This is a genomic window from Arthrobacter sp. L77 (assembly GCF_000816565.1).
In the GTDB taxonomy this organism is placed as follows: Bacteria; Actinomycetota; Actinomycetes; order Actinomycetales; family Micrococcaceae; genus Arthrobacter_D; species Arthrobacter_D antioxidans.
Genome location: NZ_JWSU01000004.1, coordinates 281,730 through 335,181 on the forward strand (window position 1 = coordinate 281,730; position 53,452 = coordinate 335,181).

The 53,452-nt window shown below is 69.5% G+C and carries 59 protein-coding genes and 3 riboswitches (2 of these 62 only partly in view); of the genes, 28 read left to right on the forward strand and 31 right to left on the reverse strand.

What is annotated here, in order from left to right; all coding sequences use genetic code 11:
* Window positions 1-737, reverse strand: the 5' portion of a protein-coding gene (locus RY94_RS03840) for a polysaccharide deacetylase family protein (RefSeq protein ID WP_043443480.1). It extends 214 nt beyond the left edge of the window; only the first 737 of its 951 coding nucleotides appear in the window; it begins with the start codon at window positions 735-737; its stop codon lies off the left edge, out of view.
* 294 nt (window positions 738-1,031) lie between these two features.
* Window positions 1,032-1,355, reverse strand: a complete 324-nt coding sequence (locus RY94_RS18315) for a GNAT family N-acetyltransferase (RefSeq protein WP_331374754.1) — start codon at window positions 1,353-1,355, stop codon at window positions 1,032-1,034.
* A 9-nt stretch (window positions 1,356-1,364) separates the two neighbouring features.
* Between RY94_RS18315 and RY94_RS03850 the strand changes: the two genes are divergently transcribed.
* Window positions 1,365-1,772, forward strand: a complete 408-nt coding sequence (locus RY94_RS03850; protein WP_043441992.1) for a DUF1801 domain-containing protein — start codon at window positions 1,365-1,367, stop codon at window positions 1,770-1,772.
* A 169-nt stretch (window positions 1,773-1,941) separates the two neighbouring features.
* Here the strand turns inward: RY94_RS03850 and RY94_RS03855 are convergent, their stop codons facing one another.
* Together RY94_RS03855 and RY94_RS03860 are read right to left on the reverse strand one after the other, a co-directional pair.
* A complete protein-coding gene (locus RY94_RS03855; RefSeq protein ID WP_043441995.1) occupies window positions 1,942-2,982 on the reverse strand; it encodes a hemolysin family protein in 1,041 nt (346 codons plus the stop codon).
* The gene (locus RY94_RS03860) at window positions 2,975-4,354 is read right to left on the reverse strand and encodes a hemolysin family protein (protein ID WP_043443484.1); all 1,380 of its coding nucleotides are present in this window, start codon (window positions 4,352-4,354) and stop codon (window positions 2,975-2,977) included. Before RY94_RS03860 ends, RY94_RS03855 begins: the two co-directional genes overlap by 8 nt.
* Before the next feature lie 398 nt (window positions 4,355-4,752).
* Here RY94_RS03860 and RY94_RS18070 point away from each other — a divergent pair, with 398 nt between their 5' ends.
* Window positions 4,753-4,917 carry a hypothetical protein gene (locus tag RY94_RS18070; RefSeq protein WP_197060584.1) on the forward strand — a complete coding sequence of 55 codons (165 nt, stop codon included), beginning with the start codon at window positions 4,753-4,755 and terminating at the stop codon, window positions 4,915-4,917.
* 186 nt (window positions 4,918-5,103) lie between these two features.
* On the opposite strand, the gene RY94_RS03865 is transcribed toward RY94_RS18070, so the two are convergent.
* Window positions 5,104-5,277, reverse strand: a complete 174-nt coding sequence (locus RY94_RS03865; RefSeq protein ID WP_043443486.1) for a CsbD family protein — start codon at window positions 5,275-5,277, stop codon at window positions 5,104-5,106.
* A gap of 257 nt (window positions 5,278-5,534) precedes the next feature.
* Between RY94_RS03865 and RY94_RS03870 the strand changes: the two genes are divergently transcribed.
* Window positions 5,535-6,938, forward strand: coding sequence for an AI-2E family transporter (locus RY94_RS03870; RefSeq protein WP_082046034.1), 1,404 nt, complete (start codon window positions 5,535-5,537; stop codon window positions 6,936-6,938).
* Window positions 6,939-7,062: 124 nt separating this feature from the next.
* Here the strand turns inward: RY94_RS03870 and RY94_RS03875 are convergent, their stop codons facing one another.
* The gene (locus tag RY94_RS03875) at window positions 7,063-8,115 is read right to left on the reverse strand and encodes an App1 family protein (RefSeq protein ID WP_052273904.1); all 1,053 of its coding nucleotides are present in this window, start codon (window positions 8,113-8,115) and stop codon (window positions 7,063-7,065) included.
* Window positions 8,116-8,218: 103 nt separating this feature from the next.
* On the reverse strand, window positions 8,219-9,115 hold the full coding sequence (locus tag RY94_RS03880; protein ID WP_197060585.1) for an LCP family protein: 897 nt from the start codon (window positions 9,113-9,115) through the stop codon (window positions 8,219-8,221).
* A gap of 672 nt (window positions 9,116-9,787) precedes the next feature.
* Between RY94_RS03880 and RY94_RS03885 the strand changes: the two genes are divergently transcribed.
* The 4 genes from RY94_RS03885 (at window position 9,788) to RY94_RS03895 (ending at window position 13,774) form a co-directional block, all read left to right on the forward strand.
* The gene (locus RY94_RS03885; RefSeq protein ID WP_231554403.1) at window positions 9,788-10,051 is read left to right on the forward strand and encodes a heavy-metal-associated domain-containing protein; all 264 of its coding nucleotides are present in this window, start codon (window positions 9,788-9,790) and stop codon (window positions 10,049-10,051) included.
* A 97-nt stretch (window positions 10,052-10,148) separates the two neighbouring features.
* Window positions 10,149-10,349 carry a hypothetical protein gene (locus tag RY94_RS17650; protein ID WP_156135008.1) on the forward strand — a complete coding sequence of 67 codons (201 nt, stop codon included), beginning with the start codon at window positions 10,149-10,151 and terminating at the stop codon, window positions 10,347-10,349.
* Window positions 10,350-10,399: 50 nt separating this feature from the next.
* Complete coding sequence (locus RY94_RS03890; RefSeq protein ID WP_043441998.1) at window positions 10,400-12,763, forward strand: heavy metal translocating P-type ATPase; 2,364 nt, start codon at window positions 10,400-10,402, stop codon at window positions 12,761-12,763.
* A 231-nt stretch (window positions 12,764-12,994) separates the two neighbouring features.
* Entirely contained in the window at window positions 12,995-13,774 is a 780-nt protein-coding gene (locus tag RY94_RS03895) for a GntR family transcriptional regulator (RefSeq protein WP_052273906.1), read from the forward strand.
* A gap of 88 nt (window positions 13,775-13,862) precedes the next feature.
* Here the strand turns inward: RY94_RS03895 and RY94_RS03900 are convergent, their stop codons facing one another.
* The 4 genes from RY94_RS03900 to RY94_RS03915 form a co-directional block, all read right to left on the reverse strand.
* Complete coding sequence (locus RY94_RS03900; protein WP_043442000.1) at window positions 13,863-14,363, reverse strand: hypothetical protein; 501 nt, start codon at window positions 14,361-14,363, stop codon at window positions 13,863-13,865.
* Window positions 14,360-15,226 (reverse strand): cytochrome c biogenesis CcdA family protein, encoded by an 867-nt coding sequence (locus tag RY94_RS03905; RefSeq protein WP_043442002.1) that lies wholly within the window; start codon window positions 15,224-15,226, stop codon window positions 14,360-14,362. Before RY94_RS03905 ends, RY94_RS03900 begins: the two co-directional genes overlap by 4 nt.
* Entirely contained in the window at window positions 15,226-15,963 is a 738-nt protein-coding gene (locus tag RY94_RS03910; protein ID WP_043442006.1) for a DsbA family protein, read from the reverse strand. The genes RY94_RS03905 and RY94_RS03910 overlap by 1 nt, the downstream gene beginning before the upstream one ends.
* 200 nt (window positions 15,964-16,163) lie before the next feature.
* On the reverse strand, window positions 16,164-17,021 hold the full coding sequence (locus RY94_RS03915) for a LysM peptidoglycan-binding domain-containing protein (protein ID WP_082046036.1): 858 nt from the start codon (window positions 17,019-17,021) through the stop codon (window positions 16,164-16,166).
* A 3-nt stretch (window positions 17,022-17,024) separates the two neighbouring features.
* A riboswitch (cyclic di-AMP (ydaO/yuaA leader) is annotated at window positions 17,025-17,194 on the reverse strand.
* A 568-nt stretch (window positions 17,195-17,762) separates the two neighbouring features.
* On the opposite strand from RY94_RS03915, the gene RY94_RS03920 reads away from it, so the two are divergent.
* Window positions 17,763-18,149, forward strand: coding sequence for a DsrE family protein (locus RY94_RS03920; protein ID WP_231554404.1), 387 nt, complete (start codon window positions 17,763-17,765; stop codon window positions 18,147-18,149).
* Window positions 18,150-18,239: 90 nt separating this feature from the next.
* On the opposite strand, the gene RY94_RS03925 is transcribed toward RY94_RS03920, so the two are convergent.
* The 3 genes from RY94_RS03925 to RY94_RS03935 all read right to left on the reverse strand — a co-directional run bounded on the left by RY94_RS03925 (window position 18,240) and on the right by RY94_RS03935 (window position 21,357).
* Window positions 18,240-19,649, reverse strand: coding sequence for an MBL fold metallo-hydrolase (locus tag RY94_RS03925; protein WP_043442009.1), 1,410 nt, complete (start codon window positions 19,647-19,649; stop codon window positions 18,240-18,242).
* A 296-nt stretch (window positions 19,650-19,945) separates the two neighbouring features.
* A complete protein-coding gene (locus tag RY94_RS03930) occupies window positions 19,946-20,704 on the reverse strand; it encodes a sulfite exporter TauE/SafE family protein (protein WP_043442012.1) in 759 nt (252 codons plus the stop codon).
* A complete protein-coding gene (locus tag RY94_RS03935) occupies window positions 20,701-21,357 on the reverse strand; it encodes a rhodanese-like domain-containing protein (RefSeq protein ID WP_052273908.1) in 657 nt (218 codons plus the stop codon). Before RY94_RS03935 ends, RY94_RS03930 begins: the two co-directional genes overlap by 4 nt.
* Window positions 21,358-21,480: 123 nt before the next feature.
* Here RY94_RS03935 and RY94_RS03940 point away from each other — a divergent pair, with 123 nt between their 5' ends.
* From RY94_RS03940 to RY94_RS16615, 6 genes are all read left to right on the forward strand, one after another.
* The gene (locus tag RY94_RS03940) at window positions 21,481-21,738 is read left to right on the forward strand and encodes a metal-sensitive transcriptional regulator (RefSeq protein ID WP_043442018.1); all 258 of its coding nucleotides are present in this window, start codon (window positions 21,481-21,483) and stop codon (window positions 21,736-21,738) included.
* Between the two features lie 50 nt (window positions 21,739-21,788).
* Window positions 21,789-22,196 carry a DUF302 domain-containing protein gene (locus RY94_RS03945; protein ID WP_043442021.1) on the forward strand — a complete coding sequence of 136 codons (408 nt, stop codon included), beginning with the start codon at window positions 21,789-21,791 and terminating at the stop codon, window positions 22,194-22,196.
* Between the two features lie 130 nt (window positions 22,197-22,326).
* A complete protein-coding gene (locus RY94_RS03950) occupies window positions 22,327-22,548 on the forward strand; it encodes a hypothetical protein (protein ID WP_043442023.1) in 222 nt (73 codons plus the stop codon).
* 52 nt (window positions 22,549-22,600) lie between these two features.
* Entirely contained in the window at window positions 22,601-24,238 is a 1,638-nt protein-coding gene (locus tag RY94_RS03955; protein WP_043442026.1) for an ABC-F family ATP-binding cassette domain-containing protein, read from the forward strand.
* A gap of 85 nt (window positions 24,239-24,323) precedes the next feature.
* A riboswitch (guanidine-III (ykkC-III) riboswitch) is annotated at window positions 24,324-24,389 on the forward strand.
* Between the two features lie 7 nt (window positions 24,390-24,396).
* Window positions 24,397-24,711, forward strand: coding sequence for a DMT family transporter (locus RY94_RS03960; RefSeq protein ID WP_043442029.1), 315 nt, complete (start codon window positions 24,397-24,399; stop codon window positions 24,709-24,711).
* 107 nt (window positions 24,712-24,818) lie between these two features.
* A complete protein-coding gene (locus RY94_RS16615; RefSeq protein WP_052273909.1) occupies window positions 24,819-25,226 on the forward strand; it encodes a hypothetical protein in 408 nt (135 codons plus the stop codon).
* A gap of 4 nt (window positions 25,227-25,230) precedes the next feature.
* Here RY94_RS16615 and RY94_RS03970 read toward each other — a convergent pair whose 3' ends face one another.
* The gene (locus RY94_RS03970) at window positions 25,231-26,427 is read right to left on the reverse strand and encodes a TerC family protein (RefSeq protein WP_043443505.1); all 1,197 of its coding nucleotides are present in this window, start codon (window positions 26,425-26,427) and stop codon (window positions 25,231-25,233) included.
* Between the two features lie 106 nt (window positions 26,428-26,533).
* Between RY94_RS03970 and RY94_RS03975 the strand changes: the two genes are divergently transcribed.
* Both RY94_RS03975 and RY94_RS03980 read left to right on the forward strand, forming a co-directional pair.
* A complete protein-coding gene (locus tag RY94_RS03975; protein WP_442853433.1) occupies window positions 26,534-27,664 on the forward strand; it encodes an alcohol dehydrogenase catalytic domain-containing protein in 1,131 nt (376 codons plus the stop codon).
* A gap of 77 nt (window positions 27,665-27,741) precedes the next feature.
* Window positions 27,742-28,605 (forward strand): aldo/keto reductase, encoded by an 864-nt coding sequence (locus tag RY94_RS03980; protein ID WP_043442032.1) that lies wholly within the window; start codon window positions 27,742-27,744, stop codon window positions 28,603-28,605.
* On the opposite strand, the gene RY94_RS03985 is transcribed toward RY94_RS03980, so the two are convergent.
* From RY94_RS03985 to RY94_RS03995, 3 genes are read right to left on the reverse strand one after another with little or no spacing between them, the layout of a single operon-like run.
* Window positions 28,602-29,294: a cyclase family protein gene (locus RY94_RS03985; protein WP_052273910.1), complete on the reverse strand. Its 693-nt coding sequence runs from the start codon at window positions 29,292-29,294 to the stop codon at window positions 28,602-28,604. The genes RY94_RS03980 and RY94_RS03985 overlap by 4 nt on opposite strands.
* Window positions 29,281-30,696: a purine-cytosine permease family protein gene (locus RY94_RS03990; RefSeq protein ID WP_043442041.1), complete on the reverse strand. Its 1,416-nt coding sequence runs from the start codon at window positions 30,694-30,696 to the stop codon at window positions 29,281-29,283. The genes RY94_RS03985 and RY94_RS03990 overlap by 14 nt, the downstream gene beginning before the upstream one ends.
* Window positions 30,693-31,130 carry a nuclear transport factor 2 family protein gene (locus RY94_RS03995; RefSeq protein ID WP_043442043.1) on the reverse strand — a complete coding sequence of 146 codons (438 nt, stop codon included), beginning with the start codon at window positions 31,128-31,130 and terminating at the stop codon, window positions 30,693-30,695. The genes RY94_RS03990 and RY94_RS03995 overlap by 4 nt, the downstream gene beginning before the upstream one ends.
* A gap of 123 nt (window positions 31,131-31,253) precedes the next feature.
* On the opposite strand from RY94_RS03995, the gene RY94_RS04000 reads away from it, so the two are divergent.
* Window positions 31,254-31,952 carry an SDR family oxidoreductase gene (locus RY94_RS04000; protein ID WP_043442045.1) on the forward strand — a complete coding sequence of 233 codons (699 nt, stop codon included), beginning with the start codon at window positions 31,254-31,256 and terminating at the stop codon, window positions 31,950-31,952.
* Between the two features lie 10 nt (window positions 31,953-31,962).
* On the opposite strand, the gene RY94_RS04005 is transcribed toward RY94_RS04000, so the two are convergent.
* The 3 genes from RY94_RS04005 to RY94_RS04015 form a co-directional block, all read right to left on the reverse strand.
* Window positions 31,963-32,712, reverse strand: a complete 750-nt coding sequence (locus tag RY94_RS04005) for a YqjF family protein (RefSeq protein ID WP_231554405.1) — start codon at window positions 32,710-32,712, stop codon at window positions 31,963-31,965.
* Window positions 32,709-33,872, reverse strand: coding sequence for a glycoside hydrolase family 26 protein (locus tag RY94_RS04010; protein ID WP_231554406.1), 1,164 nt, complete (start codon window positions 33,870-33,872; stop codon window positions 32,709-32,711). Before RY94_RS04010 ends, RY94_RS04005 begins: the two co-directional genes overlap by 4 nt.
* An 81-nt stretch (window positions 33,873-33,953) precedes the next feature.
* The gene (locus RY94_RS04015; protein ID WP_043442047.1) at window positions 33,954-35,021 is read right to left on the reverse strand and encodes a spore photoproduct lyase family protein; all 1,068 of its coding nucleotides are present in this window, start codon (window positions 35,019-35,021) and stop codon (window positions 33,954-33,956) included.
* A gap of 131 nt (window positions 35,022-35,152) precedes the next feature.
* Between RY94_RS04015 and RY94_RS04020 the strand changes: the two genes are divergently transcribed.
* The 4 genes from RY94_RS04020 to RY94_RS04035 all read left to right on the forward strand — a co-directional run bounded on the left by RY94_RS04020 (window position 35,153) and on the right by RY94_RS04035 (window position 36,905).
* Complete coding sequence (locus RY94_RS04020) at window positions 35,153-35,572, forward strand: DUF1801 domain-containing protein (RefSeq protein ID WP_043442049.1); 420 nt, start codon at window positions 35,153-35,155, stop codon at window positions 35,570-35,572.
* A gap of 128 nt (window positions 35,573-35,700) precedes the next feature.
* Window positions 35,701-36,186 (forward strand): MarR family winged helix-turn-helix transcriptional regulator, encoded by a 486-nt coding sequence (locus RY94_RS04025; protein ID WP_043442052.1) that lies wholly within the window; start codon window positions 35,701-35,703, stop codon window positions 36,184-36,186.
* Window positions 36,183-36,395 (forward strand): hypothetical protein, encoded by a 213-nt coding sequence (locus RY94_RS04030; protein ID WP_043442055.1) that lies wholly within the window; start codon window positions 36,183-36,185, stop codon window positions 36,393-36,395. Before RY94_RS04025 ends, RY94_RS04030 begins: the two co-directional genes overlap by 4 nt.
* A 201-nt stretch (window positions 36,396-36,596) precedes the next feature.
* On the forward strand, window positions 36,597-36,905 hold the full coding sequence (locus RY94_RS04035; RefSeq protein WP_043442058.1) for a hypothetical protein: 309 nt from the start codon (window positions 36,597-36,599) through the stop codon (window positions 36,903-36,905).
* Between the two features lie 61 nt (window positions 36,906-36,966).
* Here RY94_RS04035 and RY94_RS04040 read toward each other — a convergent pair whose 3' ends face one another.
* From RY94_RS04040 to RY94_RS04050, 3 genes are all read right to left on the reverse strand, one after another.
* Entirely contained in the window at window positions 36,967-37,599 is a 633-nt protein-coding gene (locus RY94_RS04040) for a uracil-DNA glycosylase (protein ID WP_043442061.1), read from the reverse strand.
* A 218-nt stretch (window positions 37,600-37,817) separates the two neighbouring features.
* On the reverse strand, window positions 37,818-38,939 hold the full coding sequence (locus RY94_RS04045) for a Gfo/Idh/MocA family protein (protein WP_043442064.1): 1,122 nt from the start codon (window positions 38,937-38,939) through the stop codon (window positions 37,818-37,820).
* A complete protein-coding gene (locus RY94_RS04050; protein WP_043442066.1) occupies window positions 38,936-39,670 on the reverse strand; it encodes a sugar phosphate isomerase/epimerase family protein in 735 nt (244 codons plus the stop codon). Before RY94_RS04050 ends, RY94_RS04045 begins: the two co-directional genes overlap by 4 nt.
* Before the next feature lie 114 nt (window positions 39,671-39,784).
* On the opposite strand from RY94_RS04050, the gene RY94_RS04055 reads away from it, so the two are divergent.
* The 3 genes from RY94_RS04055 (at window position 39,785) to RY94_RS04065 (ending at window position 42,572) form a co-directional block, all read left to right on the forward strand.
* On the forward strand, window positions 39,785-40,804 hold the full coding sequence (locus RY94_RS04055; protein ID WP_043442068.1) for a LacI family DNA-binding transcriptional regulator: 1,020 nt from the start codon (window positions 39,785-39,787) through the stop codon (window positions 40,802-40,804).
* A gap of 224 nt (window positions 40,805-41,028) precedes the next feature.
* Complete coding sequence (sigK, locus tag RY94_RS04060) at window positions 41,029-41,661, forward strand: ECF RNA polymerase sigma factor SigK (RefSeq protein ID WP_052273911.1); 633 nt, start codon at window positions 41,029-41,031, stop codon at window positions 41,659-41,661.
* Window positions 41,662-41,816: 155 nt separating this feature from the next.
* The gene (locus RY94_RS04065) at window positions 41,817-42,572 is read left to right on the forward strand and encodes a GAF and ANTAR domain-containing protein (RefSeq protein WP_231554407.1); all 756 of its coding nucleotides are present in this window, start codon (window positions 41,817-41,819) and stop codon (window positions 42,570-42,572) included.
* Window positions 42,573-42,635: 63 nt separating this feature from the next.
* Here RY94_RS04065 and RY94_RS17655 read toward each other — a convergent pair whose 3' ends face one another.
* Entirely contained in the window at window positions 42,636-42,776 is a 141-nt protein-coding gene (locus tag RY94_RS17655; protein WP_156135009.1) for an ANTAR domain-containing protein, read from the reverse strand.
* 351 nt (window positions 42,777-43,127) lie between these two features.
* Here RY94_RS17655 and RY94_RS04070 point away from each other — a divergent pair, with 351 nt between their 5' ends.
* Both RY94_RS04070 and RY94_RS04075 read left to right on the forward strand, forming a co-directional pair.
* Window positions 43,128-44,792, forward strand: a complete 1,665-nt coding sequence (locus tag RY94_RS04070) for a GAF domain-containing sensor histidine kinase (protein WP_197060586.1) — start codon at window positions 43,128-43,130, stop codon at window positions 44,790-44,792.
* A 76-nt stretch (window positions 44,793-44,868) separates the two neighbouring features.
* Window positions 44,869-45,132, forward strand: coding sequence for a hypothetical protein (locus RY94_RS04075; protein WP_197060587.1), 264 nt, complete (start codon window positions 44,869-44,871; stop codon window positions 45,130-45,132).
* A 31-nt stretch (window positions 45,133-45,163) separates the two neighbouring features.
* Here RY94_RS04075 and RY94_RS04080 read toward each other — a convergent pair whose 3' ends face one another.
* Complete coding sequence (locus RY94_RS04080; RefSeq protein ID WP_043442080.1) at window positions 45,164-45,835, reverse strand: peroxiredoxin-like family protein; 672 nt, start codon at window positions 45,833-45,835, stop codon at window positions 45,164-45,166.
* A gap of 279 nt (window positions 45,836-46,114) precedes the next feature.
* Window positions 46,115-46,189: riboswitch (cyclic di-GMP riboswitch) on the forward strand.
* A gap of 17 nt (window positions 46,190-46,206) precedes the next feature.
* On the opposite strand from RY94_RS04080, the gene RY94_RS04085 reads away from it, so the two are divergent.
* Entirely contained in the window at window positions 46,207-47,442 is a 1,236-nt protein-coding gene (locus tag RY94_RS04085) for a glycoside hydrolase family 26 protein (RefSeq protein WP_082046145.1), read from the forward strand.
* A 31-nt stretch (window positions 47,443-47,473) separates the two neighbouring features.
* On the opposite strand, the gene RY94_RS04090 is transcribed toward RY94_RS04085, so the two are convergent.
* Window positions 47,474-48,280 carry a DNA-formamidopyrimidine glycosylase family protein gene (locus RY94_RS04090; RefSeq protein WP_043442081.1) on the reverse strand — a complete coding sequence of 269 codons (807 nt, stop codon included), beginning with the start codon at window positions 48,278-48,280 and terminating at the stop codon, window positions 47,474-47,476.
* Between the two features lie 182 nt (window positions 48,281-48,462).
* On the opposite strand from RY94_RS04090, the gene RY94_RS16620 reads away from it, so the two are divergent.
* Window positions 48,463-48,843: a YtxH domain-containing protein gene (locus RY94_RS16620; RefSeq protein ID WP_052273913.1), complete on the forward strand. Its 381-nt coding sequence runs from the start codon at window positions 48,463-48,465 to the stop codon at window positions 48,841-48,843.
* A 68-nt stretch (window positions 48,844-48,911) separates the two neighbouring features.
* Here RY94_RS16620 and RY94_RS04100 read toward each other — a convergent pair whose 3' ends face one another.
* The 4 genes from RY94_RS04100 to RY94_RS04115 form a co-directional block, all read right to left on the reverse strand.
* Window positions 48,912-49,907, reverse strand: a complete 996-nt coding sequence (locus RY94_RS04100) for an NAD(P)/FAD-dependent oxidoreductase (protein ID WP_043442082.1) — start codon at window positions 49,905-49,907, stop codon at window positions 48,912-48,914.
* A 55-nt stretch (window positions 49,908-49,962) separates the two neighbouring features.
* Complete coding sequence (gene malQ / locus RY94_RS04105) at window positions 49,963-52,143, reverse strand: 4-alpha-glucanotransferase (protein ID WP_043442083.1); 2,181 nt, start codon at window positions 52,141-52,143, stop codon at window positions 49,963-49,965.
* A 133-nt stretch (window positions 52,144-52,276) separates the two neighbouring features.
* Window positions 52,277-52,750, reverse strand: a complete 474-nt coding sequence (locus RY94_RS04110) for a MarR family winged helix-turn-helix transcriptional regulator (protein WP_043442092.1) — start codon at window positions 52,748-52,750, stop codon at window positions 52,277-52,279.
* 63 nt (window positions 52,751-52,813) lie between these two features.
* Window positions 52,814-53,452, reverse strand: the 3' portion of a protein-coding gene (locus RY94_RS04115) for an MBL fold metallo-hydrolase (RefSeq protein ID WP_052273914.1). Its footprint extends 360 nt past the window's final position; 639 of the gene's 999 nt are visible here — the last part of the coding sequence; its start codon lies off the right edge, out of view; its stop codon occupies window positions 52,814-52,816.

The following is a 53,452-nucleotide window of genomic DNA, read 5'->3' on the forward strand; positions in this document are numbered from 1 at the left end:
AGGGTGTCCACGGTCCACCGCACCGGGACGTACCCGAGGTCGTTCACGGCGGCGATGGTCCGCGCATCCCGTTCACCGAAGGGGAAGCGGAAGAACGGGCGGGGGTCGGCGCCGGCGGCCTGGATGGTCTGCTCGGCTCCGCGGACCTGGTCGGCGATGAGTGGATCCGAAAGACCGGTGAAGCCGGGGTGCGTCAGGGAATGGTTCGCGATGCGGTGGCCTGCCGCGGCGATCTGTCCCACCCCTCCCGGATTCGACGCGGCCCAGGTCCCGGTCAGGAAGAAGGTGGCGGGCACTCCCTTCGCGGACAGGGTCGACAGGATCTTCGGCAGGCCCTCGGCATCGGCTCCGGCGTCGAAGGTGAGCGCCACGACGTTCCCTGCGCCGGGCAGCACCGTGAGGTCCTGACCGCGTAGTGACGGCGGGAAGGGTGCGGAGGGCTGCGGGGTGACCGGTTCCGGTTCCGGGCCCGGTTGTGGTTGGGGTATCGGGGGCACGACGACCGGCGGCTGGACCGGTTCCGGTGACTCTGCCGCAGGCACCGTCGCGGGTGCCGCCGGTGAAGGGGATGTCGTGGCCGGCTCCGGTGAGGTCACCGCGGGCCCGGCCGACGGCGGCGGGCTGTCGGCGCGGCCCGCGATCACCACGGCGATCACCACGGCGATCGCCAGGAGGACGAGGGTGAGGAGAGCGGCAGCCCATCGCCGTCGTGCTGTCCCCGCCGGTGCCGTCGTCATGGTTCCTCCCCGGGACGGTGTCCACGAGAGCGGCCGCGATGCCCTCGATCCCGGGCGGCTGAAACCTCGCACCACCGTCAGGCCCATGATCGGCCGTGGCGCGCGGGGACGGCAGAGGCTTTGGTCCGTCCATTCCTCCACGGCACCCGCCGACGCGCTCACGATCCGCCTCCGGAGAACGAGGAACACGAGGGACACCGGGACGGTCATCAGGGCCGCAGCCTCCGCCGTGCCCATCGCCCGGGCACTCCGAGGCCGGGCGTCCTCGGCGGCCCGGGAGGGTTGGGCATCGGATCAGTGCAGGATGCGCTGGTACAGCAGGTGGTCCTGCCAGGACCCGGCGATGCGGAGGTAGGAGGGCGCCGTCCCGATGAGCGTGAAGCCTGCCCGGTGCAGGACGGCCGTCGATGCCGTGTTGTGCGGCAGGACGGACGCCTGGATGCGGTGCAGGCCCAACTCGTCCCGGGCCTGCCGCAATGCTTCCTGCAGGGCGGCCGAGCAGACGCCCCGACCCTGCATCCAGCCGGCCACCCAGTAGCCCACATGGGCGCTGAGGAACGGGCCGCGTTCGCCTGATGGGGATTCGAGCCCCTTCCCGCCGCTTTCCCCCGCTGTCACACTGTCTCCATGGCCGGAGCCCCTGACTCCCGTATCGACGACTACATCGCCGCGTTGCCGGACTGGCAGCAGGAGATCTGCCGCATCGTCCGTCGTGTGGTGCACGAGGCCGATCCTGACGTCGAGGAGACGATCAAGCGCACCCGCCAGCCCTACTTCGTGCTCCACGGGAACGTGTGCGCTCTCCTCGCCACCAGGGACCACGTCAACGTCTTCCTCTACGACGGCGGCCTGGCACCCGATCCGCACGGCATCATCACGGGCGGCCACGGCAATGCGACCGGACGGACGATCGCCGTGTACGAGGACCGGCCGGTGGACGAGGATGCGCTCCGCGAGATCTTCCGGGCTGTCATCGCGGACAACCGGGCCGGCGGTTGGCGCAGCATCACCAGGCGTGCCGATCCCGGCGGGTGAGCCCGGAGAAGCACCACCTGAGCTCGCTGCATGAACTTCCAGAACCCCGTGCAGCAACCGTCGGAACCGGCTCGCTGGTGAGGCATCGGTGTCCGGGTCAGCGGTCGGGGGACTGGTCCTGCCGGCGCAGGCAGCTGTTTCCACAGCGCCTGCGCCGGCAGGGTTGTCGTCAGGCCGCGCTGGTGGCGTCCTGGACCTCTCCGACGAGTTCTTCGAGGATGTCTTCGAGGAAGAGCATGCCGGTGGTGTTTCCTTCGGCGTCGAAGACGCGGGCGATGTGGGCGCCGGTGCGGCGCATGGTCGCCAGGGCGTCCTCGAGGTCGCTGCTGCGGTACGCGGACGCGAGCCGGCGGACCCTCTTGGCCGGCACCGGCGCATCGAACGACTCCGGGGTGGAGAGATCCGTGACGTCCTTCAGATGCAGGTATCCGGTCGGTTCCCCGTCGCGGGTGAGGATGTATCGGGAGTACCCGTGGTCGCTGACCGTCTGCTGGATGATGGCCGGGCTGGCGGTCTCCGGCAGGTGCACGATGTCCTGGATGGGGACCTCGACGTCGGCCACGGTCTTGGACGTGAACTCGAACGCGTTGGTCAGGGTGCCACTTCCGTCCGCGAGAAGGCCTTCCCTGGTGGACTGCTCGACGATGGTCGCGACCTCATCGAGGGTGAAGGCGCTGGTCGCCTCGTCCTTCGGCTCGACCCTGAACAGGCGCAGGATGCCGTTGGCGATCCCGTTCAACGTCCAGATGACCGGCCTGACGACCTTGGACACGAACACCAGGGGCGGCGCCAGGATCAGTGCGGCCTTCGTGGGCACGGAGAACGAGATGTTCTTGGGGACCATCTCGCCCAGGACCACGTGCAGGAACGTGACGAGCAGCAGGGCGATGACGAATGCGATCACGCCGATCGCTTCGGGCGGGATCGGTGTCAGGGCCAGCGGGTACTCGAGCAGGTGATGGATCGCCGGCTCGGAGACGTTGAGGATGACCAGCGAGCAGACGGTGATGCCGAGCTGGCTGGTGGCCAGCATCAGGGTGGCGTGTTCCATCGCCCACAGGGTGGTCTTCGCGGCCTTGCTGCCTTCCTCGGCGCGCGGCTCGATCTGGGAGCGACGCGCGGAGATGACCGCGAATTCGGCGCCGACGAAGAACGCGTTGACGGCCAGGAGCACGACCAGCCAGATCAGTCCGGGCAGGTACTCACTCATGGGTCAGTTCCTTCGTCAGCTCGTCGATGGTGCGGTCGTGGCGGCTCTGCGCGTCCTCGGGTCTCTGCGGGTAGTCGGAGGGATCCGTGGGGGTGAAGCGGATGCGCTCCACGTGGGCTCCGAGGACCCGCTCGACGCGCAGCACGCCGTCGCTGAGGGCCACTTCGTCGCCGAGTTCGGGGATCCTGTCGAGTTCGTCGGTCACGTATCCGGCGAGGGTGTCGTAGTCCTCGCCCTCGGGCACGTCGATACCGGTGCGTTCCCTGAGTTCGTCGGGGCGCAGCGACGCGTCGAAGGTGAGGGACTTGCCGGTCCGGACGACGCCGACGTGGGCGCGGTCGTGTTCGTCCTCGAGTTCCCCGACGATTTCCTCGATGAGGTCCTCGAGGGTGACGATGCCTGCGGTGCCGCCGTGTTCGTCGGTGACGATCGCGACCTGCAGTCCCTGCCCGCGCAGCAGACCCAGCAGGGTGTCGACGCTCATGGATTCGGGGACGCGCAGGGGTTCGACCATCAGCTTCCCGGCCGTGGTGATGCTCCGTGCATCCAGGGGGACGGCGAAGGCCTGCTTGAGGTGGATGACGCCACGGATGTCGTCGTTGTCCTCACCGATCACGGGGAAGCGGGAGTACCCGGTGGTCACTGCCGTGGCGACGATCTCGGCCGCGGTGTCGGTGGTCTTCACGGAGGTCATCCGCACGCGGGGTGTCATGACGTCGTCGGCCGTGTGGTCGGAGAAGAGCAGGGTACGGTGCAGCAGCTCGGCGTGGTCCTGGTCCAGGGAGCCCTCCAGGGCTGACCGGCGGACCAGGGAGCTGAGCTCCTCGGCGCTGCGGGCACCGGAGAGCTCTTCCTTGGGTTCGATGCCGAAGGAGCGGATGATCTTGTTGGCCGTGTTGTTGAACAGGAGGATCACGGGTTTCAGGACCGTGGTGAACAGGGTCTGGAACGGGACGACGAACTTCGCGGTCTGTCGGGGAAGGGCCAGGGCGAAGTTCTTCGGGACCAGCTCGCCGATGACCATGGAGAACACGGTGGCGAGGAAGATGCCCACCACGGCGCCGATCCCGGGCACGAAGGCCTCGGGGACGCCGGCGCCGAGCAGTGGTTCGCGGAGCAGGGAGCTGATAGCCGGCTCGAACGTGTAACCGGTGAGCAGCGTGGTCAGGGTGATCCCCAGCTGCGCACTCGACAGGTGCGTCGAGGTGATCTTTAGGGCCTTGATGGTGGGCTTCAAGCCCTTCTCGCCGCGCGCGTCGCGGGCTTCGAGCTCTCGGCGGTCGAGGTTCACGAGCGCGAACTCCGAGGCCACGAACATGCCTGTGCCGACGGTGAGGATCAGGCCGACGCCGATCATGACTAACTCGTACACGGTGTCGCCCCCCATCCTCGATCGGCCGGCTGTGCGGCGTTCAGGCGGGTGAGGGGCGCGGGTCTATGCGTCGGGGGGTCATCCATAATGCCGTCAAGTCTACTGGGGCAAGATGAGAAGACGGTGAGGGCGGGCAAGGTGAACGAGGCTCACAGGTGTGGTAGCGCCTCATCTCCGAAGCCCGGCTGATGTTCGGTCGTGGTGGTGGTGCGGAGGGCGTGCACGGCGAAGCGCACACGGACGCCGGCCGGGTGACTGTCCTGGATTGCCGGCGATGCAGGGTCGCTCCAGTGCGCACCGGGTGTCTCCTGAGCAGCACCACGGTGGTGAGCCCCGGAGAGGTCGTGGACCAGAAGCAGGATTCGGGAAAGACCACGAGGTCTGGACATACTGGATCAATGAAACCTCTGTTGATCGTCGTCGCTCTTGTCGCCCTCGTCCTGCTCGTCATCGGCATTGCCGTCGAGGCTCTGAAGTTCCTGCTGTACGTGGGGCTCGTCGTCCTTGTCGTATCAGCAGCCCTGCTCGTACTTCAGCGTGTGCGTTCACGAGTGCACGGCTAGGAAGAAACCCGTACGGGGTCCCCGGACAGTACCGCCGCCCTCGCACCGCAGGGCGTCATTGGCCGGCAGTGGTAGGCAGTGGCAGAAGGCACAGGAAAGGGGAGTGCGCCCTGGTGAGGCGCACCCCCCTTCGTCTCTTCTGCTTCACTGCCGGATGTCCTGGCGCGGTGCAGGACGGCAGGAATGTCAGTGCTTGAAGGCGTCCTTGATCTTCTCGCCGGCCTGCTTCAGATCACCCTTGGCCTGATCGCCCTTACCCTCGGCCTTGAGGCTGTCATCGCCCGTGGCGTCACCGGCAGCTTCCTTGCCCTTACCGCCGAGCTTGTCCGCGGTGTTGCCGATCTTGTCGTCCAGTCCCATGATGCTCTCCCTACGGTTGACGTCATTGGTGGTACCACCGGCTTCGTGCACCGGCCGTTCCAGTCTATGCACGGTGACCCGCGTCTCGTGGATGCTGCACGCTTCCCTCCCGGCTGCCGACCCGAGCGCGCTACCTGCATCCTCGGGCTTCGGGCTCCCTTGTCCCCACCCGAATCCGACAGCCTGGTGATGGCGGATGGCGGGCAGAATCGTCTCCAGTACCCGCACTCGGCAGCGTTGATGAAAGGCCGCACCTCATGAGCTCCTCCGCCTCACCACGAGCACTTCGCCGCCAGAGCGATCACCAGGACCCCTGGGCCGGACCGCTCGGGCGTGCAGCGCACCGAGCTACCCAGGTCCTGCTCCTGCTGGCCCTGTTCACCGTGGTCGTCTATGCCCTGATCCAAATACGCCTGGTGATCATCCCGCTCCTGCTGGCCCTGATCCTCGCCTCGGCCATCGGACCGTTCGTGTCCTGGCTGCGACGCAGGGGATGGTCGAGTTCCCTCGCGACCGCGGCGTCCTTCGCCATCCTCCTCGCGCTCATCGGCGGTCTGCTCGCAGGAGTCGTGTTCGCGGTCATGGGCCAGACCGACACCCTCACCAGCAGTGCCGTTCAGGGCATCGATCAGCTGATCGATTTCGTGGAGAACGGGCCCCTGCCGGTCGACGACGGGCAGATCCAGGCGGCCCGGGACGCGGTCGTGGACTTCGCCACCAGCAGTGCGGCCGGCACCACCGCCCTGGCCGGACTGAGCGCTGCGACGAACTTCCTCACCGGGCTGCTGCTGATGATCGTCATCCTCTTCTTCTTCCTCAAGGACGGCGAGAAGATCTGGGCCTTCACCCTGAGGGCCTTCAAAGGCACCCGACTGGTCAAAGCACGCAACGTCGGAGATCAGAGCGTCGCCGTGCTCGGCGGGTACGTCCGCGGGACCGCGATCGTCGCGGCCGTCGACGCGTTCTTCATCGGACTGGCCCTGGTCGTCCTCGGGGTGCCCCTCGCCCTGCCGCTGGCCGCGATCGTATTCATCGGGGCATTCATCCCCCTGGTCGGGGCAACCCTGGCAGGCGCCGTGGCGACCCTCGTCGCCCTGGTCACCAACGGACCCGCCGCCGCACTGATCGTGCTCGGCGTCGTCATCCTCGTCAACCAGCTCGAAGGCAACTTCCTGCAACCGGTCGTCATGGGCCACACCCTCAGCGTCCACCCACTCGTGATCCTCGTCGCCCTCACCGCAGGGACCGTCCTGGCAGGAATCATCGGCGCGATCCTCTCCGTCCCCCTCACCGCCGTGGCCTGGGCGGGCATCAAGGCATGGAACGCCGACCGCGACGAAGACATCACCGACGACGCCATCACCCAGGCCGAGACACACACCCTCATGGACGAACAAGGCCACGGACCCCGCAACACCCCCGCCGGCAGGCCGACCGAAGAGAATCCCCTCCAGGACCACGGACAGGATTCAGGGCAGGACTTCGGGGAGGACGCGCAGCAGGACGGGACACGCCCCCCGGAGTACGACGGGGTCACCGCGCACACCTCCGACCCGGGGGAGCGGACTGCCGTCAACTCTCGTCAGGAAACACTGGATGCCGCAGGTGCAGGTGCAGATGCGGATTCCAGCACCGACCGTCGCCCCGATCCGGGCCGGTGATTTCACCTGCAGGCCATCAGACGCCATGGCGGCAGTTCGGCCGGGCTCGCAGGAGCTCTGCCGACGCAGGACGCCCGGTGTGCCGGAGTGCCAGGTCTCGGTGATGGGAGGACAGGCTCCGGGGTTACGAGGTGGGGGTCGGGGTCTGGTCCAGTGCGTCCCGCAGCAAGGGCAGGAGCGTGTCCCCGTCGGCGCCGCGCAGCACCGGCACCCCGTTGATCAGGTCTGCGTCAGGCTCGGCCCCGGCTGCCGCGGTGATCTCGGTCGTGCGGGTCGAGGGGGTGGGCCGGACCTGGCGGAGGGCGATGGCCGCCACCCGGTCGGGGTGGGTTTCGGCCAGTTCGGCGTAGATGGTCGGGTCGTGTTCGCCGTCGTCTCCGACAAGGACCCAGGTGATGTGGGACAGGTCGTCGATGAGTGTGGCGAGGGAGGAGGACTTGTGCTTCTTGCCGTCGCGGAACCAGCGGTTCGGGGTGATGCCCCAGTCCGTCATCAGCACCGCTCCTGCCGGGAAATCGTTCCGTTCCAGGAATCGGGTGACCGGTCCCACGAAGTTCCAGGGCCCGTTGCTCAAGTACACGACGGCGGGATGGTCCTGGCCCTCGACGGCGGTGCGGAGCAGGTGGGCCATGCCGGGCACCGACGTCCGTGTCGCGCTCGAGCCGCGCAGCGTCCGCCACGCCGCACGGGCCGGATGGGCGATGCCCGTGATCCACACCGTGTCGTCGATGTCGCACACCACGCCGCGCCCCGGATGGGCGGCGGCACTGTGGACCGTCGCCGTAACCGGAGCACGCCCCGTCACCTGCAGCACGGCATCCGTCGTGCCCGGGGGTAGCGGGGTGTCCAGCGGCAGCCGGGCGTCGATGATGCCGGCCTCGTTCGTGGTGACCGTGGTTCGGGTCCCCTGCACCTCGATCTGCACCTCGGTCCCGGGGCTCTCGAGCGTGAACAGGCGCCGCCACCCGGAGATCCCGCGCCGGGCGGCAGGATCGACCGACGCCGGGGCCAGGACGACCCGGCCCAGCACGCGGGAGTGCTGGGCGCTGGCGTACCCCGAGTAGGGGATCACCGCCGGCGTCCAGCCCTTCTCGACCGCCCGCCGGGCCAGCCGATCACGGACGCCGGTCTCGGTCCGGTAAGCAACCGTGATCGCGTCCTGGCGGAAATGGCTCAAGGAAATTCTCGGTAAGCGCATCAGTTCACCGTACCGAGACCCCTCGCACACCGCGAGGTCAGAAGGAACAGGGGTGTGGCTGGCGCCCGGGCGGGCCTTTGACTTACGGCGACATGGGTCGGTCGGTGGAAAGGGCGGCGAAGAGATCGGCCGCGTCGGCAGAGGGGACGACGCGGTTGGGGTCCAGAGGGTCCGCCTCCCAGGGCATCGTAGCGACGGTGATGTTCTCCGACGGCACTCTGGCCAGTTCCACCCCGAGGCCGACCTTTGCTCCGAGCGAACCCAGCCCCGAATCGACGCGGAGAGAGGACGTCGCAGCATCGATGAACCCGATCATCCGCTCCGGGCTCGTCAGGGTTCCGGACGCCGTCACATGTCCGACGACGGCGCCGATGACGTCCTGTTGATGGGCCATCCGCGCGATGTCGCTTCCATCGAAACTGTCGCGGGTCCGGGCCAACGCGAGGGCTTCCTCACCGCTGAGGGTCTGCTGGCCGGCCGGTAGGTCCAGGTCGGCCTTCGGGTCGACCATGGCCTGATCGAGGTCCACGGGCAGACCATCCAGAGCATCGATCATGTCGATGAAGCCCGAGAAGCGCAGCTCCGCATAGTGATCCACGGACACCCCGGCCAGGTCTTCGACCGACCGGGTCAGGCACGCGGGACCGTACCCGAGCATCCCGTTGATCATGACCCGACCGGACGGGAAGGCCCTCCCGTCCGGGCTCGCGCAGGCGGGCACATCGAGGACCGTGTCCCGGGGGATTTGCACCGCGTCGATACGGGAGCGGTCTTCGCTGATATGGACCAGCACCATCGAGTCGCTGCGCGTCGCGGCTTCCGGTTCACCCTCTCTGGCATCAGAAGCCGCCAGGAGGATATTGACCGGCCGGCCCTCATAGTCCTGAATCGATTCCCCAAGATCGACGACGGCCGTATTCGACTGCCACCTCGCCCCGAAGTACAGGCTCACCGCACCCACCACGAGTGCCACGAGCACGGATACGCTGATGACCAGCCTGCCCCTCCGAGGAACGTTCCGCACATACGCGTCTCCCCAGGCCGTGAATACTGACATCGGGGCGAACTCCAGACCTGGACCATCATCGGGCACCGACCGAACAAGCCGGCAGCGTAGGCCTCCATGATAGGAGGTCCCAGCACGTCGACGTGCAGACGCAGGCCCCTACGTGCTGCCCGCACCGCAACAGCACGAAGCCCGGATGGCGCAAGCCACCCACGGTGACGGGCATCCGCAGCAGATGGATACCCTGGCACCGGGCATCAACCGCGCCGTAGCAAAGCACCGTTCGTTCACCGCCGGGACCGAAGGCACCGGATCGGCCCCGACGCCCGACCTGAAGGACCAGACCACAGGGAAGCCCGCGGTGAGCGGGAGCAAGGACGCTCCTCCGCACCCGAGAACGGTCAGGCCTGGAGTGCGCAGCAGGCGGAACCCGACAGCACGCGTTCGGGCGGGGCGAAAGCGACCGCACCTGTCCATCGAGAGCTGCCCGGTCGGTGAAGAGGCGCTGCCACCGCTGTGTGCAGCTCAGTGAGGGAGCAGATCCTGAACGAGGTCCAGTGCGGGCGCGTCCGCGAGGCACCGCGATGGTCGCGTGTATACCCCTAGGGGGTACTTGCAACTAGATACCCCCTAGGGGTATCTTCGATGCAGGCCGTCGCCCAGGGGCGGCCCTCCATCATCGGGAGGGACGCCATCATGGCGAACAGCACATATACCGTCCAGGGGATGTCCCGCGGTCACGGCGCAGAATTCGGCCGCTCCGAGGTCGTCAAGATCTCGGGTGTCATGGACGTGTCGTTCGACGTCGCTGCAGACAGGCTCACGGTCACCAGCGAAGGAGCCGCGTCTGCCGGGTCCGTGACCGAAGCGGTTGAAGAGGCAGGCTCCGAAGTGGTCGCCCCAGCATGACCTGCCGGCCCGGCATCGCGGGAGGGCTGCCGACCCCGGTCCACCGGCCGCTGCGGCGGTCGCCTCCAGTGAGACGTTCGTCCGAAAGGCACACATCATGCGCACTCCAGTGAAACTTGCAGCCTATGGCGTGGGGCTCACGGTGGCGTTCACCGCCGCCCTGGGCATCGGCAGCGTTATTGGAAGCGCACCGCCGATCAATGACACCCGCACGGTGGACGCCCCTTCGGGTGATGCGCCCAGCATGCCGGCTCGCATCACGGATCACCGGACGGATCACGGTGCAGCAGGGCACTAGCCCTCGCGAATCCGCGCAGCCGTACCCGTCGAAGGAATGAGGAGAGAAGTATGAGCACCTTCCCGCAGAGCGTCACGAAGGCGCCGGTCGACAGTGGCCGGCTCGAGTTGGTTATCCAGGGGATGACCTGTGCTTCGTGCGCCAACCGTATCGAGAAGCGGCTGAACAAGCTCGAGGGTGTGAGCGCGACGGTGAATTACGCCACCGAGAAGGCGAAAGTCACGTTCCCGGCCCATCTCGCCCATGAGGACCTGGTGGCCGAGGTCGAGAAGGCCGGTTACACGGCCATCCTGCCCCAGCCGAAGAAACCCTCCGCGGAGCAGGCGGGCATCGGTGCGGGCGGGACCGACGAGGTGGCGGCGCTGCGGACCCGGTTGCTGATCAGTACCGTCCTGTCCGTCCCGGTGATCCTGATGGCGATGGTCCCGGCCCTGCAGTTCACGTACTGGCAGTGGCTGTCGTTCGCGCTGGCCGCCCCGGTTCTGGTGTGGGTGGCCCTGCCCTTCCACCGGGCAGCCTGGGCGAACCTCAAGCACGGCACGGCGACCATGGACACCCTCATCTCGATGGGCACCATCGCCGCGTTCAGCTGGTCGACCTACGCGTTGTTCCTCGGAACCGCTGGGACTCCGGGGATGACCCACCCCTTCGAGTTCTCGGTCGCCCGGATGAATGGCGGCGCGAACATCTATCTCGAAGTGGCAGCCGGCGTGACGACGTTCATCCTGGCAGGGCGCTACTTCGAGGCGAAGTCCAAGCGCCGGGCCGGAGCTGCGCTTCGCGCCCTGCTGGAGATGGGCGCCAAGGACGTCTCGGTCCTCCGCGGCGCACCGAACGGGTCGACGGTCCGCTCAGAGGAGCGCATCCCCGTCGACGCCCTCACCGTTGGCGATGATTTCATCGTCCGTCCGGGTGAGAAGATCGCCACCGACGGCACGATCATCGAGGGCTCTTCGGCGATCGACGCGTCCATGCTGACGGGTGAGTCCGTGCCCGTCGAGGTCGTCCCGGGCGACACGGTCACCGGTGCGACCGTGAACGTCGGCGGGCGCCTCGTCGTCCGGGCCACCCGGGTGGGAGCGGACACCCAGCTGGCGCAGATGGCCCGCCTGGTCGAGGATGCGCAGAACGGCAAAGCCCAGGCCCAGCGCCTGGCCGACCGCATCTCCGGGATCTTCGTGCCCATCGTCATCCTTCTGGCAGTCTCCACGCTCGGCTACTGGCTGGGCAGCGGAAGCGGCGCAGGGTTCGCCTTCACCGCGGCCGTGGCGGTCCTGATCATCGCCTGCCCCTGCGCACTGGGACTCGCCACCCCCACCGCCCTGCTCGTCGGGACGGGACGCGGAGCGCAGCTCGGCATCATCATCAAAGGCCCCGAGGTCCTCGAGTCCACCCGCACCGTCGACACCATCGTGCTGGACAAGACCGGAACAGTCACCACCGGACGCATGACCCTGCTCGATGTCATCCCGGCAAACGGCGAGGACCGCGCCGACGTCCTGCGACTGGCCGGAGCCCTCGAGGACGCCTCCGAGCACCCCATCGCCCGGGCCATCGCGAAGGCAGCAACCGAACAGGCCGGTGAACTGCCCCCGGTCGGCGACTTCGCCAATCTCGAGGGACTCGGCGTCCAGGGCATTGTCGACGGACACGCGGTCCTCGTAGGACGAGCCCGCCTCCTGGCCCAGTGGTCACAGCCCCTCACCCCGGACCTCGAGCACGCCCTGGCCGCCGCAGAAGCCGAAGGCCTGACCGCCGTCGCCGTCGGCTGGGACGGAGTGGCCCGCGGGATCCTCGTCGTCGCCGACGCGATCAAGGACACCAGCGCCGAAGCCGTCGGCCAGTTCAAGAAGCTGGGCCTGACCCCGATCCTGCTCACCGGGGACAACGAGACCGTCGCACGGTCGGTGGCCGCCCAGGTCGGGATCGACCAGGTCATCGCCGACGTCATGCCGCAGGACAAGGTCGACGTCGTCAAGCAACTCCAGAGCGAAGGCAAGGTCGTCGCGATGGTCGGCGACGGCGTCAACGACGCCGCGGCCCTGGCGCAGGCCGACCTCGGACTCGCGATGGGCACCGGGACCGACGCTGCGATCGAAGCCTCCGATCTCACCCTCGTCCGCGGGGACCTGCGCGCGGCAGCCGACGCGATCCGGCTCTCCCGCCGAACCCTTGGCACGATCAAGGGCAACCTCTTCTGGGCGTTCGCCTACAACGTCGCCGCCCTGCCACTGGCCGCAGCCGGACTGCTCAACCCCATGCTCGCCGGCGCGGCCATGGCCTTCTCCTCCGTGTTCGTCGTGACGAACAGTTTGCGCCTGCGCGGCTTCCGACCGCTTCGCGCCAACCGGCAGGGTGCCGGTCGGGTCGGTCAGCCGGCCCGACCTGGCAGGAGGGCGGACACCGGCTCCTGATACGTCCCACTTTCTCTGCTTCGCCGCTCGCCGTCCGGGTCGTCCGATCCGGGACCGATTGGGAGTACACGACCTCTTCGACCCGTCGATGGGGTGCTCGGAACGAGGTGCCGTGGTCCGCTGCTTCCTGACCGGGGGTGCAAGTCGGTGGAGGGGCGCTGGGCGCCGGGCCGGAGTACCGTCGTACTATGACAGCACTTCAGTTGAGGGTCCCCTGTGTCTAGACCGGATGTGACCGGATCGGTCCGCACTACGGCGTCGTCGGACCTGGAGCGTAAAGCCCTGATCACGAGCGGGCGTCCGTTGTGGAAGGCCGTCAGCGCTGATCTGCTGAAGGCGGTCCAGAATGGAGCGTTCGATTCGGGATTTCCCGGTGAACTGGAGCTGGCGCAGCAGTACGGGGTCAGCCGGGGGACCATCCGGGCTGCGTTGAAGCCGTTGCGGGATGCGGGGCACATCACGGCGCATCCCGGGCAGAGGCCGATTGTCGTAGCGGGCAGCAGCACTGCCTATGGGCCCATTTACAGTCTTCTGGCCTCGATCCGTGAATCGGGCATGAAGCACAGCAGCGTGGTGCTGGAGCAGCATAGCGTCCGGGATCCGGCCATGGCCGCGCGACTGTCCCTGGCGGCGCAGGCGGAGCTCTTCCACCTGTCGAGGGTGCGTCTGGCGGACGGGGAGCCGATCGGGCTGGACGAGGTCTGGCTGCCCGCCGACATGACGCGGGAGTTGCTCGAGGTCGATTTCACCGACACCGCGCTGTACAGCGCGCTGGACCGGCGTTGCGGCATCGTGCTCGACGGCGGCACCGAGCAACTCACTGCGGTTGCAGCAAGCCCTCTGCAGGCCGAGCAGCTCGGATGTGCGGAAGGTACTCCGCTCCTCCTCATCGAGCGGACCGGATGTCACCGGGCCCGGACGCTGGAGTTCAGGCGCAGCTTCGTGCTGGGGGAGCGGTTCGCCATCTCGACCGCGTTCGGATGCAAGGCGCTTCCGGGCGACGGGGGGTGACGCGAACGGGACGAACGGGCGGGGCGGGACGACGCCGGCAAGGGGGCCGGGATCACGCCTCGGTGTCCGCTTTCCTATCAGCTGTCAGCTATCCGTCGGACGGGGTAGCGGTCGCCGTCCGAGCCCGGGGGGCCGGGCACTGGTTTTCGGAGGTGGCACGTGTGACGAAGGCCCACAGGAGAAGGCCGATGGAACCGATCGCCAGCAGTGGCTGGAGGGGCTCGAAGTATTGCACAGCGCCGGAACTGCCCAGGGCCACGAGCACCAGTTTGTTGCAGACGGGGCACCCGACCGCGAAGAAGGAGACGACGGTGCCGGCTACCCCGAACCGCTCGTGTCCTTCATCGGCCGGGGCGGGCGCGCGGGCGACGTAGGTGGCAACGAGCAGTCCTGTGAGGGCGGCGGTGATCCCGAGAACCGGGAAGGACCACCACGTAGGCGGGATCTCGCGGCTGAAAAGGGGTGTGTCGATGAGGTCGGTCGGTACTGCGATCACCAGATAGGTGAGGATCGCGGCGGCGATTGCCGCCCGCCAGCGGCGGCCGGACCACTGGAGCAGAGCTGATGTCACAGACACGCGGGAGCTCATCGGTTCTCCTTCGTGGCGGCCGACGACGTCGCCTCGGCATCGTTCCCGGCGGGACGGGCGTTCCGCTGGTTCCTGACGTACAGGGCGGCCGTGATTGCCAGGACGACCGTGGCCAGCAGTGCGAACACGGCGTTCGGGATATCCGAAGCTGCCCCGCTCACGGCGGACTCGAGCTGGAACTGGTCGGTGACGGTGAGTACCCCGCCGAGTCCGGCGGTGCCGTCGGTGACCAGCAGCAGGACTCCGATGCCGATGGAGAGAGCGCCGGAGACGATCATGACCCAGGAGTTGGACCATCGGCCGATGGTCACCGGCGGTGGCCGCAGCCAGCGGCGGCCCGAGATGCCGAGCCTGTCCCACAGCAGGGACAGCGCGAACAGGGGCAGTGCCATCCCGAGAGCGTAGATCGCCAGGAGGATCCCGCCGTACAGGGCGTTGCCGCCCACTGCGGCGACGGTCAGGATGGAACCAAGAATCGGTCCCGTGCAGACCCCGGCGATACCGTAGACAGCGCCGAGCGCGAAGACCGAGAGCCGTGAAGACCCGGTGCGGGTGTTGGTGCGGAGCAGGGACGGCAGCCGGAGTCCGGCGATCTGGGCGAGGCCCAGGGCGATGACCAGCCCGGCACCCGAGGCGACCAGGATGCCGCGGTGCTGGGTGACGAGGGACCCGAGTGTCCCGGCGAATATCCCCAGCGGTACGAGCGTGGAGAGCAGGCCCAGGTAGAAGAGGGCCGTTCGAGCGACGAGGCGGGTCCTGGTGGAGAATGCGTAGGCGAAGAAGGCCGGCAGGAGAAGGGCCGAGCAGGGGCTCAACAGGGTGAGGATGCCTCCCAGGAAGGCCCCGGCGTATCCGATGCCCATTACTTGGCGTCGGCCGTCTTGAGTGCGGCTTCGATGGCCTCTTCGAAGGTCTCCAGGGGTTGTGCGCCGATCAGTGCGGTGTCGTTGACGAGGAAGGTGGGTGTTCCGGTGGCGCCCAGGGCTGCGGCTTCCTGCGCGTCCTCGGCAACGGATTGCTGCAGTTCCTTGGAGTCGAGGTCGGCTTCGAACTGCGCCATGTCCGGTACCCCGGATTCTTCGGCGAGTTCCACCAGACGCTCCCGGGGAAGATCGGCATGTCCACGTTCGGGAGCGACGGCGAAAGCCGCTTCGTTGAACTCCCAGAACTTGTCCTGGTTCCCGGCGGCGCGGCCGGCGACAGCCGCCATGGAGGACTGGCCGCCGAGGACCGGCAGGTCGCGCCATTCGACGCGCAGGTCACCGCTCTCGACATACTTCTCCACCAGGGGTGGCAGGGTCTCGCGGGAGAAGACCGCGCAGAAGGGGCAACGATAGTCCGCGTACTCGACCAGCACGACCGGGGCGTCGACCGCACCGAGCGCCGTGGGGTCGTCCGCGATCCGCCGGGACATGTCCAGCGGCGCGCCCTCGGAGTCGGTGGATCCCTGCGAGGATGATCCGGTGTCACTGGCCCCCTGGGATGCTCCTCCCTGATACGCGAAGATCCCCACCAGCAGCATCAGGATCCCTATTCCGAGGGCGGCGATCACCAAGGTCCAGGGTCGACGACGGGAGGTACTGGTGGAAGGCGATGGCATGCGAACTCCTCAGGATGACCGGAACATCAAATGTCTATACATTTCTCGAATTCGACGCTACGGGCCCTGTGGCGGCCTGTAAAGTCTGGGCTCCAGCTGTGAGCATGCTGTATTCGGCGGCCCCCACTTCACGTGGTGGCGCGGTGAAGCCGCGGTGCCTGGGAGCAGGTGAGCCACCGGGCACCGCGGACGTCACGGGGTCAGGCGTTCACGCGGTAGTACACGGGGCCGGATCCGACATCGACGCTCTCGACGACGGTCTGGTTGCCGTTCCATCCACTGTGGATGGCCTGCCCGTCACCGAGGTAGACCGCGTTGTGGGAGAAGCCCATCCCGCCGTCGGCGTAGTAGATGAAATCGCCGGGCTTCGGTGTCGATACCGGCGTCGCGTACGCCATCAGGGACTCGGGGGACTCATCGCCGACCCCTTCGATCCCTGCTGCTCGCAGGGCGACTTCCCCCAGGACGGTGCAGTCCTGGATGGCCCCCATCTGTGCCCGGGCCGCCTCGAGAATCGCCCCATTGGTCGATGAGGATGCCTCCGGTTCGACGTCGGCGCTCGCCAGCCTGATGGTTGACAGCTGGTCCGGCACATCGGCCGATGGTGCAGGGCTGGTCGGTGCTGGAGCGGTCATCAGTTCCACGCCCTGGGTGTTCGTCGCCCCGGTTAGGGCGATGACATCTCCCGGGTAGATGGTGGAATCCATCTGAAGTCCGTTCAGCGACAGAATCGTCTCCAGCGCGATCCCATGCAGCGCTCCGATCTGGTTCAGGGTGTCCCCGGCGACCACGGTGTGGGTGGACGGCCCGAAGGCGACGGCCTGGCCGGACGTGCCTGCGTGGGAGGAGGCGGCGCCCGAGGCGCTGTCCCCCTGGGGGGCATTCGCGATGGCCCCCGCCTGGGCCGGCGTGGCCATGCTCAGCACGAGTCCTGATCCCAGGGCGACGAGGGCGACCTGGCGGCCCACCTTCCCGCCATGGCTGGAAACGCCTCGTGAAAGGGTGGACAGGGTGCTGGTGGTGGCCCGGTGGCGGCCGCGGGTGTTCTTGTCTGACATTGCTTGACCTCTCCCAATACCTGCGAGGTGAGCTGTCGGATGCGGGTGGGAGTCACCCGGCCGCCGGACGGTGATGCCGGCGGCTTAACCCCAAGGATTCAGTGAGAATCCGAACCTGGTTCCCCCGCCCCTGCCGAAGTTTCGTGGTGTACGGGCCTCGGCAAGCGGCAGGGTTCGGTAACGTGCCAAGGGTGCTGCGCCTGATGGGCAGCACGAACTCAATCTACACAGAAATCACAAATGTATAAACATTTGGAGGGCGCGGAGCGACAGGGTGTGACAGGGCTCATCCGGAAGCGATATCCCAGGGCGACGGCAACTGCGTACCTGTTCGACTGCGCTGTGGCCCCGAGCGTTCAGGTTGAGCAGCCGTCGATGGCGGGAAACCCTCAATGAGCCATCCAGGGCAGCCCCGTGGCGCTCATCGGGAGTTGTTCTCGAGGGTTGTTCCGGCTGTCGGTGTTTGCATCGGACATGACATCGAAGCCGGGCAGCAGTTGTCCGCGTGGGTCGATGTTGACGCAGGCGTCCGCGATTCACCGACCCTGAGCGCCTGGTTGCTCGGTGGCAGAAAAGCATGCTGTCACGCTGGGTAGGGCAGCGGGCGTGAGGCCGAAGGCGCCACGCTTCTCGATATGTCTAGACATTTAGCTCGCCACGGTAGCATGCAGTCCATACCCCAGCCCCCGATCCACGTCAGGACGGTGTGATGCTGTCGGGGTCGCCTGCGAAGGAGCTTCCGTGTCCGCTACCCATTCCACCCCCGGAGTTCGCCCTGCCACGGACGTGAAGGGTTTGCTGATCCACGCGGCGGGGCCGGCGGAGCCCGGTTCGTTGGGCGGCGCCCTCCGCAGTGCCACCAACGCCTCGGCCGCTCTGCCTCCAGGAAGCATCATCGAGGTGGTCATCCAGGGTCCTGTCGTTGCGATACTCGCCGGCGGGTCCGAGGTAACGGAAGCCATCGCGGACGTCCTGGATCACGGGGTGCGCATCCTCGCGTGTGAGAACAGTATGCGGTCGGCAGACATGGAGCCAAGCCAGCTGCTGCCCGGCATCGACCATGTGTCGGCAGCCGTCGCCCATCTGGCATCGCGACAATGGGAAGGATGGGCCTACGTCAGGATGTGATCCGTTCAGGAGGCACGGTCGAGGGCAGAGCTGTGGCGGCGGCCGGGTCTACCGTGCCGCCGCCGCAGCGTGTCGTCGGTCTCTGCCTGCTCAGTTGGTGGTCACGGTCTCCCGTGCCTGCTGCCAGGTGGTCCAGGCGTTGTAGCTGCCGTCGAGTTCGGCGATGTCGTAGCCGGCGCGGCGGAGGGCGCTGGCGGCGACGGAGTTCCTGAGTCCGCTCTGGCAGTAGGTGATGATGGTGCCGGTGGTGGGGAGTTCCTCGAGGTGCCACATGAGGCGTCCGCCGTTGAGCTGGTGGGCTCCGGGGATGTGTCCGGTGGTGTGTTCGGTGCGGTTCCGGACGTCGAGGATCATTGCCGGGTCGGCGTCGGCGAGGTCCTCCGGGCGGATCAGTGTCGGGGTGGTGAGGGGCAGTCCGTGGAGGCTGGTGACGTATCCGGCGATGTCGTCGATGCCGACGCGGACCAGGTGGTCGCGGATCTGTTGGGCCTGGTCCTGGTCGGAGGCGAGCAGGACCAGGGGGTTGGGGTCGGTTTCGGGGTTCACGACCCATGCCCCGTAGGTGGCGATCGCGGCGTTCGCGGGGATGTTCAGGGACCTCTGGACGGTTCCGGTGTGGACCTGGTCGGCGGTGCGGGTGTCGATGAAGGTCAGGGTGTCGGCGGCGAGGCCGGCGGCGACCCGGTCGGTGTCGAGTTCGGTCAGCGGTGGGCGTTCTCCCATGATCGCGGGGCCGTCGCGGTTCTCGCGCTTCATCCGCCCGAAGTAGGCGTGGGCGTCGGGCTGGCCGTCGAGGAGTTCGTCGATGAAGCCCTGCTCGTCGTTCGCGGCGAGGTAGGGGCCCCACCAGGAGTAGAGCCGCTCGTAGCCGACGGTGGAGGACGGGATCGCGCCCAGGGCCTTGCCGCAGGCGCTGCCGGCGCCGTGGGCGGGGTGGACCTGCACGTAGTCGGGCAGGGTCAGGAATTTCTCCTGCAGGCTCCGGAACAGCTGCTTCGCTCCCTCGAAGCGGGTATCGACGCCCCCGGCGGCCTCGTCCAGCAGGTCCGGGCGGCCGAGGTCGCCGGAGAACACGAAGTCGCCCGAGAGCAGGTAGCCGGGCTGGTCGCTGAACGCGCCGTCGGTGACGAGGAAGGACAGGTGCTCGGGGGTGTGCCCGGGGGTGTGCAGGGCCCGGAGGCTGATGTTGCCGATGGTGATCGTGTCGCCGTCCATCAGGCGTGTGCCCTCGAAGGCGTACTGCCAGTCCGGCCCGCCCTCGCCGGAGACGTAGATCGCCGCTCCGGTCGCCGCGGCCAGTTCGCGGGTGCCCGAGAGGTAGTCCGCGTGGATGTGGGTCTCGGTGACGGCCACGATCCTCATGTTGTTCCTCGCGGCGAGGTCCTGGTAGACGGCGATGTCGCGCCGGCCGTCGACCACGACCGCCGTCCCGTTGGCCTGGCAGCCGATCAGGTAGCTGGCCTGGGCGAGGTCCTGGTCGTAGATGCGTTCGATCAGCATCGGGTACTCCTTCGGTTCGAATGGATGCAGATACCCCCTGGGGTATCCCGCTCTCCTCCAGCGTAATACCCCCAGGGGTATACCGCAAGGGGGGCGGTACCGGTGGGCGGGGTACCGGAAGGGGGTGCGTGACCGGTCCCGGGACGGGACGGGTCCGAGCACACACCCGGTCCATGGGGAGGCAGACGCCTCAGGTGCGGCGGGCCTGGTCGATCGGCAGGCCTGCGCGGGTCCAAACGGTCATGCCGCCGGCCATGGTGTCGGCGGTGAAGCCGGCGCCGTTGAGGACGAGGGTGTCAGGCGGTGGTGGTGCTGGCGGTGACCCACGCAGCGACGGCGAAGATGAGTGCCGCGAAGGAGATGCGGATGTGCTTGTCCTTCAGCCGTCGGGCGAATCGGGCGGCGACCATCGAGCCGAGGATGGCCGGCACGGCGAAGGTCAGCGTGGTCGGCCAGTCGATCGTGTAGCCGGCGGCGTGGGCACTGAACCCTGCGGCGGAGTTGATGATGATGATCGCCAGGGACGTGCCGACCGCCTGTGTCATGCGCAGGCCCAGGAAGATCGTCAGGGCCGGGGTGATGAGGAAGCCCCCGCCCACACCCAGCATGCCGGTGAGGAAGCCCACGAGCAGGCCCACTGCGACCGCTTTGGGTGCACAGGTCCGGAAAGCCCGCGTGGGCCCGGTGCTGCAGGAGCCCTCGCTTTCGCGGGTCGCGGTGAGCATCCGGATGCCGGCGAGCACCATGATCACGGCGAAGGCCAGCATCAGGAGGTCGGGGTCCACGAGCCGACCCACGGCCGCCCCACCCCAGGCCGCAGGGATGCCGGCGGCTCCGACCAGGGCGATCACGGGCCAGTTGAGGCCCTCGCGGATACGGGGCAGCAGCGCGGCCAGGGAGGAGAGCCCCACCACCAGGAGCGAGGTCGGGATGGCCTGGGCCGGGCTCATGCCCATCCCGTAGACCAGGGCCGGCACGGCGATGATCGACCCGCCGCCGCCCACGACACCCAGGACGATGCCGACCACGAGCCCCAGGAGCAGGGCCGGGATCATGCCGCCGCAGCTCCATCAGTGGCGGGGACGGGCAGCTGCAGGATGGCGCTTTCGCGGGTGGGCTCGGTGGTGGCCCTGTTCCAGGGCATCGCCGCAAGGGCCTTGCCCATCGCGCAGGTGTTCGTCGCGGCCGAGAAGGTCAGGCCGGTACCGATGACCCCTGCCAGGGCCCGGATCCTCGGGGAGACGAAGCGTCCGCCGGCCAGGCCGACGAGGACGAGGGAGCCCGCGGCCATGCGGACCTGACGCTCGAGGTCCCAGCGGCTGCCACCCCGCACCACATCACCACCGACGGCGGCGTATCCGGGCACCCCGCCCGTCAGGACGTGGGCTGCGCCGATGCCCGACGCCGCCAGCTTCTGGCGTGCCTGCTCGGCACGGACACCGGACTGGCACGCCAGCACCACCCGGCTGCCCAGGCGGGCAGCGAGCTCGTCGGTGTGCTCCGAGAGGAGCGGCAACGGCACGTTGTAGGAACCCTTGATGTGCAGGGACTCGAACTCCGCCGCGGACCGCACGTCGATCACCACGAGATCCTCGTGCTCGCCCACCCACTCACGCAGTGCCTCGGGGGACAACTCCGTCAGGGCCGACGAGGACGTCGCCTCCGACGCGGCGGGGACGGCGGGGTTCACGGGGGAAGGGGTGCTCATGGGAGCCTCTCGGTCGCATCGAAAAGGTATACCCCCTGGAGTATTCCTTATACCCCCCGGGGTAGTCAAAATACCCTTGGGGGTATAGACTGGCCACGTAACCCCCGACTTCTGGAGAAGACCATGCAACTCGACCCGACCGAAATGACTCCCGTCATCAACCGCCTCAAGCGTGCCCAGGGGCAGCTCGCCGCGGTCACCCGCATGCTCGAGGAAGGCCGGGACTGCAAGGACGTCGTCACCCAGCTCGCAGCCGTCTCGAAGGCCCTGGACCGCGCGGGGTTCGCCGTGATCGCCAGCGGCCTCGAGCAATGCATCGTCCGCGAGGACACCAGCCTCGACAAGAAGGAGCTCGAGAAGCTCTTCCTCACCCTCGCCTGATCCGAACGCCCGCCTGATCCGATCTCCCGCCCGATCCGAAGGAGCCACCCATGACGTACACCCACTCCATCGCCGTCCCCCTCCCCTGGGACGAGGCAGTACGCCGCACCAGGGAAGCGCTGAAGGAGCAGGGGTTCGGGATCCTCACCGAGATCGACGTGCGGGCCACCTTCGAGACGAAGCTCGGGGTGGAAGCCGCCGACGCCGTCGGCGACTACCTCATCCTCGGCGCCTGCAACCCCGCCCTGGCGAGCCGGGCCCTCGCGGCGGAACCCTCGATGGGCGCACTCCTGCCCTGCAACGTCGTCGTCCGGCGCGGCCGGGACGAACAGCAGACCACGATCGAGGCCATCGACCCGCAGACCATGGTCCGGCTCAGCGCGAGCCCGGCGGTCGGAGCGGTGGCCGACGACGCCGGAGCCCGCCTCGACAGGGCTCTCGCGGATCTCGCTTCCTGACCGCGAGCCGGGCCGGCCCGCCGAGGTCGGGAACTAAACGTCCCGGAAACACGCCCGCAATACCGCTCCCGAATCATGGAGGCAGCCCGCCGTCCCAGCGGGCCGACCCCTGGATCACCAAGGAGCACCGATGACCGCCATCGCCACCCGCACCCCCGCCCGCGTCCTCGACCTCTGCGCGCTGACCCCGGGGACGATCGTCGAGGCACGCCGCAGGAACGAAGTGCACTACCGCGGGTGCGTGGAGGACACCGCGCCCGGCCCCGGCGTCGTCTGGATCCGCGACGACCTGGCCGGGCACCGCGCCATGCTCCACCTCGACGAGTACAGCATCTGGCACGTCCCGGCCTGAGCCGCTCCCCCGCAGCACGGGCAGGCAGGGCCGGCCCTCCTAGACTGGAGGGATGACTGCAACCCTCGTGGCGAAGGACCTGTCCGGGGGCCACGCCCACCGCACCCTCTTCTCGAAACTCGACCTCACCGTCTCGCCCGGGGACGTCGTCGGCGTCGTGGGGGCCAACGGTGCCGGCAAGACCACCCTCCTGCGCCTCCTCGCGGGAGCGGACACCCCTCTCGCCGGCACCGTCAGGACCACCCCGACCGATGCCTTCGTGGGCTGGCTCCCGCAGGAGCACGAGCGCGTCGCCGGTGAGACGGTGGCTGCCTACATCGGCCGGAGGACCGGCACGACGGCGGCGACCCTCGCCATGGAGGACGCCGCCGCGGCGCTCGGGAGTGGGGCGAAGGGCGCCGACGACGCCTACGCCCTGGCGCTCGACCACTGGATGTCCTCCGGGGCCGTGGACCTCGAGGACCGCATGCCGGCCGTCCTCGCCGACGTGGCGGGAGGCCTCGACCCGGCCACCCCCACGACCGCGCTGTCCGGCGGGCAGCTCGCGCGGGTCGCGCTGGCCGCCCTGCTGCTGAGCCGCTTCGACATCGTGCTCCTCGACGAACCCACCAACGACCTGGACCTCGCCGGGCTGGACCGCCTGGAGTCCTTCATCCAGAATCTGCGTGGGGGTGCGGTCCTCGTCTCGCACGACCGCGAGTTCCTGGCCCGCTGCGTCACCACCGTCGTCGAACTGGACCTCGCCCAGAACAGGGTGGCGGTGTACGACGGCGGGTACGACGCCTTCCTGGAGGAGCGCGCCGTGGCGCGCCGGCACGCCCGTGAGGCCTACGAGGAGTACGCGGACAAGAAGCAGGACCTCGTGGGCCGTGCCCGCACGCAGCGCGAGTGGAGTTCGCAGGGCGTGCGCAACGCCATGAAGAAGAATCCCGACAACGACAAGATCCGCCGGAAGGCGAGCGCCGAGTCCTCGGAGAAGCAGGCGCAGAAGGTCCGCCAGATGGAATCGCGCATCGCCCGGCTGGACGAGGTGGAGGAACCCCGCAAGGAGTGGCAGCTGCAGTTCACCATCGGTGCCGCGCCGCGCTCGAGTTCCGTCGTCGCCACCCTGAACAGCGCCTCCGTCACGCAGGGCGCCTTCACCCTCGGGCCCGTCTCGGTGCAGGTGAACGCGGGTGAGCGCATCGGGATCACCGGCCCCAACGGCGCGGGGAAGTCCACGCTGCTGCGCCTCCTGCTCGGTCACCAGCAGCCCGATGACGGCGCCGGAACGCTCGGCTCCAGCGTGGCCGTCGGCGAGATCGACCAGGCCCGCGGGCAGCTCGACGACGCCCTCCCCCTGGGCGCGGCCTTCGAGTCCCTGGTGCCGGAGATGTCGCAGGGCGAGGTCCGCACCCTCCTCGCGAAGTTCGGGCTGAAGGCGGACCAGGTGCGCGCCGCGGTCGGCTCCCTCTCCCCCGGCGAGCGGACCCGTGCCGGGCTCGCCCTGCTGCAGGCCCGCGGCGTGAACCTCCTGGTCCTCGACGAACCGACCAACCACCTCGACCTGCCGGCCATCGAGCAATTGGAGGACGCCCTCGAGTCCTACACGGGCGCGCTCCTGCTGGTCACGCACGACCGCCGGCTGCTGGAGAACGTACGCCTCGACGAGCGCTGGCACGTGGAGGACGGCAGGGTCACCGTCGGCTGACGCAGCATCCTGCCTCCGCCGGAAGCCCCTCGCCCGAAGCGAACGAACCCTCCCCCGGCTGCGCATCCGTGACAGCATGGACCCCGGAGCGCGCACCTGCCGCTTCCCGGACGAGGGGTGCCGTACCCGGTGTGCGACAAGACGGCCCAGAGAGAGTCATGGCCTGGATCGTCCTCGTAATCTCCGGAGTCCTCGAAGCCGTCTGGGCGACAGCCCTCGGCCGATCGGAGGGCTTCACCCGGCTCGCGCCGACCGTGGTGTTCGGCGTCGCCATCGTCGCGAGCATGGCCGGTCTGGCCTATGCCATGCGGACGCTGCCTATCGGCACGGCGTATGCGGTCTGGGTGGGCATCGGCGCGTCGCTGACCGTCGTCTACGCGATGGCGACCGGCTCGGAGCCGGCGTCGCTCCTGAAGATCGTGTTCCTGCTGATGATCGTCGGCGGCGTCATCGGGCTGAAACTCGCGCACTAGGCCATCCCTTGCGCCAAAACTGAGTATGACCACCCGTTTCAGTTGACGTTCGTCCGACAGGATCGGAGAAGGCTCACAGGGGGGCCACCGACCGGGGGTTGAGCAGAATGCAGCACGACGACACGCTGATGGCCATGGAGTTCGCCGGGCTCTCCGTCTACGAGACGTGGATGCACTACTGCAACGTGGGGGGCGGAATCGACTACTTCGAGTTCGACGCCTACCTCCACGGCGTCCTCGGCCTCGACGCCGTGGATGCCGACGTCGTCTCCCAGGCCGTCAACGAGCTGATCGACGACGTCGTGCCGGCCGAGGAGTCCCGCGGCAAGCGTGCCCCCTACTCGGGGACCGGATGCCCGGTCCCCGCCCTGGCAGATCGGGGCGACGACGGCCCGGTGCACGCACCCTCCATGAGCCCCGGCATCCCGCTGCCTCCCGGGGCCACGCTGGAACTGCTCGGCGAGATCCTCGACGGCGGCGTCCTGAACCGCTCCGTCGCGGGCGGGCGGGCGTAGGTTCCTACCCGCGCGGTTCCCGCTCGAGCGCGGCGTCGTGCTCGGCATGCGCCGTGCGGATCAGCTCCATGAACTCGGTCTCGTTCCGGATGAGGCGCTTGAACTTCTCGGGCAGCTTCCTCAGGCCCTCCTCCTCGGCGCACAGCCTCGCGAAGATCTTCTCGCGCTCCGCCATGTCGGTCTCGTAATTGAGGTCCAGGTACTCGGAGGCGTGCCGCTTCGCCCCGGAGATGGCGTTCTTCGCCCGCCCCTTGGGACTCAGGACCGAGGCCAGGACGGTCACGACGAGCACCCCGAGGATCACACCCAGGGAGAGCCCGGTACTGATCTCGACCACCTCGACGTGCTCGCCGCCGTTGATGAACGGCAGGGTGTTCTCGTGCAGCGCGTGGAGGATGAGCTTCACGCCGATGAACCCGAGGATCACGGCGAGGCCGTAGGAGAGGTAGATCAGGCGGTCCAGCAGCTCGTCGATCAGGAAGTACAGCTGCCGCAGGCCCATGAGCGAGAAGGCCGTGGCCGTGAACACGATGAACGTGTTCTGGGTCAGCCCGAAGATCGCGGGGATGGAGTCGAGGGCGAAGAGGATGTCCGTGGCCCCGATCGCGATCATGACCAGCAGCATCGGCGTGAGGACGCGCTTGCCGTTCTCGATGGTGAACAGCTTGTCGCCGTCGTAGTGCTCGGACGCCGGCAGGAGACGCTTGGCGAGCCGGATGATGAGGCTGTCGCCGTCGTCGTCGTGCGCGTCCGGCTTCAGCAGGTTGCCCGCGGTCAGCAGGAGGATCAGACCGAAGATGTAGAACACCCAGGCGAAGCTGTTGATCAGCGCGGCCCCCAGGAAGATGAATCCGGTGCGGGCGATCAGCGCGAACACGATGCCGAACAGCAGCACCTTCTGCTGATCGGCGCGGGGCACCTTGAAGCTGGCCATGATGATGAGGAAGACGAACAGGTTGTCCACGGAGAGCGCCTTCTCCGTGACGTAGCCGGCGAAGTACTCGGTGCCCATGGTCGTCCCGCCGAACACCAGGACGCCGATCCCGAACAGCAGCGCGATCCCCACGTAGATCGAGGACCAGATCGCAGACTCGCGCAGCGTGGGGCTGTGCGCCTTGCGCACGTGGAAGAAGAAGTCGAACAGCAGCAGCCCGATGATGCCGATCATCGTGCCGACCCAGACGTAGAACGGTACTTCCATGCTGCGCATCTCCCGTCGTCGTTGGTGTGGTCCTCGATTGTCCCGCTAACGGTACGGGCACGCCCCTAGACTGGCGCAGTCCCTACCTTTATGACGAGGAATGCCCATGAGCCCGATGATGTGCACTGCGGTGCTGCGCGCCGCCGACCTGCCCGTTCCCTATGCGACGAGCGCCCCGCTGTCCCTGGAATCGGTTCCCGTTCCAGCACCGCGCCGGGGCGAGGTGCTGGTGCGGATCGCCCGGGCGAGCCTGTGCCACTCGGACCTGTCCGTCATCAACGGCTCCCGCCCCCGCCCCCTGCCGATGGCACTCGGCCACGAGGCGACCGGCGTCGTGGAGGACGTCGGTGACGGCGTCGTCGACGTGCGGGTCGGCGACCACGTGGTGCTCGTCTTCGTGCCCGCCTGCGGGGAGTGCCGCGCCTGCTCGGCCGGCCGACCGGCACTCTGCTACCGGGGCGCGGAGTCCAACGGCAGCGGCGACCTGCTGCACGGGCCCGCCCTGCTGCGCGACGCCGGCGGCGCGCGCATCAACCACCACCTCGGCGTCTCGGCGTTCTCGCAGTACGCCGTCGTGGCCCGCGAGTCGGTGGTCGTGATCGACGACGACGTCCCCTTCGACGTCGCCGCGATGTTCGGCTGCGCGGCCCTGACCGGGATCGGCGCCGTCCTGAACACCGCCGCCGTCCGGGAGGGGCAGTCGGTGGTCGTCTTCGGCCTCGGCGCGGTGGGCCTCATGGCCGTGATGGCCGCGGCCCAGATCCCCGGTACCACCGTCATCGCGATCGACCCGCTCGCCTCCAAGCAGGAGCTCGGCCTGCGCTGCGGAGCGCAGCACGCCGGTGCCCCGGAGGAGGCCTCCGACCTCGTGCGGGGCGCCACGGACGGCGGGGCCGACGTCGTGATCGAGGCGGTGGGCAGCGCCCGTGTCATGGAGGCGGGCCTGCAGCTGCTCGCCCGGGGCGGCGCCCTCGTGTCCGTGGGCCTGCCGCACCCCGACCAGGAGATCTCCACGCAGGCCCTGCAGTTCGCCGGGCTGGGACGCCGCCTGCTCGGCTCCTACATGGGGGACGCCGTCCCGGAGCGGGACATCCCCGCCTACCTGCGGCTGTGGCGGGAGGGGCGCCTGCCGGTCGAGCTCCTCCACACGGACACCCGGCCGCTGGAGGACCTCAACGAGAGCCTCGACGCACTCGCCGAGGGACGGGTGGTACGGCGGATCTTCACGCTCGGCTAGGGCCCGGGCCCGGGTCGCCGCGCCCTCCGAAGCGTGCTTACCATGTGGTCGGCACGTCTATCCAAAGGAGAACGACAATGCAGCAACGCTCGCTCGGCGGTACCCCGGTCAGCGCCCTCGGCCTGGGCGGCATGCCCATGTCCATCGAGGGACGTCCCGACGAGGACCGTTCCATCCGCACCATCCACGCGGCGCTCGACGCCGGCGTCACCCTGGTCGACACCGCGGACGCCTACCATCGCGACGCGGACGAGGTGGGCCACAACGAGCTGCTGATCGCGAAGGCCCTGGCGCACTACGGCGCGGACAGCTCCGGCGTCCTCGTCGCGACCAAGGGCGGGCACCTCCGGCCGGGCGACGGCTCGTGGACGCTGAACGGCCGCCCGGAGTACCTGAAGGAGGCCGCGAAGGCCTCGCTCAAGCGGCTCGGCGGGGACGCCATCGGCCTCTACCAGTTCCACCGGCCCGACCCCGAGGTCCCCTACGAGGACTCGGTCGGTGCCCTCAAGGACCTGCTGGACGAGGGTGTCATCCGCCTGGCGGGCATCTCCAACGCCACCGTGCACCAGATCCGGAAGGCGAACGAGATCCTCGGCGGCGCCCTGGCCTCGGTGCAGAACCAGTTCTCCCCGGCGTTCCGTTCCAGCGAGGACGAGCTCGTGTACTGCGGCGAGAACGGCATCGCCTTCCTGCCGTGGAGCCCGCTCGGCGGCATCAAGAAGGCCGGCGGACTCGGCGAGCAGTTCACGCCCTTCCAGGAGATCGCCGACGCGCACGGCGTCAGCCCCCAGCAGGTGTGCCTGGCCTGGGAACTCGCCCTCGCGCCGACGGTCATTCCCATCCCGGGCGCGTCCCGCCCCGAGAGCATCCAGGATTCGGCCCGTGCCGCGGAGCTCGAGCTGTCCTCCGACGAGATCGCGATGCTCTCCCGGACCGACTAGCCGTACTGCCCAGGGACCTCCGGTCGGCCGTCCCTGTCGGTGGCGTCCGGCTGCATCGCGACGGCGCGGATGGGCGCGCCGTCCGTCCCGGCCAGGGCCAGCGGGAGCACCGATACCAGGGGTCGGTCCCATGTGACCTGCGCCAGGTTCGCCAGGTTCTCGACGATCACCCCGTCCGCCCCGAGGAAGACGGTGTGGAACGGCAGGTCGTCCCCGTTGTCGAGGGTGGCGTCCGGGTTGAGGGTGTCGACGCCGACCACCGTGATCCCGGCGGCGAGCAGCCGCCGGGCCACCTCGGCCGCGAGGACCGGGTGCTCGAGGTAGCGCTGGGAACCGAAGTGCTCGGACCAGTCGGTGCGGAACAGCACCATGGCGACGCCGTCGAGGTCCTCGAGCTGCTCCGCCACGGAGGACCACCCGATGGTCTCCCGGGGCGCACGGCCCGTGCACCGCACGATCCTCGCGGGCCCCACGAGCCGTGACAGGTCGATGGCGTCCACCGCCCGCCCTCCGGGGATGGAATGGAGGGGCGCGTCGAGGTGGGTCCCGGTGTGGGAGCCGGCGTGCAGGGACGCCACCTGGTAGCCGTCCTCGACCACGGTGGCCACCGTGGTCAGCGTGACCTCCGGGTCGCCGGGATAGACCTGCATCCCGGTATGGACCGGCTGGGACAGGTCAACGATCAGCACGGGCGGGGCCTTCGTCCGGCAGGTCGAGGAGATGGACGTGGGGGCGCCGCGTGCGGTCGATCCGGCCGGTGGCCGCGGCCCAGGCCAGGTACAGCACGGCCGAGAGCACGAACGTGGGGATCGTGGCACCGATCGGGCTCGGGACACGGTAGGTCAGCACCAGGGAGGCGCCGGCCCCGACCAGCCACACCAGCACGGCGGCGATGTTGACTCCCCCGCGGTACCAGTACTCCCCGCCGCGGGCGCGCAGGATGTCACGGCCGTAGTGGCGCGACTTCACCACGTAGTAGTCGACGAGCATGACGGCGAAGACCGGGATGAACAGCGCGCCGATCACCGTCAGGAAGGCGGTGAACTGGTCGAGGAGCGCCAGCCACGTGGAGCCGAGGACCGAGATCACGCCGAGGACGATCGCCGTCGGCAGGAAGGTGACGCGGCGCGACGGCGCCATGTTCACCACGGAGGCGACCATCCCGTAGACCACCATGGTGTTCGTGGCCATGACGGACAGGAAGATCACGACGGCCAGCGGTGCGCCGAACACCGCGACGATCACGGTGGGATCGAAGGGAACGGCCTCGCCGCCGTCGAGCACCACGTAGCCGATGGCCGTGGCCCCGAGGGTCATGGCGAGGACCGTGGACAGGACGTAGCCCATGCCGGAACCGATCATGCCGGCCGACTGCGTCCGGGCGAGGCGGTTGAACTCGGCGGAGAGCACGGTCCAGGAGATGGCGGTCGCGATGACGACGTCGAGGGTCGCGATGGGCGTCCATCCGGCGGCGGCGTCCTGCGGGATCGCTGCGAAGTCCGCGGGACCGTAGGCGAGGAATGCCGTGGTGAAGATGTAGGCCATGAAGGCGAGGATCACGAGGGCGAGCCATGGCTCCACGCGGGCGATGCCCGTGTGCCCGAAGATCGCGAGGCAGACCACGAGCAGCTGGCAGAGGACGGAGAACAGGACCGGGCTGGAGAACCCGGTGGCCTGCTCCACGAGGAAGTTGACCGTGACCCCCGCGAGCATCGCCTGGACCCAGCTCCAGCCCATCAGGATGATCACGTTCGCGGCGACCGGGAGGAAGGATCCGCGGAGCCCGAAGGAGCCCTTGGTGAGCGACATCGTGGCCAGGCCGGTCCGTGTGCCCATGTTCCCGACCAGCACCAGCACCGAGCCGCCGATCAGGGTCCCGAGGACGATCATGCCGACCGCGAGCCCCCAGCTGATACCCGGGACGAAGAGCGTCCCGGTGAGCAGGGTGGTGACGACCAGGTTGGCGGCGAGCCAGATCATGCCCATGCGCGCGGTCCCGAGCGTGCCGCGGAGGGGACCGTAGCCGTCGGAGTTCTTGTCGAGGTGGTCGGACAGGCGCCGATACGCCGAGGTCCGGGTGGCCTGCGTCATGCGGCGCTCTCTTCCGTGGTGTCCTGGGGGGCGGGGCCCAGGTGTTCGTGGACGGCCTCGATGGAGGACCCGGCACGGCGGAACACGATCGTCTCCCGCTCGCTGGTGGTCTCGCTCGCGCCTCCGACCGAGGTGGTCGTGCGGACGTCATGGGTGAAGACGGCCGTCGTCCCGAACACCTGCACGCGCGGGGCGCCGCTGATGCACTCCGTCACGCGCCAGCCGTCGGCGATCCATCCCGCCCACAGTTCCTCGTAGGCGGCCCTGTCCTCGAGCCGGCGGGGCTCCGTGTGGAACACGAAGGTGGCGTCCGGGGCGAAGCACCGGAAATAGGCTTCGGTGTCGGTCGCGCGGAAGGCGGCCACGAGCACGTCGGCCGCCGCGAGGACCTCGACCTCCGTGAGGACCTCATGGGGTGGGTTCAGGTCAGGCATGTGCCCTCTCATCTCTCGAAGTTGTCCCCCAGTGAACTTTTGTTGTCAGGTGATCTTGTGTGACGTGGACTTCATTGTCAAAGCACGCCCAGGGGCCGAACAGCGCGTTGCTAGGGTGAAGGCATGTCCTCCTCCCCCGTCGCCCTCATCACGGGCGCCTCCCGCGGCATCGGCCGTGCCATCGCCGACGAGCTCGGCACCACGCACCATCTGCTGCTCGGCGGGCGCGACGTCGCAGCCCTCGCGGAGCTGTCGTCGTCGTTCCCCTCGGCGGAACCGTTCGCCGCCGAACTGCGTGATTCCGGCCAGGTGGCTGCCGCGGTGGCCGGCATCCCGCGACTCGACGTCCTCGTCCACTCCGCGGGCGTCCTGCGGATGGGCTCGGTGGCGGACCTGTCCGACGACGCGTGGCGTGAGAGCTTCGAGGTCAACGTGTTCGCCGTGGCCTCCCTCACGAGGGCACTGCTGCCGGCCCTGCGCGCCGCCGGCGGCCAGGTGATCGCCATCAACAGCGGCTCCGGCTACAGCTCCGGGGCGGGCTCCGCCGCCTACAGCGGCACCAAGTTCGCGCTGCGCGCCCTCACGGATGCCCTGCGCGAGGAGGAGCGCCGGCACGGCGTCCGCGTCAGCTCCATCCACCCCGGCCGGGTGGCCACGGACATGCAGGAGGAACTGCATGCCTGGGAGGGCAAGGACTACCGGCCCGAGGCGTGGATCCAGCCGGACCAGGTGGCCCGGGCCGTGCGCCTCGCCGTGGACGCGACCCGCGAGTCGACGATCGAGACGCTGAGCATCCGGCCCTCCGGCATCGCGCTCGCGTAAAGCCGTTCGATCAGCCCCCGTGGACCACGCGGGGCTTCCCGAACTGCGTCTGCACGCCCGGCGAGAACAGCACGGACTCCGGCGGACCGTCCACCTGGAGCCCCGCGGCGGCGAGCAGCCCGTCGTCGAACTCCGTCAGGACGGCCGGGTGGAGCGGCCACGGCGTGTGGGTGTTGGGGATGTAGAGGGTGCGTCCGGCGAGGACGCTGTGCAGCCCGAAGCGCGCCGTGAGCTCCAGGGACAGTGCGTCCTCCGCCGTCGTCGCCGGGTCCGGTCGCACGGCGAAGCGGGACGAGGCCTGCCGCCGGTACCGGACGACGTCGTACCCGTACTCCCGGCGTGCACCCTCCCCGCGCGCGACCGGCGCGCACTTCGACCACACGTACGGGATGCCGCCGGCGCGGGCGGCGAGGACGACGGCCAGGCGGGAGGCATCCAGCGTCACGAACACGACGCCGCGGGTGCCGTCGGGGCCCCGCGAATAGAGCCGGACGTTGATCTCGGTGAAGGACCCGAAGTACGGGACGGGCAGGCCGCGGCCCAGCCCGGCGCCGACCATCCGGAAGCCGATCAGGCCCACCCAGGACGAGCCGTCCACCACGTCCGGCACGACGCCGGGCGGCATGAAGCCGGCCACGGCCGCGGCGTCGATCCGCCAGTGCAGGAAGACGGCGTCCGCCCAGTACTGGTCCATGATCACGGGGCGTGGCAGCTCCGGGGCGAGGTACCGGTCCGGGTCCCGGTGATGATCGGTGGTCATGACAGCGGCTCCCCACAGTCCTCGGGTTCCCCGGCGAACCGGTACCAGTCGGGCAGTGCGGCCGTGAACTCGGCGCGGACCGCCGGATCCTCGACGACGGTCCAGTCCACGGCCGAGCCCACCTCGGGTTCCACCTTGTTCCACTCGAACCAGTTGACCATCGCGAGCCGCGGGAAGCGCTCCCGGATGCTCGGGTCGAACACCTGCTGCCACCAGGCACGCTTGATGTTCAGGGTCCGCAGGTTGCCGATGTCATCATCGACGAGCGCCGCGGTCTCCGGGATGGCGACGGGCTTGCCGTGGCCCACGCCGTAGTCGGCGTAGAAGTCCGGGAGCATCGATTCGTCGCCGTTGTCGCCGTCGTAGGTACCGGTGAGCTGGGCGGCGAACTTGCCCTCCTCCGGCATCTCGCTCTCACCCCAGGGGTAGGCGCTCCCCCAGTGGTAGAGGGACATGCCCACCCAGTCGACGGCGTCGTCGCCGGGGTAGTAGGGCGCATAGGGGTCGTCGAGCGCGGTCAACGCACCGTCCCCGGTGGTGTCGAGCGCCGCGAAGCCGGCGGCTCCGGGCCGGGACTCCTGGGCGCCCCCGGCGAAGGGGTAGCCGCCGCCGTAGTTCGGTGCCCACATCATCGCGGACCCCGGGGCGGCCCGGTGGACGGCGTCGGCCACGCGGCGGAAGGCCGCGATGTACTCGTCGGGCTGCTGCCCCCAGGCGTACCAGGAACCGTTCATCTCATGGGCGAACCTGACCACGACCGGAACCCCGTTGGTGTTGAAGCCCGCGAGCAGGGCCGCGAGTTCCTCCGCGCGGTCGTCGGTCACCGCCGCCAGCCCGTGCACCGGCTCCAGCGTCAGCAGGAGGGTGGCTCCCGTCTGTCGCACCTGCTCGGCGGCAGCACTGATGAGATCCGGGTCCTCGGGAGCGAAGGGGAAGTCGGCGAAGGTCACGGCGACGGCCGGGCGGTCGCCGAGCTTGTCCGAGTACTCGGCGAGGGTCTCCCTCCCCCACTCCAGGTTCACGCCCATGAGCGTGCCGTCGGCCGGTGCAAGGTTCCGGCCGTCGATGGGGTCGCACGGGACGGCGGCGGGGTTGATGTTGCAGGCGCACAGGCACAGGAGCACCAGCGCCATGACGAGGCGCGCAAGGTTTGAGACCACGGGGACAATCTACCGTCGGAGGGGCGGTGCCCGGCGCGGAGGCCCGCCTCGGTGCGGCGGACGGCCCCGGTGCGGCGAGCGCTAGAAGGCATAGCGGATCCGGCAGTAGGGCAGCTGCGCGGCGGCGAGGCGGAGGAACTCGTCGAGGTAGCCCCGCTTGTCGTAGGCGACGTAGCGCACGTTCGTGAACCCGTTCTGGGACTGCTTGGTCTCCTGGAGGTCCGGCCGCCAGAGGATCTCCTCGGCCTGCGGGTGCCACCCGAGGTTGACCTCGTGCAGCTGCTGGTTGTGCGTGAGGAAGACGACCTCCGCCGCGAGCTGCCTCCTGGCCGCGGGCGAGAGGGCGGCGTCGAGCTGGCCGAAGAGTTCACGCCAGTCGTCCTGCCACCCGGGCGTGATGATCACCGGGGAGAAATTGACATGGACCTCGTAGCCCGCCTCCACGAAGTCGTTGATCGCGGCGATCCGCTCCGCGACCGGCGTGGTGCGCACGTCCACGGTGCGGGCGAGCTTCTCGGGCATCAGGGAGAAGCGGATGCGGGTGCGTTCCCGGGGGTCCCACGCGAGCAGGTCCCGGTTCACGTACTTGGTGGCGAAGGAGAGTTTGGCGGTCGGCAGGTCCCGGTACAGGTCCACGAGGTCCCGCACGTTGTCGCTGACGAGCGCGTCCACCGAGCAGTCGCTGTTCTCCCCGATGTCGTACACCCAGGCGTGCTCGTCGCACTGGTTGGGTTCCAGCTTCATGCCCTGCCGCGCCACGTGCCGTTCGAGGTAGCCGCTGATCTGATCGATGTTGGCGAACACGGTGATGGGGTTGCTGTAGCCCTTGTGGCGCGGGACGTAGCAATAGGCGCACGCCATGGCGCAGCCGTTCGCCGTCGAGGGCGCGATGAAGTCCGCCGACCTCCCGTTGGGTTTCGCGGTGAGCGACTTCTTGACGCCGATGATCAGCGCCTCGGTCTTGATGCGGACCCATCGGCGGACGTTCGCCTCGTCCCCGCTCAGTTCCGGGATGCGCCAGTGGCTCGCCACCTCGACGACGTCGGCATCCGGCCACCGTGCGAGGATCTCCTGGCCGCGGGGCAGGACAGCCGCGGCCGGCTCGACATAGATGCGGCTGATCTGGAGCAGCCTGTTGGCCTGGAGCATGCAACCCCTCGCGGTGTCCGGTGGTGCATCGACCGTACCCGCCGCCACCGACACTTCCGGCGCACCGGCACCCGGTCTACTGTGGCTGCACGGGTGCCGACGGCGCGCCCCCGGGGAAAGGTGGCCGGATCGTGGCCGAATTGCTGACACAGCCGACGGATCAGGACCCGCGCTCCTTCATCGAAGCGATCGCGCATCCGACACGGCGCGCCGATGCGCTGGTCCTGCTCGACCTCATGGGGCGGGTCACGGGCGAGCGCGCCGTCATGTGGGGTCCCTCGATGATCGGTTTCGGCCGGTACCACTACCGGTATGCGTCGGGGCACGAGGGCGATGCCCTGTCCGTCGGGTTCTCGCCGCGGACCACGGCGCAGGCACTCTACGGTCTGCTCGCGGCACCCGGGGCGGAGGATCTGCTGCCACGCCTCGGCAAGCACCGGCGGGGCGCCGGGTGCCTGTACATCACCTCCCTCGCGGCCGTCGACCTCGCCGTCCTCGAGGACCTGGTGCGGCGCGGATACGACTTCATGGCGACGGAGCACATCACCTAGCCCGGCGCAGCCCGACGACACACCCCGGGCACCGAACCGCAGGACCACACCGGGTCAGGCACGTGGCGGATCGGTAGTACACTAACCATTCGCGCACACTTCATCCCTGCAAGGAATCCGGAGGACCGATGGCTACGACCCTCGACGAGGATCTCCTGCTCGAGCGGCAACTGTGTTTCGCGCTGTCGGTGGCTTCGAGGAGCGTGGTCGGCGCCTACCGGCCCGTGCTCGAGCGGCTCGGCCTCACCCACCCGCAGTATCTCGTGATGCTCGCCCTGTGGGAGGAGAGTCCCCGCACGGTCCGGAACGTCGGTCGGGCCCTGGCGATGGAATCCGCGACCCTCTCGCCCATGCTCAAGCGGCTCGAGGCGCAGGGACTGCTCTCCCGCACGCGCGTCCCCGGCAACGAGCGGGCCCTCGCCGTCGACCTCACGCCGGCGGGCCGCGATCTTCGCTCAGCGGCACGCCAGGTACCCGCCACCATGATGGAACGGCTCGGGTTGACGCGTGAGCAGGTGGAGACCCTGAACGACGCCATGCACGCCATCATCCGGGCCACGGGGACGGAACTCCCGGGTTCCGCCCGCACCGCACCAGGAGGGAACCCGCGATGAGCAAGAAGGAACCGCTGTCGACCCGCTTCATGCAGGCCACCGGGAAACTCCGGATGTTCTTCGGGCCTGCCCAGCGCGGCAGCACCGCGGGTCCGATCGTCTACCGCGACGACGATGCGCAGAAGGCGCGGCAGGAGGAGTTGCAGCAGTGGACGGTGGTGCGCAACCCGGACGGGTCGACCTACCTCACCTCGAGGCGCGAGCCATGACGGACGGCGACGGACGCACGCTGCGTACTCATCGGTAACATGCGGGATCCGTACGGCATGGGGTCCTGAGGATACGGCCGGGCAATGCCAGACTGTTCCTATCAATGCCTATCTCGCCCCTGAGCGATATCAGGGTGCCGTCATCACACAGACCGAGGCCTCGAACGTATGAGCACACAGTGCCCTCCTGCCAGTACGCCCATGGATGAAGCCACGCCGTACCGGAGCGCGCTCCTCGTGGCGTCCGGTGGCCGGGACGCCCTCGTCCATCAGCTCACGGCCGAGACGGACGCGCTGCTGGAACATCTGGAGGGGACCGTCGCGCGCCTCGCCCTCGCGCACCGCGCGGGCGCTCCCGACACCGAGACGCGGCTGACGGACGACGACGCCTTCGTGTGGGTCCAGCAGTCCATCGAAGACATCGCGGCGACGCTGCGCGGGCTGGTCCTGGAGCGTTCGAGGGAGCACCCGGCCGAGACCCCGCTCCACGCATGCCCGGACCGCGCCTGAGGCGGACCCGCGCGGCGCAGGTCTCCCCGCCCCTGCCAGGGAACGGTGAGTTGGAAGAAGCCTAGATGGACTGGCGGGCGCGGATGCCGGCGCGGCCCATCGCATCGGTGTAGGCCGCCTGGATCTCCTTCAGCCAGAGCTCCTGGTTGACGGGCGTGCCCTTGAACGCACGCTCCCCGGGAGAGCGGACCTCGTAGATCTTGAATCCGCGCTTGGCGATGGCCCGGTTCTCGAGCTTCATGAGCCGGCGCGCTGCCTTGTGCGCGTCGGCGCCGTGCGCCACGAGCGCCGACGCCCGCGGGACCTGCTGCAGGAAGGTGAGCAGGGGTTTCACCCCGTCGGCGATCTGGTCCATGGTGAGCGCCCGCTCCTTGCCCTCGGGCAGGTACCACGGGTGGGCGTTCCACGGCATGAAGGCGTCGGGCCGCAGGCCGACGGCCTCGTAGATTCCCGCCATACGGATGGAACTCGGGTCGTCGTTCTCGAACGAGACGAACCCGGAGGGCAGGGATGCTCCGGGGTTGGAGAAGAGGCTGACGATCTTGCAGCCATCGACGTCGTGGATGGGATCGATGTAGGGCACCGTCGACCCCGGCTTCGACTCGGCCAGGGTGTCACACAGCCGGTTCACGTCCTCGATCTGCGGATCGTATCGCTGTTCCCACTGCTGTGCCCTGTACGTGGGGTCTGACATACGCTGTACCAATTCCGCCTCCTCGCGGACGGCGCCAGAGGTGGCGCGAACGTGTCCGCACCTCCCAGCCTACGCCAGTACCCGACCGGCGTCGCGGCCACCGGGCCCCACCGGGTACGCGACGCCGGTGGAGCACGCGCCGTCGGGGCCCCTGCAGCGGCCCTCCGGCATGCCCCTGTCCGTTCGCAGGGCGCGCCGGCCCGGGGCCGCGGGTGGGTTCAGGACAGGGTCGCGGCGTACGGGTCCCAGTCCTCGGGCAGCGGCTCGGCAGCGGTCGCGGAGCTCGACAGCGAGACGAACTCACCCGTGGCGATGCTCTCCGAGATCGAGACCATCGCGTCGAGGACGTGGTAGGCCATCTGGCCCTGCGCCCGGTGAGGACGCTCCTCCCGCAGGGCCCGTGCCATCTCGAGCACGCCGCTGCCGCGGGTGGACGTCGCACCGACGGCCGGGATCACCTCCGGTTCGTCGGCCCCGCGGCGCGTGAGCAGGAGGTCGCCGGTGAAGGTGTTCGGGTCGGGGAACGCGAGGGTCGCCTCCGTGCCCGTGACCTCGATGAACCCCGCGCGCTGGAGCGGCGAGTCGAAGCTGAAGATGCTCTGCGAGGACCCGCCGTTCGCGAACCGGGCGATCGCGCTGACGTGCGAGGGGACGGTGACGTCGAAGACCTCACCGGCCTTCGGCCCGGATCCGATGGTCCTGGTCTCACGGGAGGTCGACCCGAAGCTCCCTACCTTCGTGATGGCCCCGAAGGTCTGGACGAGGGCGGTCAGGTAGTAGGGGCCCATGTCGAACAGCGGTCCGGCTCCCGCCTGGAAGAGGAAGGCGGGGTTCGGGTGCCAGGACTCGGGGCCCGGGGACTGCATCAGGGTCAGCGCGGTCTGGGGCACGCCGATGTCGCCGCGCGCCACGAGGCGCAGCGCCGTCTGCAGGCCGGCGCCGAGGAAGGTGTCGGGAGCGCAGCCCAGGCGGAGCCCGGCGGCATCCGCGGTCTTGAGCAGGCCGATCCCGCTCTCACGGTCCAGCGAGAAGGGCTTCTCGCTCCACACGTGCTTGCCCGCGTCCACCGCGGCGGTCGCCACCTCGACGTGCGCGGCGGGGATGGTCAGGTTCACGACGATCTCGACGTCGGGGTGGTCCAGCGCGTCCTGGACGCCTCCGGAGGACGGTACCCCGAACTCCGCGGCCCGGGCGGCGGCGACCTCCTCGAACATGTCGGCGACGATGTGCACCGTCACGTCCGGGAAGCCCGTCAGGTTCGTCAGGTATTCCTTGCTGATGACCCCCGCGCCGATGACGGCGACGCCGACGGGCCCGGTGCGCTTCCCTGCTGCACTCACTTCCTTCCCTCCGTCAGGTAGGCCAGGCTGGCGGCGACGGCGGCGAAGATGTCGCCGTCGAAGTCATCGAGTTCGACGACGACGGCCTCGAGCCCGGGGGCGGCGTCGAGCACGTCCCAGACGCGCATGCTGCCGGAGCCGACGGCGACCTGCTCCCTGGTGTCCCTGGTGAGCGGGCCGTCCTTGATGTGGACGAAGCGCACGCGATCGCCGAGGCGGCGGAGCAGCCCGGCGGGGTCCTCGCCGCCGACGGCCGCCCAGTAGGTGTCCACCTCGAGGACGACCTCGGGGTCGAGGTAGCCGGCGAGGACCTCGAGGGCCGAGGTGCCGTCGATGCGCTCCTCGAGCTCGAACTCGTGGTTGTGGTAGCCGACGGTGATGCCGTATCCGGCGCCCTTCCTCGCTGCCGCGTTGAGTGCTTCCGCGGTGGCCCTGATGTCCCCGTCCGAGGTCCAGTGGGAGCGCTCGACGTGGGGGTCGATCACGGTGCCGATGCCGAGCTTCCGTGCGGCCTCGAAGATCTCGTCCTGGTCCGCGCTGAGGAGGGGCGCGTGGCCGGACGGGGCCGTGAGGCCGCTCTCCGCGAGGGCGGCCGCGAGTTCGTCCGCCGTGGCGACGAAGTTGTAGGGCTCGACGGCGGTGTAGCCGAGGTGGGCGACACGCCTGATGGTGCCCGGCAGATCCTCCCCCAGGGCCGTCCGCAGGGTGTAGAGCTGGAGCGAATACGTCACGGGGGGTTCTCCTCGCTGAGAAGGTCGGCACTACTGAACCGGTTCAGCAGTCAGACCGAACCTAGGTGATATCCCAGGGTCGGTCAAGCAGTGCATGGGGTTAGTGTGTAGGCCATGGCCAAGGAAACCATCGCCGGGCTGGCGAAGAGGCTGGGCATCTCGAAGGCGTCCGTCTCCTACGCACTCAACGGCCTGCCGGGGGTCAGCGAACTGACCCGACGTCGTGTCCTGGACCTCGCCGAGGAACTCGACTGGTACCCCAGCTCCTCGGCCCGCGCGCTGTCCCGGTCGCGTGCGGGGGCCGTGGGCATGGTGCTGTCCGCCGATCCCCTGCTCATCGGCACGGAGCCCTATCACATGGGGTTGCTCACCGGCATCGAGACGGCCCTCGCCGAGGGCGACCTGGCCCTGATGCTGCGCATGGTCGGCAACGACCCCGCCCAGGAGCGGGCCACCTACGAGCGCTGGGCCGGGGAGCGGAAGGTCGACGGCGTCCTCGTGTTCGACCTCCTGCTCGAGGACCCGCGACCCGCCCTGCTGGACCGCCTGGGGCTGCCGTTCGTGCTGCACGGGGGCCCCGAGACCGGGACGTCTCCCACCTTCTCCGGGACCACGACGGACCACGCCGTCGACGCCGCGACCGTCGTCGACCACCTCCACGACGCCGGGCACCGCCGGATTGCGCACGTGTCCGGGCCGCACCGCTTCCTCCACGAGGAGGAGCGCATCCGCGGGGTGCGGGAGCGCGCGGCGGGCCACGACATGGAGGTCGTCCAGCACGAGGCGGACTACGCGCTCCGCGCCGGTCACGACGCCGTGGTGACCCTGCTCCGCGCACCGCGGACACCGGTGACGGCGGTGGTGTTCGGCAACGACCTCATGGCGATGGGCGGACTGCTCGCCCTGCGCGAACTCGGCCTGCACTGCCCGGACGACGTCGCGATCATCAGCTGGGACGACTCACTGCACTGCCGGCTCGCGTCCCCCGGGGTCACGGCCCTGTCCCGGAACCCGGGCCTGCAGGGTCGCGTGGCCGCCGAGCTCCTGCTCGCCCTGCTCGACACCGGCACCATCCAGACGAGGTCCATGCCGCACGGCGAACTCGTGGTCAGGCCGAGCACCGCCGCGGGCTGAGCCGACCGGGCCTGCGCGACACACCGTCCGGGTGCTACGGACCGGTACCAACCGCAAATCCTCACTACACGCAAGATTTCCGCACTCCCACCACTCGTGTCGGACGACGCGGATCCACCTGTGGTTTGCTGTCCCTAGGTTCTTTAGCAATCAGGCGACTTAGTGCACCCCGTGCCGCGACGCCGCCTGGATCACGCCGACGGTCATCAGAAGGTCTCACGCACATGCAGAACGCTCAGATCCCGGCCCTCGGCCGCCTCTCCCCCCGGTCCCCCTCCGGCCCTGCCGTCGCGGCTCCGGGCCGACCGGGCAGCGAGGTGGATGCGCTGCTCCTTCGGGTCGGGCAGGGCGACGCACAGGCATTCGAGGACCTGTACGGGAAGACCGCTGCCCGCGTCCACGGGCTCGCCCGGAAAGTGCTCATCGATGCCGAGATGAGCGCCGAGACGACGCAGGACGTCTTCCTCGCCCTCTGGCAGGGTGCCGCGGCGCGGTTCGATCCCGATCTCGGCACCGGGATGTCCTGGATCATGACCGTCACGCACCGCCGCGCGGTCGACAAGGTCCGGTCCGAGGAATCCCACCGCACCAGGGACCTCACGTGGGGAATCAGGAACCGGGACGTCGACTACGACCAGGTCGCGGACGCGGTGATCCAGCGGTCCGAGACCGCAGCGGTCCGGGCCTGCCTGAGCACCCTGTCCGCCGCGCAGCGTGAGGCGATCCATCTCGCCTACTACGCCGGCCTGACCTACCTCGAGGTCGCCGAACACCTGGGCATCCCCGGGCCGACCGCCAAGACCCGCATCCGGGACGGCATCAAACGCCTCAGGACCTCCCTCCAGGAGGCGCACTGAATGAACACCCCCCGGGTCCACGTCCTATAGTTCTTCGGAGGAAAGCGTTCGACGTCGTCGCCCGCCAGATCCGACGTGATCGACGACCCGGCACGGTTCAGATCGCTGCGGCCGGATCGGCGACCTGAGACCCCCTCGTTCAAGGAGCCAGCCGCATGCCCGACGAAAAGGAACTTGCCCACGAGATGGATCGCGATCCGGTCACCGCACTCCTGCAGGACATGGTCCTCGAAAGCGATGACGTCCAGGATTTCCTCACGGGACTGGCGACCATCGCCTCCGAAGCGTTCAGCAGTGCTTACGGTGAGGTGTTCTGCGGAGTCACGCTCCTGCGCCCACGATCGATGATCACGGTCGCCAGCAGCAGCGACAAGGCTCGCGAGCTCGACGAAGTGCAGTACGGGTTCGACGACGGCCCCTGCCTCCGGGCCGCGCGCACCGGTGAGACCGTGCATGTCCGGGACTTCCTCACCGAGGAACGCTTCCCCGAATACCGTCAGGCCATCGCCTCGCACGGCCTGCGCTCCGCCCTCGGCATCCCCGTCCGGCTCGACGACGGCGCCAGCGCCGGCCTGGACTTCTACTCCACCACCCCGGACGCCTTCGACGCCAGGGGCATCACGGTGGCCGAAGGCTTCGCCCGCGACGCCTCACGCTCCCTGCGGCTTGCCGTGCGGATCGCGAGGCTCAACGAGGACACACAACACCTCAAGGCCGCCATGACGACCCGCACCACGATCGACACCGCCGTCGGTGCCATCATGGCCCAGAACAGGTGCAGCCAGAAGGAGGCTTTCGCGATCCTCCGCCAGGCATCCTCCACGCGCAACGTGAAGGTCTCGGACCTCGCAGCCGGCATCCTCACATCAGTGGGGCAGGCAGAACCGCTGACAACCCACTTCGACCACTGACGGCGACCACGCGTGGCGTGCGCCGGTGGCTCGACCCCTGCGGGGCTGAGCGAACCCCGCTCCCTATCGAGCGTTCTTCCTGCCGGGGAGGTCGCCGCTGCTGATGAGGTGGTCGGCGACGCTCCAGAGTTTCAGGTGGGTGCGCCGGCTGGCCATGGACAGCACGATGAACGCCTGCTCGCCGGTGATCCGGTGGCGTCCCATGTACCGCGCGCACGAACCCGCCCAGGATCGCGTCCGAGTCCGGTTCCCGCTGCAGCGACCGGGCCAACTCCGCCAGTTCCGTGGCGGGATCACGCACCCGCTCACCGCCGACGTCGACAGGTCCGGTTCACAGTTTCCTGAGGACCACGCCGTGCGAGCGATGGTTGCTTCCATACGGGATTGGCTCTTGACTGGGAAGAGTCCTCGGGTCGAGCAAACGGCACTGGGGGCGGCAGGAGTGCAGGGCCTCGCGCCCTGCACTCCTGTTCATACCCGGCTCGCGGCCCACCTCATCGACCGTCGTCGGGAAATATGGCGCGGCAGACCCGCTCAGTCGTGCATCCTGAGACGATGAAGCACACGCCAGGCCATGAGGCGGCCACGAGCTCCGGAGCGTCAGCCGGGATCAGCGCCCTGGTCGGAGCATTCGGTGCGATGGCCGAGGACATCGACCTGAACACCGTCCTGGAGAGGGTCGTGTCCTCGGCCTGCAGGCTCGTCGACGCACGGTACGGGGCGCTGGGAGTGATCGGGCCGGATCGGCTGCTCAGCGCTTTCATCACCGTCGGGCTCGGGAGCGGCGAGGACGGGAAAGCCTCGTCGCTCCCCCGAGGCGGCGGTGGTCCGGCTCCGGCGGGTGCCGGCCCCCTGCCCCTGCCGGATGTACCCCCGCGCCGGAGCGCGGCCGGCTTCCCTGCCCGCCACCCTGAGATGAGCTCGTTCCTCGGAGTTCCCATCCGCATCCGGGACCGGGTCTTCGGGAACCTGTACCTCACCGAGAAGAGCGGGGGAGGAGGATTCACCAGCACCGATGAGGAACTCCTCGTCGCTCTCGCCGCCGCGGCCGCCATCGCGATCGCGAACTCCCACCTGTTCGACGACTCGGTCCGCCGGACCCGGTGGCTCGAGGGCGGCCTCGACGCCGTCCGCGAGATCCTCGACCAGACCGATCCGGTGCGGAGCCATCACGCATCGGTCGCGCATCATGCCCTGCGGGCATCGCACAGCGACGTCGCGCTGGTTCTCCGTGAGATCGGCGACCAGCGAGGGCTCCTCTGCGCGGCGGCGGACGGCCAGGACGCCGCCTCCTTCGCCGGAGCATCCTGGAACTATCCGGCGCTGCTGGAGGATCTGACAGCGGTGTCGCCTCCGCTGGTGCTGACACCGGTGGAGATCGCCCGCCTGATGCCGGGATCCTCGCTTCCTGCTCCGACGACGGCCCTGTGTGTAAGGCTCGCCGGGTCCGGGGAGCGGCAGTACCTCCTCTTCGGGCGCCGCGCAGAGTCCTCGTTCACCGACGTCGACCGGGAGATGGTGCGGACGTTCACGTCCCACGTCTCGTTGGCCCTGGAACTGCTGCGGGCCCAGCGGCAACGGGAACAGGAAGCGGTGTTCGGCGACCGGGACCGGATCGCCCGCGATCTCCACGACCTGGTCATCCAACGACTGTTCGCGACGGGCCTGAGCATCCAGGTCCTCCGCAAGCACCTCTCGGACCGCAGGGCGCTCGACCGCATCAGCGTGGTGACCGCCGAACTGGACGCCACGATCAGGGAGCTGCGCGACACCATCTACTCCCTCCGCTCGGTCCCGCGGATCGCCTCGACCTTCAGCTCCGGAGTCTTCGCCCTCGTAGCGGCAGGGGCCGAGAACTACTCCCTCCAGCCCGTGCTGCACCTCTCGGGCCCCCTTGACGCCACCGTTGGCCCCGAGGTGGCCGAACACGTCAACGGGGTCCTCCGGGAGGGGCTGTCCAATGCCCTCCGACACGCTGCAGCGCACTCCATCACGATCACGCTGCAGGCCCTTCCGGATCGCCTCGAAATGGGAGTCATCGACGACGGCTCCGGGTTCGTCGAACCGTCCTCGGGCCCCGGCCTGGCGGAGATGCGTCGCCAGGCCGACCTCTGCGACGGCACCCTGTCGATCTCGAGCACCCCCGGCCACGGAACGCGCGTCCTGCTCATCGTGCCCCTGAGTGTCCAGGAGGACGCACTGCCGGAAGCCCGGAAGTAGGGGACGATTGCGGTAGTGTCGGTCTCGCCTCTAGAAGCGGGGCTCCTGGGTTTGTGGCATGTGAATGAGGCACTTCGTGAGTGATAGCAGCAGGTTGGACCCGAACAAGCTCTTCCCGGAGGATCTGACATCGATCGATCGGGATGACCTGGACATCCTGAACAGCAGGAACCACCGCGCGAGGGATGTGCAGTACATCCGCGACGGTGGGGTGGATGCCGAGACCGAAGGGCAGCACCACGAGCTCCGCGAGGAGCTCGATCGCCGCCAGCTGGTCCGTGACACCCCGGTATCCGCCGACGTCGAGGACGGCGCCGACAGCGAGGCGAAGGAAGCCTGAGCCGGCCGACGGCGGCCGCTCCGGTATCCGCTCAGAGCGCTACGAGGGCATCGATGATGTCGCCGGTCTCCGTGCGGTCCGTGTAGTCCGCGTGCACGTCGATGAAGCGGATGGTGCCCGTCGCATCAGCCACGATCACCGTGGGGAACGGGATCCTCAGGGTCCGGTCCACGTTGGACCCGGCGACGTCGATGCCGAGGGCGATGCGCGCCAGCGTCGACTCGGGGCTGGGCACTGTGACGATCCCGAGCCGCGAGGCGAGGTTGTTCCCCGCGTCCGAGTAGAGCGGCAGATACAGTCCCGACTCGTGCGCCATCTTCTGCGCGATCTCCGGGTCCTGCGGGCTGATGGCGATGAGTCGCGTCCCGAAGCTCTCCGCGAGGGGGCTCAGTTCCCGCTGATAGGTCTGCAGGGCGATGTTGCAGTAGGGGCACCAGGCGCCGCGGTAGAAGACGATGATCGCGGCCGCGGACCCGAGAACCTCCCGCAGGGGCGCCGGGCGCCGGTGGCCGTCGTACAGGAGGACATCGGGAAGCTTGTCCCCTACGCGGGCCATCCCGTCCGGGAGCCCTGCACGACGGAGCTCCTCCTGCTCCAGCTCGAAGACCTCCGCGAGCGCCGGACCGACCTGCGCCTCGAACGTCGGCGTGAACTCGTCCACCTGCGCCGCGATCGTGTCCGTGAACTTCTGCTTCTGCTTCATTTCTTCCCCCTCCGCCCATCCACGACGGGAGCCTCGAGCCTGTCGCTGTTCCAATTGTGGTGCAGAGCACACGAATTCCCAAGGCCACGGGCGCGTCGCCCCGGTGTCCGGAGATCCATTCCCCTGGGGCCGGGGGCCGCCCGGGACGCGCCCTGCGGAAGATCTGCCGCAATCCTTTGCCACTGCCCGGCGGATTCCGGCCCCGGCGCTGCAGGTATGCGAGGACGATGGACTGGGCCCCGCAGCATCGCGAGGGGCCGCCATGTCCGGGCGACCGCTCCACGACAAGGGCAAACCCGGCGCGAGCCGGGGACGCAAGGCCACGGGACCCTCGCGGTCGGCCGGACCACCCAACCAGCGAGGTGCCGATCATGTCTCCCGTTCCCCGTCTCGGATCCTCTGCCCTCCGGACCGCCGCCGCGCGCCTCGTCGTGGTCGTCGCGGCGCTGGCCGTCCTGATGGTCGGGGTGGCGCCGGTATCCGCCCAGGCCGCAGCCACGATCACGGTCGGTGCCGTCTCCGGGACACCCGGCACCGCCGTCACGGTGACGGGTACCGGCTTCCCCAGGAAGACCAGGGGGATCGTCACGGCAGGGACCGTGAGCGCGCCCCTGACCACGACGCCGAAGGGCTCCTTCGCGGTGTCGATCGTGCCGGCGGGGACCGGCCCGGTGGACATCACGGCGACCGCCGGTGCCGCCACCGCGAGCGCCCGTTACACCGTCCTCGACCCGGCACCCGCATCGGGCGCCCCGAAGGGCCTCCGTTTCGGTGTCGGCACCGACGGCGGGTCCGCGGCCGGCGCGGAGCTCGACGACGTCGCCGCCCTGGCGGGAGAGGCGCCGTCCCTGGTGCTGTCCTACAAGGACTTCAACCAGCCCGCCCCCATCGCGGAGCTGGATGCCGTGCGCGCCCGCGGTGCCGAGACGCTGCTGACGTGGGAGCCGTGGACCTGGGGCGGCGGCACCGGGCAGCCTGCCTACTCCCTCGACCGCATCGCGGCCGGTGAGTTCGACACCTATCTCCGCGAGTGGGGCACGGCCCTGGGGCGCTGGGGGCACCCGGTGTACCTGCGGTTCGCGCACGAGATGAACGGGGACTGGTACCCGTGGGCGGCCGGCGTCAACGGCAACACCGCGGGCGACTACATCGCGGCCTACCAGCACGTGCACGACGTCGTCGCCTCCACCGGCGCGACCAACATCAGCTGGGTCTGGAACCCCAGCGTCCCCTACTCGGGATCCACGCCCCTGGACCGGCTGTACCCGGGCGGAGAGTACGCCGACGTCGTCGCACTCGACGGCTACAACTGGGGTACGTCGCAGGCGTGGACCTCCTGGCAGGACCCCGAGGCACTGTTCGGCGACGGGATCGCGCAGCTCCGGCGCCTCGCGCCGGGCACGCCGATCATGATCGCCGAGACGGCCTCGTCCGAGATGGGCGGGTCCAAACCCCGGTGGATCTCCGACCTGTTCGGGTACGTCTCCGCGCAGGAGGACGTCGTCGCGCTCGTCTGGTTCCACATCGTCAAGGAGACCGACTGGCGCATCGACAGCAGCGCCGACTCCGCCGGCGCCTTCGCGGCCGCCCTCGCCGCGCGGCGCTGACAGCCGCCCGGCATGGGATGGGCCGTCGCCGTCAGCCCGGCGACGGCAGCGGCTGGCAGCGCGGACACCACCAGGTGCGACGGCGGCCCGGATCGTTCGGCACCTCCGCCCTGACGCGCACGGTGGTACCGCACCGGAGGCACGGCCTGCCCGCCCGGCCGGCCACCCAGTGCTTCTCCCCCCGGCGGGTGTTCCCCGTGGTGACCTGGTGCGCGCCGGGTTGCGTGGCCGAGAACCGCAGGCACCGGGCGCCGAGGGCCACCAGCGCCGGGACGTCGACGTCGGCGACCGCCGTGTCGGGGTGGACGCCCCGCAGGAAGCAGAGCTCGTTGGCCCACAGGTTCCCGAACCCGGCGACGTTCCGCTGATCGAGCAGGGCGGCCGCCACGCGCTCCCCGGGGTCGCGGCGCAGCCTGCGCACCGCCTCGTCCATCGACCAGTCGTCCCGCAGCGGATCAGGACCGAGGTGACCCACGGCGTCGCCCTCCGCCCGGGTGGGCAGCAGGTCGACGACGGGCAGGTCCAGGCCGTACGCGGTGGGGCCGTCCTGCACCGCGAGGATCACCCGGACGTCCGGCAGGAGTTTCCGCGGCAGAGCCCTGCCGGGGGCCGTGACCGTCCATGACCCCTGCATCAGCAGGTGCGTATGCAGGGTCAGCCCGCCGTCGAACCGCGTCAGCAGGTGCTTGCCGTGGGTCACGTGCTCCGTGATCCGCATACCGTCCAGCGGCGTGGTGGCGTGCGCGGGGACCCGCAGGTCGCCACGGCTGAGCGCGCGCCCGTCGAGGGATCTCCGCAGACGGGCGGCGAGCCGGAACACGCTGTCCCCCTCGGGCATGACGCCTCCCTGTCCTGTTGCTGCCGCGGCCAACCTAGCGCCCGCCACCGACGCTTCGGCCCCGGCACGACCCGCCCCGCCGCGCCCCCATACAGCATGTTGCCCGTGGCAAACTCCTCTCGCCGCAGCCGACCGGGTGGTCTAGATTCGGAAGGAACGCAGTCCATCGAAGGGAGAACACCATGAAGAACAAGCTTGTTTTCGCAGCAGGCATGGCGGTCGGCTACGTCCTCGGGACGCGGGCCGGCCGGGAGAGCTACGAGCAGCTCAAGACCAAGGCACAGGAGCTGTGGGAGAACCCGAAGGTGCAGGACACGGTCGCCTCGACCACCGACACCATCAAGAGCAAGGCCCCCGAGGTGCAGGACTCCCTGAAGGGCGCCCTGAAGAAGGGTGAGTCCGGCAAGGGCGAGTCCGGTAAGGGCGGCAAGGCGAAGGGTGGCGCCGGGACCACGGGGACCACGGGACCGAGCGGCGGGAATCCCCGCGACATCGAGGACACCCCGTTCCAGGCACAGGACAGCGAGACCCGTCCTGAGCTCGGGAAGGATCTCGGGAAGTAGCGGCTCTCCACGAGGCGGGCCCCGCATGACGCCGGGGCCCGCCTCTTCCGTGTCCCCTGCAGGAACGGTCAGACGCTTTCGCCGGCCACTCCCCCGGTGTCCGGCACTGCCGCGCAGTCCTCCGTGACGAGGACGGCGTTGACGGCGACTGCCGTCCGGTAGGCGTCTCCGGCGGCGGTGACGAGGTGGGCGGCGGGGTCCGCGGCATTGCCGACCGCCCAGACCCGCTCCCGTGACGCCCGGCCGAGGTGATCGGTGGCGACGCAGCCGTCGTCGCGCAGTTCGCAGCCCAACGAGGCGACCAGCAGGGAACCCGCGTCCGCCCCCGGTTCGCAGAACACCGCGATGCACGGCACCCGTTCCCCGTCGGCGGACCCGTCGTCCACGCGGACGGCGACGAGCGCCCGCGGGCCGCCGTCGTCGTGCGCTTCGTCCGGGACGAGGTCCCGGACCGCCCCGTCCACCACCCGGACGCCCCTGGCTCGCAGGCGGCGTGCATCCTCCTCCGGCACGGGGCCGAGGAGGTGCGGGAAGTAGGTCACGTCCGCCGACCACTGCCGCAGCAGGAGCGCCTGCGCGGGCGATGCGTCGGTGCAGCCGATCACGCCGAGCGCCTGGTCCCTGACCTCCCAGCCGTGGCAGTACGGACACTGCAGCAGCCCCCTGCCCCACGCCTCCCGGGCGCCGGGGACCTCCGGGAGGACGTCCCGGAGGCCCGAGGCGAGGATCAGGTGCCGTCCCTGCGCCGTCGCGCCGTCCGTGGTCGTCACGGTCCAGGCGCCCGTCCGCTCCTCCGAGCCGTCGACGAGGACGCCGTCGACGACGCCGTCCAGGAAGTGCACCCCGTAGGGTTCGAGTTCCGCCCGGCCCAGGGCCACGAGGTGCTCCGGGGTGGTGCCGTCGCGGGTCGGGAAGCCGAAGGCGGCGTCCGCCGGCGCGTTGCGGGGCGTTCCGCCGTCGATCACGAGGACGCGCCGCCGGGCCCGCCCGAGCACGAGGGCTGCGCTCAGCCCCGCGATCCCGCCGCCGACGACGACGGCGTCATACACTACCGGTCTGTCCATCCCACCATCCGACCACGCCGCGCGGCCGCACCGCGGTCGCACTTTTCCCTTGCGCTCAGCCGGCGGGTCGCGCGGCGGGGTCGGTCGGCCCGGGATCGGAGGTCAGGCCCAGCGACGCCACGAGGGACGAGAAGCGCCCGTTCGCAACGAGGTCCTCGACGAGGACGGCCCTGCCGTCGGCGTCGGCGAGAGGGATCCGCCAGTTGGGGTACTCGTCACTGGTGCCCGGCTGGTTCTGCGTGCGGCGCTCCCCGACGGCGTCGGCGAGCGCCACGCCCAGCAGGATGGACGGGGTCTGCCCGATGAACGCGTGCAGGGCCTCGACGGTCTCCGGGACGCCGGCAGGGCCGTCCGCGAGGAGATGGCGCTCCCGGAGGAGGTCGAGGAACTTCTCCTGCACGGCGCGGTCCTCGGCCTGCTCCTCCTCGACGGGCCGGCTGAGGAGGCCGAGCCTCTCGCGCAGCGCCACGTGCTCGCCCGCCAGGTACCCTGCGCTGGGCGGGAGGTCGTGCACGGTCACCGTGGTCAGGCAGCCCTTGCGGTAGGCCTCGGGGGGAAGGGGTCCGTCCTCGTCCTGCTCGAACCACAGGATCGAGGTGCCGAGGATGCCGCGTTCGGCCAGGTACTCCTGCACTCCGGGTTCGAAGACCCCGAGGTCCTCCCCGACCACGATCGCGCCGGCCCGTTCCGCCTCGAGGGCGAGGATGCCGATCAGCGCCCGGTGGTCGTAGTACACGTAGGCTCCTGCGCCGGGTGCCTCGCCCTGCGGGATCCACCACAGCCTGAACAGGCCGAGGATGTGGTCCACCCTGATGCCGCCGGCGTGACGCAGGATGTTGCGGAGCATGTCGCGGAACGCCGCATAGCCGGAAGCCGCCAGGCGGTCCGGGTGCCACGGCGGCTGGCTCCAGTCCTGGCCGAGCTGGTTGAACATGTCCGGTGGCGCGCCGACGCTGATGCCCGCGGCGAGGACGTCCTGGAGCGCCCACGCATCCGCCCCGCTGGGGTGGACGCCGACGGCGAGGTCATGCACCACGCCGATGGACATCCCTGCATCGGTCGCCGCCCGCTGGGCGTCCCGCAACTGCTCGTCGAGCAGCCACTGCAGCCACGCGTGGAACTCGATCCGTGGCGCATGGCGCTCGGTGAACTGCCGGGCTCCGGGCGAGCCGGGGCGTCCGACCTCGTGCCATTCCGGGGCGTCCGGCGGATACGCCTCGGCGAGCGCCGACCACAGCGCGAAATCGGCCAGCCCCCGGCCCTGGTGGGCACGGTAGGCGTCGAAGTCCTGCTGGCGCCCCGCCGGGCGTTCGACGGCGAAGACCAGCTCGAGGGCCTCCAGCTTCGCGGCGTACGAGGAGTCACGGTCGAGCAGGTCGGTGGCCGTGTTCACGGCGGAGAAACCCGCGGCCAGGTCATCGATGCGCGTCCGCGCCGCGGTGTCGAGGCTCGCGTACTCGGGGATGTCCTCGACGCGCAGGTACAGGGGGTGGAAGTACCGGCGGGTGGTCGGCAGGTAGGGCGAGGGTTCCACCGGCGGTACGGGCTCGGCGGCGTGCAGGGGGTTCACCAGCACGAAATCGCCCCGGTGCCGCGCGGCCGCCTGCGCGATCCGGCCGAGGTCCGCGAGGTCGCCGATGCCCCAGGAGTCCGCGGAGCGGACCGAGTACAGCTGGGCCATCAGGCCCCAGCCGCGGTGGTCCGCCAACGCGGCCGTGGTGCTCAGCCGGTCCGGCGTGACGACGAAGGCGCAAGTGCTCTCCTGCCCGTCCACGCGGGCGTGGAGCGTGTGCCAGCCCAGCGGGACGGCGTGCGGCAGCGTGCCCTCCCGCCGCTCGAGGTCCCGGCCGTCCACGGTGCGGGCCTCCCCCGGCTCGCCGACGGCCCCCGGGTGGCGGACCCCGTCCTCGTCCACGGCCCAGAACTCCACCTCCGCACCGGCCGGCACGTGGAGGGGCACGGGGTCGGCGTCACGCCGGCGCACGACCACGACGTGGGGCAGGACCGAGCGCCAGGCGGCGGTCGCGGTGTCCGCGAGGGCCTGCGCGATGGCCGTGTCGGACGAGGCATCGACCCCGAGCGCCGTGAGGACCGCCACGAGCGTCTCCGGGGCCACCTCGGCCGGTTCACCGTCCCACCCCTTGAAGGTGGTCCCCACCCGGTGGGCCTCGGCAAGCTGTGCGAGGGGAGAAGTGGTCCGCGGGCGTGGGTCGTCGTGCTGCGTGGTGTCGGCCATGGCTCCAATCTAGGCGGCCATCAGCAGGCTGCGCATCCGCACCCGCCGCCCGCCCGGGATTGACGGGGTCGGGGACCCCGCGCCGCACCCCGCCGTGCGTGCCGGGACCCGGGGCGGAGGACGGGGTGCGGGGTTACCAGGTGTCCTTCGTGTAGGTGCGGTTGAGGCGGGCGATCAGCGTGCCGAGCACCTCCACGTCCTCCGGCCTCCAGCTGCGCATGAGGGCCGTGAATGCCGTGCGTCGGCCGCTCTGCGCGGCCGCGAGCTGCTGCTGCCCGAGCGGTGTGAGGACCACGCGCTGGGAGCGGGCGTCGTGCGGGTCGAGCTCGCGGTTGACGAGCCCCAGCCGCTCGAGCCCGGCGAGCTGCCGGCTCACGGACGGCTTGCCCACCCCGATGCTGAGGGCGATGTCCGTCGCCCGGAGGGACCCCTCCCGCTGCAGGAGCGTCAGGATGCCGTAGGCGGCCGGCTCCATGTCGGGGTGCACGTGCTTCGCGAGCGCATGGGACGTGGTCCGTTCCCGGCGCCACAGCACGCTCGTCTGCTCCTCGAGCACCTCGATGGCGCGGTCGAATTCGACGTCACCTGCCCCCGCTGCTGTCTCCATTCCCGAAGCGTATAGACGAGCGGCCCGGGCGGGGAGGGGTTCCGGCGAACATTCCTGAAGATTTCAGCGCGCGGGCCACGCCTGCGTCCTGACGAAGTCCCGGTGGATCTCCGTCTGGGACAGCGCGGACAGCAACTGGAAACCCTGCAGCCCCTCCCAGCCCGCGGTCCAGGTCAGGCGCGACGCGAGATCCCAGACGGTGGGCTCCTCCACGTCCGCGAGGACCGCCGCCACCTCCCGCGCGCGCTTCAGCTGATGCTCGGCGCTCTCGTCCGCCCGCCCGCCCAGCCCGGAGAACCGGTGGCCGTGCCCGGGAAGCGCCTCGTAGTGTCCGTAGCGGCGCACCCGGTCGATGGACGCCACGTAGTCGGCCAACGGGTTCGACGGCGTCGCGCCCCCGAGTCCCAGCCCCGCGAACACGGTGGGCAGCACGTGGTCGCCCGTGAAGAGGAGCCCGCGGTCGTCGTCGCGCAGGCAGATGTGGCCGGCCGTGTGCCCCGGCGTCCCCATCACGACCGTCCGGAAGCCGGGGACGGGCAGGACGTCGCCGTCGGACAGGGTCCGGTCCACGGCCGGCGCGAGCCCGTGGGGCGAGCGGTCCACGAAGCGGGAGAGCTCGTCCCGGCGCTCGTGCGGGACGTCCCACCCCTCGAGGCGCGCGGTCACCTCGTCGGCATCGAGCAGGCGGGCGTCATGGCGCTC

What these genes read in the sequence shown, in the direction of transcription:
- RY94_RS03850 (WP_043441992.1), top strand. Translation starts at nt 1,365, where the DNA reads ATGGCCGGAGCCCCTGACTCCCGTATCGACGACTACATCGCCGCGTTG.
- RY94_RS03855 (WP_043441995.1), bottom strand. Translation starts at nt 2,982, where the DNA reads ATGAGTGAGTACCTGCCCGGACTGATCTGGCTGGTCGTGCTCCTGGCC.
- RY94_RS18070 (WP_197060584.1), top strand. Translation starts at nt 4,753, where the DNA reads ATGAAACCTCTGTTGATCGTCGTCGCTCTTGTCGCCCTCGTCCTGCTC.
- RY94_RS03865 (WP_043443486.1), bottom strand. Translation starts at nt 5,277, where the DNA reads ATGGGACTGGACGACAAGATCGGCAACACCGCGGACAAGCTCGGCGGT.
- RY94_RS03870 (WP_082046034.1), top strand. Translation starts at nt 5,535, where the DNA reads ATGAGCTCCTCCGCCTCACCACGAGCACTTCGCCGCCAGAGCGATCAC.
- RY94_RS03885 (WP_231554403.1), top strand. Translation starts at nt 9,788, where the DNA reads ATGCAGGCCGTCGCCCAGGGGCGGCCCTCCATCATCGGGAGGGACGCC.
- RY94_RS17650 (WP_156135008.1), top strand. Translation starts at nt 10,149, where the DNA reads ATGCGCACTCCAGTGAAACTTGCAGCCTATGGCGTGGGGCTCACGGTG.
- RY94_RS03890 (WP_043441998.1), top strand. Translation starts at nt 10,400, where the DNA reads ATGAGCACCTTCCCGCAGAGCGTCACGAAGGCGCCGGTCGACAGTGGC.
- RY94_RS03900 (WP_043442000.1), bottom strand. Translation starts at nt 14,363, where the DNA reads ATGAGCTCCCGCGTGTCTGTGACATCAGCTCTGCTCCAGTGGTCCGGC.
- RY94_RS03905 (WP_043442002.1), bottom strand. Translation starts at nt 15,226, where the DNA reads ATGGGCATCGGATACGCCGGGGCCTTCCTGGGAGGCATCCTCACCCTG.
- RY94_RS03910 (WP_043442006.1), bottom strand. Translation starts at nt 15,963, where the DNA reads ATGCCATCGCCTTCCACCAGTACCTCCCGTCGTCGACCCTGGACCTTG.
- RY94_RS03915 (WP_082046036.1), bottom strand. Translation starts at nt 17,021, where the DNA reads ATGTCAGACAAGAACACCCGCGGCCGCCACCGGGCCACCACCAGCACC.
- RY94_RS03925 (WP_043442009.1), bottom strand. Translation starts at nt 19,649, where the DNA reads ATGCTGATCGAACGCATCTACGACCAGGACCTCGCCCAGGCCAGCTAC.
- RY94_RS03930 (WP_043442012.1), bottom strand. Translation starts at nt 20,704, where the DNA reads ATGATCCCGGCCCTGCTCCTGGGGCTCGTGGTCGGCATCGTCCTGGGT.
- RY94_RS03935 (WP_052273908.1), bottom strand. Translation starts at nt 21,357, where the DNA reads ATGAGCACCCCTTCCCCCGTGAACCCCGCCGTCCCCGCCGCGTCGGAG.
- RY94_RS03940 (WP_043442018.1), top strand. Translation starts at nt 21,481, where the DNA reads ATGCAACTCGACCCGACCGAAATGACTCCCGTCATCAACCGCCTCAAG.
- RY94_RS03945 (WP_043442021.1), top strand. Translation starts at nt 21,789, where the DNA reads ATGACGTACACCCACTCCATCGCCGTCCCCCTCCCCTGGGACGAGGCA.
- RY94_RS03950 (WP_043442023.1), top strand. Translation starts at nt 22,327, where the DNA reads ATGACCGCCATCGCCACCCGCACCCCCGCCCGCGTCCTCGACCTCTGC.
- RY94_RS03955 (WP_043442026.1), top strand. Translation starts at nt 22,601, where the DNA reads ATGACTGCAACCCTCGTGGCGAAGGACCTGTCCGGGGGCCACGCCCAC.
- RY94_RS03960 (WP_043442029.1), top strand. Translation starts at nt 24,397, where the DNA reads ATGGCCTGGATCGTCCTCGTAATCTCCGGAGTCCTCGAAGCCGTCTGG.
- RY94_RS16615 (WP_052273909.1), top strand. Translation starts at nt 24,819, where the DNA reads ATGCAGCACGACGACACGCTGATGGCCATGGAGTTCGCCGGGCTCTCC.
- RY94_RS03970 (WP_043443505.1), bottom strand. Translation starts at nt 26,427, where the DNA reads ATGGAAGTACCGTTCTACGTCTGGGTCGGCACGATGATCGGCATCATC.
- RY94_RS03975 (WP_442853433.1), top strand. Translation starts at nt 26,534, where the DNA reads ATGAGCCCGATGATGTGCACTGCGGTGCTGCGCGCCGCCGACCTGCCC.
- RY94_RS03980 (WP_043442032.1), top strand. Translation starts at nt 27,742, where the DNA reads ATGCAGCAACGCTCGCTCGGCGGTACCCCGGTCAGCGCCCTCGGCCTG.
- RY94_RS03990 (WP_043442041.1), bottom strand. Translation starts at nt 30,696, where the DNA reads ATGACGCAGGCCACCCGGACCTCGGCGTATCGGCGCCTGTCCGACCAC.
- RY94_RS03995 (WP_043442043.1), bottom strand. Translation starts at nt 31,130, where the DNA reads ATGCCTGACCTGAACCCACCCCATGAGGTCCTCACGGAGGTCGAGGTC.
- RY94_RS04000 (WP_043442045.1), top strand. Translation starts at nt 31,254, where the DNA reads ATGTCCTCCTCCCCCGTCGCCCTCATCACGGGCGCCTCCCGCGGCATC.
- RY94_RS04005 (WP_231554405.1), bottom strand. Translation starts at nt 32,712, where the DNA reads ATGACCACCGATCATCACCGGGACCCGGACCGGTACCTCGCCCCGGAG.
- RY94_RS04015 (WP_043442047.1), bottom strand. Translation starts at nt 35,021, where the DNA reads ATGCTCCAGGCCAACAGGCTGCTCCAGATCAGCCGCATCTATGTCGAG.
- RY94_RS04025 (WP_043442052.1), top strand. Translation starts at nt 35,701, where the DNA reads ATGGCTACGACCCTCGACGAGGATCTCCTGCTCGAGCGGCAACTGTGT.
- RY94_RS04030 (WP_043442055.1), top strand. Translation starts at nt 36,183, where the DNA reads ATGAGCAAGAAGGAACCGCTGTCGACCCGCTTCATGCAGGCCACCGGG.
- RY94_RS04035 (WP_043442058.1), top strand. Translation starts at nt 36,597, where the DNA reads ATGGATGAAGCCACGCCGTACCGGAGCGCGCTCCTCGTGGCGTCCGGT.
- RY94_RS04040 (WP_043442061.1), bottom strand. Translation starts at nt 37,599, where the DNA reads ATGTCAGACCCCACGTACAGGGCACAGCAGTGGGAACAGCGATACGAT.
- RY94_RS04055 (WP_043442068.1), top strand. Translation starts at nt 39,785, where the DNA reads ATGGCCAAGGAAACCATCGCCGGGCTGGCGAAGAGGCTGGGCATCTCG.
- sigK (WP_052273911.1), top strand. Translation starts at nt 41,029, where the DNA reads ATGCAGAACGCTCAGATCCCGGCCCTCGGCCGCCTCTCCCCCCGGTCC.
- RY94_RS04065 (WP_231554407.1), top strand. Translation starts at nt 41,817, where the DNA reads ATGCCCGACGAAAAGGAACTTGCCCACGAGATGGATCGCGATCCGGTC.
- RY94_RS17655 (WP_156135009.1), bottom strand. Translation starts at nt 42,776, where the DNA reads ATGGGACGCCACCGGATCACCGGCGAGCAGGCGTTCATCGTGCTGTCC.
- RY94_RS04070 (WP_197060586.1), top strand. Translation starts at nt 43,128, where the DNA reads ATGAAGCACACGCCAGGCCATGAGGCGGCCACGAGCTCCGGAGCGTCA.
- RY94_RS04080 (WP_043442080.1), bottom strand. Translation starts at nt 45,835, where the DNA reads ATGAAGCAGAAGCAGAAGTTCACGGACACGATCGCGGCGCAGGTGGAC.
- RY94_RS04085 (WP_082046145.1), top strand. Translation starts at nt 46,207, where the DNA reads ATGTCTCCCGTTCCCCGTCTCGGATCCTCTGCCCTCCGGACCGCCGCC.
- RY94_RS04090 (WP_043442081.1), bottom strand. Translation starts at nt 48,280, where the DNA reads ATGCCCGAGGGGGACAGCGTGTTCCGGCTCGCCGCCCGTCTGCGGAGA.
- RY94_RS16620 (WP_052273913.1), top strand. Translation starts at nt 48,463, where the DNA reads ATGAAGAACAAGCTTGTTTTCGCAGCAGGCATGGCGGTCGGCTACGTC.
- RY94_RS04100 (WP_043442082.1), bottom strand. Translation starts at nt 49,907, where the DNA reads ATGGACAGACCGGTAGTGTATGACGCCGTCGTCGTCGGCGGCGGGATC.
- malQ (WP_043442083.1), bottom strand. Translation starts at nt 52,143, where the DNA reads ATGGCCGACACCACGCAGCACGACGACCCACGCCCGCGGACCACTTCT.
- RY94_RS04110 (WP_043442092.1), bottom strand. Translation starts at nt 52,750, where the DNA reads ATGGAGACAGCAGCGGGGGCAGGTGACGTCGAATTCGACCGCGCCATC.